Below are 57,671 nucleotides of genomic sequence, written 5' to 3'. Positions count from 1 at the left end.
TCGGGGTGGCTGCCCTCGGCGGTCACGGCCCCGTCGTCGAGGACCACCACGACGTCGGTCCCCGCGAGCAGGGCCGGGCTGGTGGTGACGAGGATCGTGGTCCTGCCCCGGCGCAGGTCCCGCAGCCGGGCGGCGATCCTGGCCTCGGTGACCGTGTCGACGGCGGTGGTCGGGTCGTGGACGACCAGGACCGGCGGGTCGGCGGCGAGGGCGCGGGCGAGCGCCACCCGCTGACGCTGGCCGCCGGAGAGCGAACGGCCCCGTTCGGTGAGGACGGTGTCCACGCCCTGGGGCAGGGCCTGGGCGACGTCGTCCGCCGTGGCGGCGGCGAGCGCCGGGCCGACGTCCGCGGTGCCCGTGCCCGTTCCGGCCCGTACGTTGGCGAGGAGGCTCTCCTCGAAGAGGTCGGCGTCGTGGTGCGCGACCAGGATCGCGCGGCGGAGGTCGCCGGGGTCGAGGTCGGTCAGCGGGACGCCGTCGAGCTCGACGGTCCCTTCGGCGGGGTCGAGTTCCCGGCCGAGGCAGAGGAGCAGGTCGTTCGCGGTGGCCGGGTCCTTGGTGACCACGCCGACGACGCTGCCGGCGGCGATGTCGAGGTCGACGCCGCGCAGGGCGCCGTGGGTGACGCCCCGCAGCCGCAGCCGTCCGGCGATCCGCTCGGGCAGCGGGGTCGCGCCGGCCGTGACGGCGGGGGGCGAGGCGAGGACCTCGGCGATCCGGTCGGCGGACGCCCGGGCCTGGGCGACCTCTCCGTTGACGTAGGTGAGGAGCTGGAAGGGGCCGAGGAGGTACTGGGCGAGGCCGACCGCGGCGACCAGCTCGCCGACGCTGATCGTGCCGCGCATCGCGAGATGGGCGCCGAAGAGTCCGATGACCGCGATGAAGACGCCCGTCAGGGCGAGGATCGCGCCGTCGTGCCAGGCCCGGCTGTTGGCGGCCCGCAGGGCGGCCGCCAGGGAGCCGCGGCTCGTCTCCCGGTAGCGCGCGACCGCCGCCGGCTCGGCGCCGATGCCCTTCAGGACGCGCAGTCCTGCGACCAGGTCGGCGGCGACGCCGGAGGCGTGGGCGGCGTGCTCCTGCTCGGCCTCGCTGCGCCGCTCCAGCGGGCGGCTGATGAGGTGGCCGATCCACAGCAGGGGCGGGACGCCGAGGAGGACGAGCAGGCCGAGCGGCACGGAGATGCGCAGGAGCGCCACCGCGCTGATGGCGAGTCCGGTCAGCGCGGAGAGGGCGTACGGCAGCGCGGAGGCGACCGAGCCGACCCGGCGGGCGTCGCCGGTCGCGACGGCGGTCAGCGCGCCGGTCAGCCGGCCGGTGTCGGCGCCGCCCCGCGGGTCGAGCACCCGGGCGGCGAGATCCTGCCGGATCCGGTGGGCGGCGCTCTCTCCGGCGCCCTCGGTGAGCCGCGCGGAGATGCGGTAGCACGTCGAGAGGACGAGGAAGAGGACGGCGAGCACCAGCAGCCAGCGCAGCAGCGCTCCCGAGGACCCGGTCGCGACCGCCTCGTCGATGACCAGGCCGATGACGACGGGGACGAGTGCCTCGCACGCCTGGTGCGCCATGGCGAGGAACGATGCCCCGCCGACCCGGCGACGTTGGTCACCGAGGGCTCTGCGGAGGACGTGGCCTCCCGTTGGTCCTCCAGCGGGCATGCGGATCCTCCACGAGACGGGGGGTGGTTAGGTAAGGCTACCTTAAATATGGTCGCTGCTAAGACGTCCTGCGGGGCCCCTGGGAGAGGAGGGGTGTACGTGTCCCCTCGTCGGACGGGGGCCGCGTTGACCCGCCACGACTGTACGGTTAGGCTCACCTAAGTTCCAGTGTCCTTTGCGTCAAGTCGCCGAGCGGCAGTTCCAGTTTGACGCCTCGCGTACGTGGGGTGCGCCAACCACCGCCAGGGGAGTGGTCGTTGTCCGTCGAAACTCAGGCGGCGTCCGGGAGCAGGACCGGTGGTCCCCCCGACCCCGTCGCGCCCGCGGTCCGTCCGGCCACCACGGCCCTGCGCGGCATCGGGCTCCTCGTCACGCTCGGCGCGCTGGTCGTCGTCGCCCTGGTCAGCGTCTGGGTCGGCACCCGGGGCATCCCCTTCGCCTCCACCTGGGACCTGTTGTGGAACCCTGACGAGTCCGAGGCCTCCGTCATCGTCCACGAGTACCGCATCCCCCGCACCCTCCTCGGCCTCCTCGTCGGCATCGCCCTCGGCCTCGCCGGCGCGCTGATGCAGGCACTGACCCGCAACCCGCTCGCCGACCCCGGCCTCCTCGGGGTGAACCTGGGCGCCTCGGCGGGCGTCGTCGTGGCCATAGCCTTCGTGGGCGTCGCCTCGCCCCTCGGCTACGTCTGGTTCGCCCTCGCCGGGGCGGCCATCGCCTCGGTCGGCGTCTACCTCCTCGGCTCCTCTGGGCGGAAACTGGCCACCCCCGACCGGCTCGTCGTCGCCGGCGCGGCGGTCACCGCCGTCCTGTACGCCTTCAACTGGGGCGTGCTGATCTTCGACCCGGAGGCGTTCGACCAGTTCCGTTTCTGGACGGTGGGATCGCTCGCGGGCCGGTACTACGACATCGTCCTCCTGATCCTGCCCTTCGTCGTCGTCGGAGTGGTCCTCGCGCTCCTCCTGGCCCCCTCCCTCAACGCCCTCGCCATGGGCGAACAGGTAGGGCGGGCCCTCGGCGTGAACATCGGCCGCACCCGCGTGCTGGCAGCCCTGGCCGTGATGCTCCTGTGCGGGGCCGCCACCGCCGCGGTCGGCCCGATCAGCTTCGTCGGCCTCGCCGTACCGCACATCGCCCGGTTCGTCGTCGGACCCGACCAGCGCTGGGTGTTCGCGTACTCGATGCTCCTCGCGCCCGTCCTGCTCATCGGGTCGGACGTCGTCGGCCGGGTGCTCGGCGCCCCCGGCGAGGTGCAGGTCGGCATCGTCACCGCGTTCATCGGGGCGCCCCTCTTCATCGCGCTGTGCCGCCGTCGAAAGCTGGTCATGCTGTGAGCGTCGTACGGGAGGCGAAGACCTCCGACCCCTCCGGACCCGGCTCCCCGCACCCACCCACGCCCGGGCCCGGCGCCGCGGACGCCCCCGACCGCCGGGTCATCAGCGGCCGGGTCATCCGTACCGCGGGCGTCTCCCTGCGCGTCCAGAGCCGTACCCTCGCCGTCACCACGCTGCTGCTCGCCGCCCTGGTCCTCGTCGTGGGTATCACCCTGACCACCGGCGACTTCCCGCTCACCGTCCCCGAGGTGTTCCAGGCCCTCACCGGCCAGGGGTCGGGGGCCGCCGACTTCGTCGTCAACACGCTGCGGATGCCCCGCATCCTGACCGCGGTGTTCGTCGGCGCGGCCCTCGCCGTGAGCGGGGCGATCCTGCAGAGCCTGACCCGCAACTCCCTCGGCAGCCCCGACATCATCGGCTTCACCAACGGCTCCGCCGTGGGCGCGCTCGTCGTCATCATCCTGCTCCACGGCAGCATGACCCAGATCGCGTTCGGCGCGCTGGTCGGCGGACTCGCCACCGCCCTCGCCGTCCACCTCCTGATGATCGGCCGCGGACTGCAGGGCTTCCGGCTGGTCGTCATCGGCGTCGGCGTCAGCGCCCTCCTGCTCGCCGTCAACTCCTACCTGATCACCCGGGCCAGCTTCCAGGAGGCGCTGGAAGCCCAGGCCTGGCTGATCGGCAGCCTCGGCAACCGGCTGTGGGTGCACGCCAACGCCATCGGCATCGCCCTCGCCGTCCTGCTGCCCCCCGCCCTGTTCCTCTCCCGGCGCCTCGCCATGGTGGAGATGGGCGACAACACCGCCATGGGGCTCGGCGTCAACGTCGGCCGTACGCGCACCGCCCTGTTGGTCATCAGCGTCTCCCTGGCCGCCTTCGCCACCGCGGTGACCGGCCCCATCTGGTTCATCGCCCTCGCGGCGCCCCAGGTGGTGCGCCGCCTCACCCGTTCCTCCGCCCCGGCCCTCCTGCCGTCCGCCCTGATGGGCGCCGTCCTGCTCGTCGTCAGCGACCTCGTCGTCCAGCGGGCCTTCGCGCCCGCGCTCCTCCCGGTGGGCACGGCGACGGGCGCCGTCGGCGGTCTCTACCTCATCTGGCTGCTGATCTCCGAGTCGCGAAAGAGCCGCGCATGACCGCAACGAACCCTCCGCAGCCCCGGCTGCGCGCCGAGGACCTCACGCTCTCCTACGACCAGCGGACGGTCGCCGCGTCCCTCAGCGTCGACATCCCCGACCACTCCTTCACGGTGATCATCGGGCCCAACGCCTGTGGCAAGTCGACGCTGCTCACGGCGCTCGCCCGGATGCTCAAGCCCAAGGCCGGCCAGGTCTACCTCGACGGCGCCGCCATCGCCTCGTACCGCTCGCGCGAGGTCGCCCGCCGCCTCGGCCTGCTCCCGCAGTCCTCCAGCGCGCCCGGCGGCATCACCGTCGGCGACCTCGTGGCCCGCGGCCGCTACCCCCACCAGCGGCTGCTCAAGCAGTGGTCCGCCGAGGACGAGACGGCCGTCGTCGAGGCGATGCGCCAGACCGACGTGCTCGACCTCGCCGACCGGCCGGTGGACGACCTCAGCGGCGGCCAGCGCCAGCGCGTCTGGCTCTCCATGGTCCTCGCCCAGCAGACCTCCATCCTGCTGCTCGACGAGCCCACCACCTTCCTGGACATCGCCCACCAGGTCGAGGTGCTCGACCTCTGCGCCGAACTGCACGCCCGCAAGGGGCACACGGTCGTGGCGGTCCTGCACGACCTCAACCAGGCCTGCCGCTACGCCACCCACCTCATCGTGATGCGGCCCGGCGGCGTCATCGCCGCCCAGGGCGACCCCGCGACGGTCATGACCGCCGAACTCGTCGAGGACGTCTTCGGACTGCCGTGCCGGATCATCGACGACCCCGAGACCGGCACACCCCTGATGGTGCCCGCCGCGCCCCGCCGGTACGAGACGGACGGCGGGCCGCAAGGCGCCCGGACCGCCGACGCCGTGTTCGCCGAGACACCGTAGGGCGTACGCCGTCGCGCCCGGCCGCGCATCCCCGCCCCTCCGGGGCGGGCGCCGACACCTTCCGCACACTCCCCAGGGACGGACTGCCCATGATGCTGTGCACGAGGATCACCAACGCGCGCATCCTCACCATGGATCCCGACCACCCGGTCGCCCACGACCTGGGCATCTGGCACGGTCGGATCGTCGGCCTCGACGAGGCCGTGACGGCGCTGCCCGCCCGCGAGGTCATCGACCTCCAGGGCGCCACCGTGCTGCCCGGTTTCATCGACAGCCATGTGCACCTGGCGTGGACGGGGTTGAAGGCGGCCTCGCCCACCCTCGCCGGCTGTGAGCGGATCGAGGACGCGCTCGCCGTCGTCGCGGACGCCGTCTCCCGCGCGAGCGCCCCCGGCGCGTGGGTGCACGTCGGAGGCTACGACCAGCGCGCCCTCGGCCGGCACCTGACGGCCGCGGAACTGGACCGGGTCGCCCCCGGCCACAAGGTGTTCCTCATGCACACCTCCGGCCACGCCTGCGTCGTCAACTCCGCCGTCCTCCGGCTGCTCCCGGCCGACGTGCCCCACGAGAACGGCCTCCTCGTCGAGAGCGCCATGGGCGCCGTACGGCGGCTGCGCCTGCCCTACGCGCAGGAGGAGCTGGCCGACGCCATCGAGTACGCCGGCCGCGTCTGTCTCTCCGAGGGGATCACGGCGGCCGCCGAGGCCGGCATCGGCGGCGGGCTCCTCGGCCACAGCCCCGTCGAACTGGGCGCCTACCAACTGCTGCGGGACCAGGGCCGGCTGCCCCTGCGCGTGCAGCTCATGCCCGGCGCCGACACCCTGCACCCGGTCGGCGCGCACGAGGGGGACGGAATACCCCGGGGCCTCGACCTCGGCCTGCGGACCGGCTTCGGGGACGACTGGCTCTCCGTCGGCGCGCTCAAGATCTACACCGACGGCGGGATGATGGCGCGTACGGCCGCCCTCACCGCACCGTACGAGGGGACCGACGGCACCGGCCAGCTGCAGGCCGACCCCGAGCACCTCGCCTCCCTCATCGTCGACGGTCACCTCGCCGGCTGGCAGCTCGCCGTCCACGCCATCGGCGACCGGGCAGCCGACCTCGCGCTCGACGCCCTGGAGCGGGCCCAGGCCCTGCGGCCCCGGCCCGACGCCCGCCACCGGATCGAGCACGCCGGACTCATCCGGCCCGACCAGCTCCCGCGCTTCGCCCGGCTCGGCCTCAGCGCCGTCGTCCAGCCCAACTTCCTGCGCTACTTCGGCGACGACTACTCCACGATCATGGGCCCGGAGCGCGCCCCCTGGATGTACCGGGGCCGCGGCTTCCTCGACCACGGCGTCACGCTCGTCGGCAGCTCGGACCGTCCCGTCACCGACGGATCGCCGCTGCGGGCCGTGCAGTTCATGGTCGAACGCGCCTCCCTCTCGGGCCGGCCGGTCGGTCCCGACGAGGCCGTCACCGTCGACGAGGCGCTGCGCTCCTACACGGTCGCCGGCGCCTACGCCTGCCGGTGGGACGACACCGCGGGCAGCCTCAGCCCGGGCAAGCGCGCCGACCTCGTCGTCCTCGGCGACGACCCGCGGCGCGTCGACCCCTCCCACATCGGCGACATCGAGATCGTGGCGACGTTCGTGGACGGACGCGAGGCCACGGAAGGACGGAAACTGTGAGTAACTCGCTGCACCGGCTCTCCCCGCTCTGGCAGACCCCCGTCGCCCCGCCGCGCTGGGTGATCTGGCACGCGGGCCAGGGCGACGTCATGGTCTTCGACCGGGAGGACAACATCCCGCACGACGTGGACGACGCGGACCTGGCGGAGGTGCTGCGCCGGATGCGCGGCGCCGGGGTGCCGGAGTTCGACGACTACCCGGGCCGACGGTGCGCGTAGCGGCGGCCCCGGCGCGCTGGGGCGTCGACCCCCTGCCCCCGGCGTGGCGGGGCGGGCAGGGCCCCCGGCTGTGGACCGCGCCCGTGGGCGCGTTCGCGGCCCGCGCCCACGCCCTGTCCGCGCTGCTCGACGACGGCGAGCGGGCCAGATGCGGGGCCCTGCGCCGGGCCGCCGACCGGGACCGTTACCGCGTCGCCCACGTGGCGCTCCGGCAACTCCTCGGCGCCTACCTGGGCCGCGACCCGGCCCAGGTGCGGTTCGCGCCCGAGGCGTGCCCCGGCTGCGGCGGTCCGCACGGCCGCCCCGCCGTGGCCGGCCCCCCGCCCGTCCCGCTGCACTTCTCCCTCTCGCACGCCGGCGACGCCGTCCTGATCGCGTTCGCCGACACCCCCGTGGGCGTCGACGTCGAGGAACGGCCGACACCCGAGGCGGCCGGGGAGGTCGGCGGGCTGCTGCACCGGAGCGAGCGCGCCGAGCTGGCGGCCCTGCCGCCGTCGGAGCTGCCCGCCGCCGTCGGGCGCTGCTGGGCACGGAAGGAGGCCTATCTCAAGGGCGTCGGCATCGGGCTTGGCGAGGACCCGTCCGTCACGTACGTGGGTACGGGGGCGGAGCCGGCGGACGTGCCCGGCTGGTCGGTGACGGACGTGCCGACGTTTCCCGGGTACGCGGCGGCCTGCGCGGTCCGCCGGTGACTCGCCGAAATCCGCTCGGCACACGCCGACTTGGTCATTTAATTAGGTGAGGCTAACCTGACTCCTGAGTGTTTCACCGGGGTTGCGCGGCGAACCGACCCTCCCCCCTTTCGCGCGCGGTGGAACCGAGGAAGGAAAGCCTTGATCACGGTCATGCCGCGCCCCGCCACGCTGCCCCGCGTCGCGCACTCGCCCGGCCCCGCCCCGTTCTCCGTCCGGCCCGCGAGGCCCTCCGACGCCGCCGCGCTCGCCGCCCTGTCCGGGCCGTTCGCCCGCTCCGGCGCGCTGCGCGAGCGCTCCAGGGCCCAGTACGCCTCCCAGTCCGGCGACTTCCTCGTCGCCGAGGCCCTCGACGGGTCCCTCGACGGCTGCCTCGGACTGAGCCTGCACCCCGGGGACCCGGTCACCGGCCGCGGCGCCGCCGGGGTCCTCTACAACTTCTGCGTCGCCGGACACCGGCAGGGCGGCGGCATGGGCGCCAGACTCCTGCACGCCGCGGTCGCGCGAGCGCGGAGCCACTCCCTGCGCACCCTCTTCACGGCGACGACGGGCAGCGGCCGCCTCTTCCTGCGCCACGGCTTCGCCCCCGCCTGCCCGAACCTGGCACCGCCCGCCTGGGCCCAATCCCTGGACCCGCGCCGCAACGCCCGCGTCCTGGCCCGCGCGCTGTGACCCGCTGAACCCCCGCTGCGCCCCGACCGTTCTCGCGCGCCGCGCCGGGCAGCCCCCGAACCCGTGGCCGGTGCCCGGCGCCGGGGAGGGGACACCCGGTCCGCGGTACGAAAGGGCGGGCCCGGGAGCCGTGTGGCTCCCGGGCCCGCCCCTTTCGTACGGTCCGTTGCTCTCCCGGCCCCGCCGTTTTCGCGCGGCCGCCCGCCTCAGGCGGCGAGGATCTTCGGCAGTGCCTCGACCAGTTCGTCGATCTCGCGGTCCGTCACGATCAGCGGGGGAGCCAGCCGTACGACGGCCGGGCCTGCGGCGTTGACGAGGAAACCGGCGTCCTGGGCCGCCTGTTGGACCTGGGCGGCGGTCGGGGAGGTGAGGACGACGCCGAGGAGGAGGCCGGTGCCGCGGACTTCGGCGATCCGGGGGTGCCCCAGAGCCTCGATGCCCCGGCGCAGGCGGTCGCCCGCCCGGGTGACCCGGGCGAGGAGCCCCTCGGTCTCGATGGTGTCCAGCACGGCGAGGCCGGCCGCGCAGGCGACCGGATTGCCGCCGAAGGTGGAGCCGTGCTGGCCGGGGCCGAGCAGGTCGGCGGCCGCGCCGAAGGCGACCAGGGCGCCGATCGGCAGGCCGCCGCCCAGGCCCTTGGCGAGCGTGAGGGCGTCGGGGTCCACGCCGTCGACGGCCTGGTGCGCGAACCAGTGGCCGGTCCGGCCGATGCCCGTCTGGACCTCGTCCAGGACGAGCAGGGTGCCGGTCGCCCGGGTGATCTCCCGGGCGGCGCGCAGATACCCGGCGGGCGCCGGGACGACGCCGGCCTCGCCCTGCACCGGTTCGAGGACCACCGCCGCGGTCTCCTCCGTGACCGCCGCGCGTAGCGCCGCCACGTCGCCGAACGGCACGTGCGTGACCTCTCCCGGCAGCGGCAGGAAGGGATCCTGTTTGGCCGGCTGACCGGTGAGGGCCAGCGCTCCCATGGTCCGCCCGTGGAACCCGCCCGCCGCGGCGACCAGACGTGGCCGCCCGGTGCGCCGGGCGAGCTTGAAGGCCGCCTCGACCGCCTCCGTACCGGAGTTCGCGAAGAAGACCCGGCCCGGCCGGTCCAGCAGGCCCAGCAGCCGCTCCGCCAGCGCGACCGGCGGTTCGGCGACGAAGAGGTTGGAGACATGGCCCAGGCGGGCGATCTGGGTCCGCACGGCGGAGACGACGGCCGGGTGGGCGTGGCCCAGGGTGTTGACCGCGATCCCGCCGGTGAAGTCGGTGTACGCGCGCCCCGCCTCGTCCCGGACCGTGCTGCCCTCGCCCCGGACCAGGGCGAGCGGGGGAGTGCCGTACGTGTCCATCATGACCGCGCGCCAGCGGTCGGTGAGCGTGCGGGCGCCGTCGTCGTCGGTCACGCAACGACCTCCTCGGTCGCGGGCCGGGGGCCCGCCTCGTGATTTGTCGTCGTCGCGTCGTGCGGCCCGTCGTCCGGCACGCGGTGCGAGACCGGGGCGGGGTCCGGTACCACGGTCGTGCCCGGGCCGTGCTCGGCGAAGACGCCGCGCAGCAGCGCGTGCGGCACCCGGCCGTCGACGACCTGGGCCCGGCGGACGCCCGCCCGGACCGCCCGCAGGCAGCCCTCCATCTTCGGCAGCATGCCGCTGGCGAGCGCCGGGAGCAGCGCGTCCAGCTGCCCCGCCGTCAGACGCTCGATCACCTCGGTGCTGCGCGGCCAGTCGGCGTACAGCCCCTCGACGTCGGTCAGGACCACCAGCCGCTCCGCTTCGAGGGCCACGGCCAGCGCGGAGGCGGCGAGGTCGGCGTTGACGTTGTACACCTCCCCGTCCGTCCCGCGCGCGACGGGCGAGACCACGGGGATCCGGCCCTCGTCGAGCAGGGTGCGCACGGTACGCGGGTCGACGTCCACGACCTCGCCGACGAGGCCGATGTCCACGGGCCGGCCGTCCACCCACGCGGGCCGCCGTACGGCCGTCATGGTGTGCGCGTCCTCGCCCGACAGGCCCACGGCGAAGGGGCCGTGGGCGTTGAGGGCGCCGACGAGCTCGCGCTGGACCGATCCGGTCAGCACCATCCGGACCACGTCCATGGTCTCCGGCGTGGTCACCCGCAGCCCCGCCTCGAAGCGGACCTCCAGGTCGAGGCGGGCGAGCATGGAGCTGATCTGCGGCCCGCCGCCGTGCACGACGACCGGCCGCAGGCCCGCGTGCCACAGCTCCACGACGTCCTGCGCGAAGGTCCGGTGCAGCGCCGGGTCGACCATGGCGTTGCCGCCGAACTTGATGACGACCGTCCGGCCCTGGAGCTCCTCGAGCCACGGCAGGTCGGCGGCGGTCAGCCCGGCGGCGCCGGCGTCGGTGATGTCGAGCCGCACCATCGGCCGTGCCGCCGACGGCGCCGGGCGCGCGTCCCCGCCGGGCAGGTGTCCGGTGCGTGTCGTCCCCGGCCCGCTCATGAGCTGTACGCGCTGTTCTCGTGGACGTACTCGGCGGTGAGGTCGTTGGTCCAGATCACCGCCGAGGAGTCGCCGGAGCAGAGGTCCACCGTGATCGTGACCGAGCGCCCGGACAGGTCGACCTTGTCCCGCGACTCGCCGGCGGCGCCGTTGCGGCACACCCAGACGTCGTTGATCGCCACGTCCAGCCGGTCGGGGTCGAAGACGGCCGAGGTCGTGCCGATCGCGGACAGCACCCGGCCCCAGTTCGGGTCCTCCCCGTGCAGGGCGCACTTGAGGAGGTTGTTGCGGGCCACGGACCGGCCGACCTCCACGGCGTCCTCCTCGGTGGCCGCGCCGACGACGGTCACCTCGATCTCCTTGGAGGCGCCCTCGGCGTCCGCGATCAGCTGCCGTGCCAGGTCCAGGCAGACCGCGTGCACGGCCTCGGCGAACTCCTCCGCGTCGGGCACGGTCCCGGAGGCCCCCGACGCGAGCAGCAGGACGGTGTCGTTGGTGGACATGCAGCCGTCCGAGTCCACCCGGTCGAAGGTGGTGCGCACCGCCTTCCGGAGCGCCGGGTCGAGCGCGTCCGCGCTCACGTCGGCGTCGGTGGTGAGGACGACCAGCATGGTGGCGAGGCCGGGGGCGAGCATGCCCGCGCCCTTCGCCATCCCGCCCACGGTCCAGCCGGCCCGGGTGACGACGGCGGTCTTGTGCACCGAGTCGGTCGTCTTGATCGCGACGGCGGCGTCCTCGCCGCCCTCCGGGGACAGCGCGCCACCGCAGGCGGTGATGCCCGCCATGACGCGGTCCATGGGCAGCCGTACGCCGATGAGCCCGGTGGAGCACACCGCGACCTCGTGCGGGACCGTGTCGACGACCCGGGCGGTGTGCTCGGCCATCAGCAGCGCGTCGACGGCGCCGGCCTGCCCCGTACAGGCGTTGGCGCCGCCGGAGTTGAGGACGACGGCCGTGATCCGGCCGTCGGACAGGACGCGCCGGGACCAGCGGACGGGCGCGGCCTGCACACGGTTGGAGGTGAAGACCCCGGCTGCGGCGCGGGACGGCCCGTGGTTCACCACCAGGGCCAGGTCGCGGTCGCCGGACTCCTTGATGCCGGCGGCCACTCCGCCGGCGAGGAATCCACGGGCTGCGGTCACACTCACTGTGCTTCTCCGTTCTCCGCCGGGGCCGACGCCCGGGCGGTTCCCGCGACGGTGCCCGCACGGCGCGGTGGTGCGGGCTTCGTCGTCGACTTCGGACCGGCGGTCGTGCGCACGTCGCTCACGGAGCCACTCCGTTGTGCGGCAGGCCCAGCTCTTCGGGTAGGCCCAGGGCGACGTTCATGCTCTGCACCGCGCCACCCGCGGTGCCCTTCGTCAGGTTGTCGATGGCGCTCACGCAGATCAGCCGGCCGGCGTCGGGGTCCACGGCGATCTGCACCTGCGCGGTGTTGGAACCGAGGACGGCGGCGGTCGAGGGCCACTGCCCCTCCGGCAGCAGGCGGACGAACGGCTCGTCGGCGTAGGCGGCTTCGTACGCCGCGCGGACCCGCTCCCCGCCGGCCGCGGCGGCCTCGGGACGCAGGGCGGCGGAGCAGGTGGCGAGGATGCCCCGGGGCATCGGGGCCAGGGTCGGGGTGAAGGAGACCGTGACGCGCTCGCCCGCCACCGCGGAGAGGTTCTGCGTCAGCTCCGGGGTGTGGCGGTGGCCGCCGCCGACGCCGTACGGGCTCATGGAGCCCATCACCTCGGCGCCCAGCAGGTGCTGCTTCAGGGTCCGTCCGGCGCCGGACGTGCCGCTGGCCGCCACGATCACGGCCTCCGGCCGGACGAGGCGGTCGGCGTAGGCGGGGAACAGTGCGAGCGTCACCGCCGTGGGGTAGCACCCCGGTACGGCGATCCGCCGCGAGCCCTTCAACGCGTGACGGGCGCCGGGGAGTTCCGGCAGCCCGTACGGCCAGGTGCCGGCGTGGGCGGAGCCGTAGAACCGTTCCCAGGCGGCCGGGTCGCGCAGCCGGAAGTCCGCGCCGCAGTCCACGACGAGGGTGTCCGGGTCCAGCTCGGCGGCGAGCGCGGCCGACTGCCCGTGCGGCAGGGCGAGGAAGACGACGTCGTGACCGCGCAGGGTCTGCGCCGTGGTCGCCGTCAGCACACGGTCCGCGAGGGCGGCCAGATGCGGTTGGACGGAACCGAGCGGCCGGCCCGCGTTGCCGTGCGCGGTCAGCGCGCCGATCTCCACGCCGGGATGCGTCAGCAGCAGGCGGAGGATCTCCCCGCCGGCGTAGCCGCTGGCACCGGCCACCGCGACCCTCAAGGTCATCTCGATCCGTCTCTCTCGGTACGTGTGGGGGCTGCTGTCACAGGGGGCGCTGTCACGCGTCCCTGCGCGCCTCGTGCGGCGACCGCCTGTTGAGCAGGAGGTCGCGCAGCAAGGACTCGGTCGTGCACACCACCCCGCTGCGGGCCGCCCACCGCAGGGCCATTGCGTGCTCCTCCGGGGAGAAGTCCGCGACGGCGTCGGCGACGACGAAGGGCTGGATGTCGTTCATGAAGGCGTCCGCCGCGGTCAGCAGGACGCCGAGGTGGGCGTACACACCGCAGAGGATCAGCTGGTCGCGGCCCTCCTCGCGGAGGAGCCGGCCGAGGTGGCTGCGGAGGAAGGCGTTGTGGCGCACGTTGGCGAGCAGGTGCTCGCCGGGGCGGGGCGTGAGCGGCTCGACGATGGCGGCGGCGTCCGGTTCCCCTATGCCGGGGCCCCAGACGTCCGCGACGAGGCCGCGCTGGCCGGGGCGTTGGGCGGCGGGCTCGGCGCTGAAGACGACGGGCATGCCGAGCGCTCCGGCGAGTTCGCGCAGGGCGCCGATGTTGGCGACCAGCTGCACCACCGGAGCGTGGCCGGTGGGGAACGGTCCGACGAAGTGGTTCTGCATGTCGAGGACCAGGAGCGCGGCGCGGCCGGGATCGATGGACCAGGAGGCGCAGGAGCGGGGGAGCGCGCCGGGGGACGGCATGGGGTAGGTCTCGATGGCCGGCAGACCCATGGGTGCTTCCTCCCCGAACAAGGGGGCGAATCTCGCGCCCCCACGATCACTGCTTAGCTGAGCCTAACCTAAGTTTCACTGGGCGGTGGCTTCCTCCTGCCCGGCTCGTCACGCCCATCCGCTCTCAACCGCGCCGTCTTCACGCCGAGTTGGCGGTGAACGGCGGCGGCGGGCGGTCGAATGCCCGCCCGGACGCCCGCCCGGGCGCGGTGTCAGGGGCGCGGGGAGGGGTGCCGGTGGTGCGCGCAGCGGGGCGTCGTGAGGAGCTGCCGGACCTGCTCGCCGGCCTCGGCCGCGTCCCGGGCCGTGACGGGGAACAGCAGGCGCAGGTCGCAGTGGCCCTCGCGGTACTCGCAGCGCAGGGTGATGCCGTGCCGGTCCACGGCCAGCGGCATGACCCGGACGACGCCGTGCGGCAGCCGGGCCCCGGCCAGGACGACGAGGTCGGCCACCATGTCGTCGTGGGCGTCGGCGAGGTGCGTCAGCATCGCGGCCTCCTCCACGGCGAGCGGGTCGGGCGCGGCGAGGGCGAACGCGTCGAGGCCGACCTCGGTGGTCCGCGCCGAGGTCTTCAGGGTCACCCGGGCCAGGTCGAGGCGGAGCGTCTCGCCGCCCGGCCCGTCGGCCGGGGCGAGCCATCCGGAGACGGTCACCCGGGCCCGTACGCGGTCGCGCAGCGCCGTCGGCGCGATGTCGGTGAACTCCAGGAGGGCGGCGAGGCTGCCACGCGGCGCGGAGGCGATCTGGGCGGCCAGCGGGCTGTCCGGCTGGGGGCGGAGGGTGATCCGCCCCTTCCTGTCCACCGCGTGCAGACCGATCAGGTCGTACTCCTGCCCCTCCGTGGTGAGCGACAGGGAGACGGCCCGGGCGAGCACGGAGCGGACGAGCTCCGGCGCGGTCTGCTCGGGCAGGACGGTGTCGGTGGCGGCGCTCACGGTGAACTCCTCGCGGGGCGGGTCCGGATGAAGGCTCGGGCCGGAACGGCACGCCGCTCCGACTGAGGTAAGGCTAACCTAACTACACCTGAGCCCGTACGTCCATATCGCGAGCACCCGTGTCGCCCCGGCCGGCCGCCCGCGGGGTGGCCGAATAAACGTGGCCGAATGGCGTCTTGTGCGCGACCCGGGGGCCGTCTTTCCGAGGCCGATTAGGTTAGGCTAACCTTCGGGTCGTGCAAGCTGGTGAAGAGGGAACCGCGGCCCGACCCCGCGGCCATGAACTGTCGGCCACGGACGTCACCGTGGCGTACGACGGCGTCGACGTCGTCCACGACGCCGCGTTGACGCTGCGACCCGGCGAAGTGACCGTCCTGGTCGGCCCGAACGGCAGCGGCAAGTCGACGCTCCTGCGCACCCTCGCGCGCCTGCAGCGGCCCCGTACCGCCACGCTCGTCATCGACGCCGACACCGACGGCCTCGCCCTGTCACCCCGTGAGTTCTCGCGCCGGGTCGCCCTGCTGACGCAGGGCCGGCCCACCCCCGGCGGACTGACCGTCCGGGACGTCGTCGAATTCGGCCGCTACCCCTACCGCGGCCGCTGGGGCAAGGCGGACCCCGACGGCCGGGCCGCCGTCGATCGCGCGCTCGCCCTCACCGGCGTCGCCGAGTTCGCCGACCGGGGCGCCGAACACCTGTCCGGCGGCCAGCTCCAGCGCGTCTGGCTGGCCGGCTGCCTCGCCCAGGAGACCGGCGTCCTCCTCCTCGACGAACCCACGACCTACCTCGACCTCCGCTACCAGGTCGAACTCCTCGACCTCGTACGGGACCTGGCGGACGACCACGGCATCGCCGTCGGCGCCGTCCTGCACGACCTCGACCAGGCCGCGGCCGTCGCCGACCGGATCGTCCTCCTCAGCTCGGGCCGCGTCGTCGCCGACGGCCTCCCGGACGACGTCCTCACCGCACAGCGGCTGACCGACACCTACGGCATCCGCATCGAAGTCGACACCGACACCCTCACCGGGCGGCTGCGCACCCGCGCCATCGGCCGCCACCACACGCGAAGCGAAAGGCTCGGCACCTCCTCATGAGACGCCTCCTCCTCACCGCGGCCGCCACCGCCGCGGCCCTCACCATGACCGCCTGCGGGACGACCGAGCCCGCCGCCGACAACGACACCAAGAAGCCCGCCGAGCGCATCACGCTCACCGACGACTCCGGCACCAAGGTCGAGCTCGACGGCCCCGCCAAGAAGGTCGTCGCCACCGAGTGGAACGTCGTCGAGAGCCTCGTCTCCCTCGGCGTCGCCCCCGTCGGCGTCTCCGACGTCAAGGGCTACAAGATGTGGGACTCCGCCGTCCCGCTGAAGAACGAGCCCAAGGACATCGGCACCCGCGGCGAGCCGAGCATGGACACCATCGCCGGCCTCGCCCCCGACCTCATCGTCGCCACCGACCTCCCGGCGGCCGCCGTCAAGCAGCTCCGCAAGGTCGCCCCCGTCCTGGAGCTCCGCGCCGCCGACGCCGCCGACCCGATCGGGCGGATGACGAAGAACCTCGACCTCATCGCCAAGGCCACCGGCACCACCGAGCAGTCCGCCACGCTCAAGAAGCAGTTCGAGGCGAAGATCGCGGAGGGCAGGAAGGCCCTCGCCGGCGCCGGCCTCGGCGGCGCGCGCTACGCCTTCGCCGACGGCTACATCGTCTCCAACCAGGTCTCGATCCGGCCCTTCACCAGCGGCTCCCTCATCGGCGCCGTCAACGAGAAGCTCGGCCTGAAGAACGCCTGGACCGTCAAGGGCGACGCGGCCTACGGCCTCGGCACCACCGACGTCGAGGGCCTCACCAAGCTCGGCGACGTGCAGTTCGCCTACATCGGCAACGCCGGCGACGCGTCCAGCACCCCCTTCGCCGGCGCCCTCGCCAAGGACAAGGTCTGGACCTCCCTGCCGTTCGTCAAGAAGGGCGACGTCCACCGCCTGCCCGACGGCATCTGGATGTTCGGCGGACCCGGGTCCATGAACGCGTACATCGACGCGGTCGTCACCGCGCTGACGAAGTAGGACCATGGCCGTCACCTCGACCACCACCGCCACCCGTCCCGCGGCGGCCGCGTCCCGTACGGGCGCGGTCGCGGTGACGGCCGGCCTCGTCCTCCTCGTCGCCGTCCTCGCGACCGTCGACATCACCCAGGGCACCGCCGCCGTCGGCGCGCCGGAGGTCTGGAAGGCCCTCACCGGCCGAGCCGACCCCTCCGACGCCTCCGTCGTCATCGCCTCCCGGCTGCCCCGCGCGGCCGCCGGCATCCTCGTCGGCGTCGTCCTCGGCATGGCGGGCGCAGCCCTGCAGGCCGTGAGCCGCAACGTCATCGCCTCACCCGACACCCTCGCCGTCAACGCCGGCTCCTACCTCGCCCTCGGTGCCGCCTCCGTCACCGGCCTCACCCTCCCGCTGGTCGCCGGCGCCGGCGTCGCCTTCGCCGGCGGCCTCGCCGCGGCCGCCGTCGTCCTCGGCCTGTCCGGACTCGGAGCGGGCACCGTACGGCTCGTCCTCGCCGGCAGCGCTCTCACCCTCGGCCTCACCGCCGCCACCGAGGGACTCCTCCTGCTCTTCCCCCGGCAGACCGACGGCCTCTACCAGTGGAACCAGGGCAGCATCTCCCAGAGCGGATTCGACGGCGTCCTGCAACTGGCGCCCGTCTGCGTCCTCGCCCTTCTCGGACTCCTCCTCGTCGCCCGACGGGTCGACGCCCTGGCACTCGGCGACGACGCGGCCCGCGGCCTCGGCGTCCCGGTCCGCACCACCCGCGTCACCGCGGTCGTGCTCGCCGCCATGCTCTCCGCGGCGGCCGTCACCCTCGCCGGGCCGATCGGCTTCGTCGGCCTCTGCGCCCCCGCGCTGGTCCGCCCGCTCGCCCGCCGCTTCCGGGGCTTCGCCAAGTCGCGCGCCGGCCTGCCGCTCACCGGCCTCGCCGGCGCCGCGCTCGTCCTCGGCTCCGACGTCCTCCTGCGCTCCGTCGTCCCCGCGGACCTCGCCGTCGCCGTACCGACCGGCGTCGTCACCAGCCTGGTCGGCGCCTGCTTCCTCATCGTCCTGGCCACCCGGGTCCGCGACACCGCGGGAACCACGGCGACCGAACGGCTGCGCCTGCGCAGCCGGACCGTCTTCCTCGCCACCACCGCCGTCCTGGCGGCCGCCCTCGTCGGCGTCACCATCGGCGCCGTCCTGCTGGGCGACACCGCGCTGCTGCTCGGCGACGTCGTGAACTGGGCGCAGGGCAGGGCCGGGCGGGCCGTCTCGTTCGTCCTCGACACCCGGCTGCCCCGCGTCTTCGCCGCGCTCCTCGCGGGCGCGGCCCTCGCCCTGGCCGGCACCCTCGTCCAGGCCGTCACCCGCAACCCGCTCGCGGAGCCCGGCATCCTCGGCGTCACCGGCGGCGCGGCCCTCGGCGCCGTCCTGCTGGTGACCACCGTTCCCCTCGCCGCGTCGTGGAGCGTGGCGGGCGCCGCGTTCGCGGGCGCCGCGATCAGCGCCACGGTCGTCTTCGGGCTCGCCGCGAAGGGCGGGTTCCAGCAGAACCGGCTCGTCCTCGTCGGCTTCGGCGTCGCCACCGCCACCTCCGCCCTGGTCAGCCTGCTGATCATCCTCACCGACCCGTTCAACGCCATCAAGGCGCTGACCTGGCTCTCCGGCTCCACCTACGGCCGGACCTTCCCCGATCTGCTGCCCCTCGCCGCGGTCCTGGTCGTGGGCGTGTTCGTCGCCGTCACCCAGCGCACCGAACTCGACCTGATCTCCCTCGACGAGGACACGCCCCGGCTCCTCGGCCTCGACGTCGGCAAGGGGCGCCTCGGCTTCCTCGTCCTCAGCGTCCTGCTCAGCGCCACCGCCGTGTCGGCCGCCGGCACGATCGGCTTCGTCGGCCTCGTCGCCCCGCACGCCGCCCGCGCCCTCGTCGGCCGCCGCCACACCCGGGTCGTCCCCGTCGCCCTGCTCCTCGGCGCGCTCCTCGTCTCCGTCGCGGACCTGGTCGGCCGCACGGTGATCGCCCCGGCCCAACTCGGCGCGGGCCACATGACGGCGGTGATCGGCACGCCGTACTTCCTGTACCTGCTGGTACGCAGCCGCCGCTGACGCCCGTCCCGACCGACGCACGGGGCCGTTCCCTTCCGAAGGGAACGGCCCCTCGTCGCGTCACCGCCACCCGCCCCCTCGGCATCCGCCGAACGGACCGCGCTGTGCCGCCGGTTGCGGGCGGCGTCCCTCGGGGTCACGGCCGACTGGCTCGAATGGCTTCTCTTCTCCCTGAACGGGCGCGTGGACGAACGGGCCTGACGCCCCGCAAGCACGCCTCCCCGGCTCGGTCGCACCGCTCACGGACCCGGTTCGAGCCCCCAGGCGGCCGCGCGGGCGGCGGCCGCCGCCCGGTTGGGGAGGTCGAGCTTGGCCAGGATGTGCTCGACGTGCGTGGCCACCGTGCGCGGGGCGATGTGCAGCCGCCCCGCGATCTCCCGGTTGGTCCGCCCGCCGGTCAGCCCGCCCAGCACCTCCAGTTCGCGCGGGGACAGCCCGCCCGGCGCGGCGGCGGAGCCGTACGCCCTCCTCCCGTACCCACCGGTCGCGGACTCCCGCGGTACGGGGCCGGCGAACGAGGCCGTGAGCAGGGCCAGGGACTCGGTGAGCAGCGTCACCACGGCCCGTGCCGGGTCGCGCGGGCATCGGGGCCGGCGCGTGCTGACGTTGAGCATCCCGACGTACCGGCCGTCCGGCGCGAACAGGCACTGCGCGACCCCGTCCTCGATGCCCAGCGGCCGCAGCACGTCCCGGAAGCCCGGCGAGGCCGCGAGGAGCGGCGGCGGGACGTCCTGCAGCCACAGCCCGCCGCGCGCCGGGTCGCGGAGCACCGCGAAGACCGGGTCGTCGTGGAGCCGTGTCTCGATGTACGCCGTGGCGTCGTACGGATAGTCGCCCGCCAGCGTGGTGTGGTGGCGCCGCAGCGGATCCCACCGGGTCAGGGAGGCGTGGTCGTACGCCACGACCTCGGACAGCGCCGCCAGGACCGTGTCGGCTCCGGCGGCGCCTTCGGCCGCGTTCCGGGCCGTCTCGCGCACGTGGAGGGCCGCGGCCAGAACGGCCGAGGTGCTCCGTTCGGATGTCATGCCCCCAGGGTGATCATGGAATCGGGCGGGGTCAAACCGGCATGGCGTCGTGGACGACGCGGCCGTCCACGACGGTGAGGAGGACCGGCATTCGCGGGATGTCGTGCGGATTGGCGGTCAGCAGATTCCCGCCGAGCACGCAGAGGTCCGCGACCTTCCCCACCTCCAGGGAGCCTTTCCAGTCCTCGGCGAAGTCCTGCCAGGCCGCGTCGACGGTGTACGTACGGATCGCCTCCGCGAGCCCGATGCGCTGGCCGGGCCCGCTGACCCGGCCCGAGCCCTTCGACTCGCGGAGCAGCATCGTGGCGACGCCCTGCCGCCAGTCCGGGAAGGTCACGGGGGCGTCGGAGCCGCTGGCCACCCGCACCCCCGCGTCGATGGCGTCCCGGTAGGGCCAGGCGTACGCCGCCCGCTCCGGGCCCACGAACTCCTCCTCCATGTCCGCGACGGTCCACTTGATGGTGGGGTTCATGTTGACCCCGAAGCCGTGCTCGGCCAGCGCCTTCATGCTGCGCGGGCCCAGGAAGTCGCCGTGGATGACGTAGTGCCGGGCGTCGGGGCGGGGGTGCTCGGCCGTCGCGGCGGTGAAGGCGTCGACGACGGTGTCGATCGCGCGGTCGCCCGTGACGTGGACGCCGAGCTGGTATCCCGCCCGGTGCGCGTGACGCAGCATCGCCCCCATCTCGGCGACCCGCTCCGCGTCCGTACCGCCGCCGACGCAGAGGGCGCCGCAGCCCCCGCCGACGTACGACTCGTGCATCCACGCCGTCCTGTTGGGGACGATGCCGTCGGCGAAGACCTTGACGCCGAGGATCCGCAGCAGCCGCGGATCGGTGTCGGCCGGGACCTCCATCGTGTCCAGGGCGCGGGCGAACTCCTCGGCGGTGCTCGCCATGCCGGTCGGCAGCAGCAGGACGCCGACCCGTGCCGTCAGCTCCCCGTCGGCGAGCAGCCGGCGGTAGACGTCGAGGGTGACCGAGCCCATGGAACCGCGCATGATGCGGTCGCCGCCGGGGCCCAGGCCCGGCTCCGTGAAGCTGGTGATCCCGAGCCCGGCGAGCGTCTCCAGGGCCGCCCTGACCGCGGCGGTGCGCGTCTCGGGGGAGAGGGGCGGCAGCACCCGTTCGACGAAGGCCTGCGCCCCCTCCTGCAGCAGGCCGGTGGGCTCCCCGGCGCCGTCGGTGACGATGACCGAGCCGGGCGGGGCGACGGTGTCCCGGTCGACGCCGGCGAGCCGCAGGGCACGGGAGTTGACCCAGGTGGCGTGGCCGGAGAACGAGTGCAGCAGCACCGGGTGGTCCGGACTGACGGCGTCCAGGTCCTGCCGGGTCGGCAGCCGGGACGGATCGGCGACGCACTCGTCGAGAAAGCCGGGGTCCCAGCCGCACCCGACGATCCACTCGCCCGCCGGGACCCGCCCGGCCGCCTCGCGGACGGCGGCGGCCACGTCGGCCAGGGACCGTACGGCGGGATGGCCGACGTCGAGCGACAGCGGCGGCCTGGTCAGACCGAACGCGCAGCCGTGGAGATGGGAGTCGTTGATACCGGGAAGCAGCGTCGCCCCCGCGAGGCCGACGACCCGGGTGCCCGGGCCGATGAGCGGCGCGACGTCCTCCCGGCTCCCGACGGCGCTGATGACCCCGCCGGTCACGGCGAGCGCCGAGGCGACGGCGAAGTCGGGGTCGACGGTGACGACCTGTCCGTCGAGGAACACCAGATCCGCGTCCGTGGTCACTGCGGGGTCCTTTCGATAGCGCGACGGACCGCGAGGAAGGGCGGCCGGCCGGAGCCTGCCGCCTCGTGTGTGCCGGTCCGGAAGGACTATGCGCGCCCCGCCCCGCCGTCCACATCGGTCATCCGACCGAGGTCGCCGGGCAGGCACGGGGACCGGGCGCCGTGGCGCCTGTGACGTACGTCTCGACGCCGGGACCGCCCGCTCCGGAGCCCCCGTCATCTCCCGCACCGGCGATGCGGTTTGTGAGCCGCGGACCGGATTTCCTCGAACCGGCGGGCCGAATCGGCGTGAGTCACGCATACGTTCGGAACACCCGGGCACGCGAACGTCAGCCATAGACGGCGGACGGAGAAACACACCTCTCCCGGCCGATCTTCCGGGCCCTACAGGCGGGATCATGAACGCGACTGACAAAGAAGACGACAAGAAGACCGGCGAGCGCGTCGACATCGCCACGGCCATGCGCCGGGCCGCCGGTCAACTCTCCGAACTTCTCGGGTGCGCAGCGGGATCGGTCTCCTCGGTGAAAGCCACCGAGGACGGCTGGCAGGCCGATGTGGAAGTGGTCGAACTCGAAAAGGTTCCGGACACGATGAGCGTCATGGCGTCTTACCACGTCGCTCTCGATCCCGAGGGCCGGCTCGTCGGCTACGAGCGCACCAAGCGCTACGCCCGAGGCCAGATCGACCGCCGCTGACGGCGGACGGGCGCGCCGGCCGCCCCGTGTAAGGGACGCCGGCCGCCACAGGCATCACCGGAAGGAGTTTCACCGTGACACTCGTCCAGCAGAGCAACGCAACGAGCGGCGGAAGCGGCTCGGGCAATCTCTACGATGTTCTGGAACTCATTCTCGACCGAGGTCTCGTGATCGACGCGTTCGTTCGCGTCTCCCTGGTCGGAATCGAAATCCTCAAGATCGACGTCCGAGTGGTCGTCGCCAGTGTGGACACGTATCTGCGGTTCGCCGAGGCGTGCAACCGACTCGACCTGGAATCCGGCCGCAAGGCCCCCGCGCAGCTCACCGACATCGTCGGTGATGTGACCGAGAGCGGCGCCAAAGGAAAGTCGAAAGGCGCGCTGAGCGGAGCCATGGAGGCCTTCACGGATTCCCTGAAGACCAAGAACGACGAAGACGAGGAAGAGGGGCGGAAGCAGCCGGCGCGCAAGTCGACGTCGAGCCGCTCGTCCGCCCAGCGACGCGAGCGCGAGGAGTAGCAGGTGTCCACCTACGTATACGCCATCACCTCCGCCGACCACCCCCTGCGCCTGGACAACCTCCAGGGCGTCGGCGAACCCCCGTCGCCGCTGCGGGCCGTCACGGCGGACTCGGTGGCCGCGGTCGTCAGTGACGCGCCCGAGGGCCTGCGGGCCAAGCGCCGTGACGTCCTCGCCCACGAGCACGTCCTCGAAGCGCTGATGTCGGACGGAGCGACCCTGCCGATGCGGTTCGGTCTCCTCGGCCCCGACGACGCGCGGGTGGCCGAGGTACTCGGCCAGGAGGCGCCGGCCTACCGTCAGCGGCTGGCCGAACTCGACGGCCACGTCGAGTACAACCTCAAGGCCGCCCGGGACGAACAGGACCTGCTGCGCGAGATCATGGCCCACTCCGACCAGGTCCGGGAGCTCAACGAGCGCACGCGCTCGAACCCGGCCGCCCAGGAGGACCGGATCGCGCTGGGCGAACTGGTCGCCCAGGAGGTCGCCGCCCGCGGCGGCGGTCAGGCCGAGGACACCCTGGAGCGCCTCGCCCCGGCCGCGGCCCGCGTCTCCCGCGCCGAGCCGGGGGCGAGCCACTTCCTCAACGTCTCCTTCCTCGTTCCGGCCGCGTCGTCGGACGCCTTCGTCCGGGCCGTCAGCCAGGAGGCCGAACGGCGGGGCACCGCCTACACCTTCACGCTGACCGGTCCGCTCCCGCCGTACAGCTTCGTGTGAGCGTTCCGGAAGGGAGGCACCCACCATGGGGCTCATCACCGGTGTACTGACCTTCCCGATGGCCCCCCTGCGCGGTACGGCCTGGGTGCTCGACCAGGTGGTGCTCGCCGCCGAGCGGGAGTACTACGACCCCGAGCCCGTGCGCAGGCAGCTCGCCGCACTCGCGGACGAGCTGACCGAAGGCCGCATCGACGCGGAGGAGTTCGACCGGCGGGAGGACGAACTGCTGGACCACCTCGAGGCGATCGAGGAGTACCGGCAGCGCCGGGGGAGCGGCTCATGACCCCTGAGGGCCATGTGACCGCGGCTCCGGCGAGCGGGTCCCGGCGGGGCCGAGCGGAGACGGGCGCGCCCACGAGCGGCGCGCCCGGCTCGGCCCCGCCCCCTCCCGAAGGGCCTCGGGGGTGCGGACCGGCGCGGTGGGTGTGACGTACGACGCTCGCGCGGAGGCATAGGACGCTCGTGCGGAGGTAGACGACCTCGCGAAGGAAGACCACCCCGACGAGAAGCCACCGCGACGACAAGCCACCACGACGACGAGCCCGTCCGCCGTTCCCACGCGCCGGGCGCCCGTCCGCAGCCGACCGAGAGCCCGAGCACCGAACGACAGGGGCGACACCGTGTCCGAATCATTCGCAGGCCGTCTGCCGGCCCCACCGCGCACCTCACCGGTCCACGGTTCGCAGGGCTCGTCCGCGAACCTCGCGGACATCCTGGAGCGGGTGCTCGACAAGGGCATCGTCATCGCGGGCGACATCAAGATCAACCTCCTCGACATCGAGCTCCTGACGATCAAGCTCCGTCTGCTCGTCGCCTCGGTCGACAAGGCGAAGGAGATGGGCATCGACTGGTGGGAGCACGACCCCTCCCTCTCCTCCCGGGCCCGCCCGGCGCAGCCGATCGAGAGCCCTCAGGGGGCGGCCGGGCAGCGGGATCCGCTGGCCGAGGAGAACGAGCGCCTCCGCGCGGAACTGGCCCGGCTGCGGGCGACGGCGATCGCACCGGCCCCGGACGCGGACGCGCCGGAGACGGCCCCCGCCGGCGGCGCGGTCCGGAACGAGGAGAACGAACGGTGAGCACCCGAGAGCAGACCCGGGAGCAGACCGGGGAGACGGCGGAACGCCCCCTCGCCGGCCCCACGGCCCCCGCCCCCGGCCATGACACCGCCACCGCCACCGCCACCGCCACCGGTCTGGGCATCGGCATCGCGCCGGAGGACCGGACCGGGCTCGCGCCGACCGCCTCCGCAGGCCCCGCGACCGGCGTCACCGCCCGCGCCGAGGCCGGTGCGGAGCTGACGTACGTCTACGCCGTCGGCCGCGACGACGGGGGACTGCGCCGTACCGCCGCCGGGATGACCGGCGTCGACGGACACGCCCTCCGGCTGACCGGCGTCGACGGGCTCGTCGCCCTCGTGTCGACCGTGCCCGCCGACGTCTTCGGCGAACAGGCGCTCCGCGCCCAACTGGAGGACCTGGCGAGGCTGGAGGCGATCGCCCGCGCGCACCACGCCGTGGTCGTCGCCGCGTTCGCCGAGACCGTCGTCCTGCCCCTGCGCCTCGCGACGGTCTACCGCGACGAAAGCCGCGTGGTCGCCATGCTCACCGAGGAGCGGCACCGGTTCACGGACCTCCTCGCCGGCCTCGACGGGCACGTCGAGCTGGGTGTGAAGATCTACGCGGACCCCGACGCGGTACCGGCCCCCGCCGAGCCCCCCGCGCCCGAGGCCGCCGCCGGCTCCGCGAGCCCGGGACGCGCGTACCTGGCCCAGCGCCGGGCGCGGCGGCGCACCACCCAGGACCTGTACCGCGCCGCCGGCGACGTCGCGGCGGAAGCGGCGCACCTGGCCGAAGGGCTGGCCCGCGCCAGGGCCGTCCACCGCCCCCAGCAGGGGGAGTTGTCCCGGCACCGCGGCGAGAACCTCTCCAACGAGGCGTATCTGGTGCCGGTGGAGAGCGTGGACCGGTTCCGGGAGTACGTCGGCGGCCTGGACGGTCGCACTCCCGGCGTCCACGTCGAGGTGACCGGCCCCTGGGCCCCGTACTCGTTCGCGACACCGGACGGCGTCGGCGGGGACGCGTCGGACGGTGCCGGGCCGGGGGAGGACGAGGGTGCGCCGCGATGAGCACCCCGTACGCCGACGACCGGTTCCACGACCTCGGCCGGGTGCGCTCCGACGGACGCCTCCTGGACACCGAGCCCGTGGCCGGGCCGCCGGTCGCCCTCATCGACCTGCTGGACCGCCTCCTGACCGGCGGGGCGGTCCTGACCGGGGACCTCGTCCTGTCCATCGCCGACGTCGACCTGGTCCACATCAACCTTCGTGCGGTCATCCGCTCGATCACCGGTGAGGAACCGGCGCCGGAACTCTACGGAAGGGGGTCCCCGCAGTGAACGAGACGGCCCGCAGGCTGGCCACCGACCCGGACACGGTCGAACGGGACCTGATGAAACTCGTCCTGACCATCGTCGAGTTGCTGCGTCAGCTGATGGAAAGGACGGCGGTCCACCGGGTCGACCAGGGCGACCTCAGTGAGGACCAGGAAGAACGCATCGGAATGACGTTGATGATTCTTCACGAACGCATGGAAGAGCTGTGCGAGCGGTACGGCCTTTCCATGGACGATCTCAATCTGGATCTGGGCCCGTTGGGCTCACTGCTTCCCCGTGACGGGAACTGACCCGCACGGTTTCCGTCCCTACACAGACCGTTTCATACGCGGTTGAACGGCAAGGAGGAATACCATGACTGCTGAAAGCGACAACGCCAGGAATTCCAGCACCGCCCAGGCCAAGAAGACTGCGGCCAAGCGGACCGAGACGAAGGCCTCCGGCGCGGCCGCCAAGGCCGGTTCGGCGGCACGGGACGCCGAGAAGTCCACGACGACGAGCGTGCGGTCGGCGGGAGACGCCACCAAGCGTGTCGGCCGTGCCGCGGCGAGCGGCCTCCAGAGCGGCCAGCAGGCCGTGACCGCCAACGCCGCCAAGGCGGCCACCGTGGCCACGACGGCCTGGACGGTCGTCAAGCAGCGCAAGGCCATCGCGGCCGGCGCGGCGGCGGGAGTCGCCGGTGTGGCCGGCGCCGCCTTCGCGATAGGCCGCTCCACGGCCAAGCCGGCGGTCGGCCCGCTGACGCGGCTCGCCCGCGGCCGCATCTGACGCCCCGGCCCGGACCCGGACCCCCGGCCCGGACACCGGCGCCCACGCCCCGCCCCCTCCCCCGGGGGCGGGGCGTCCGGCGTGTGTCAGATGACGCAATATGCCGCTTGGGATGACATAGGGGACCTGTTGTCGGGTAGCGGGGGACTCATGGACACCACACCACTGCGCGCCGTCGCCCTCGTCTGCAGCCTCTCGCCGTCGCCCGCCCCCTCCAGCTCCCAGCTGCTGGCCGAGCAGACCATGGCGGCCCTCGCCGACCACGGCGTCACGGGCAAGACGATCCGCATCGCCGACCGCAACGTCCTTCCCGGCATCGGGACCGACATGGGGCAGGGAGACGACTGGCCCGAGATCCGGGACACCATTCTCGGAGCGGACATCCTGATCCTGTCCACCCCGATCTGGCTCGGACACCCCTCCAGCATCGCCCAGCGGGTACTGGAGCGCCTGAACGCGGAGATCTCGGAGACGGACGACGAGGGCCGCATGCTGACGTACGGCAAGGTCGCCGGCGTCTGCGTGGTCGGCAACGAGGACGGCGCGCACAAGGTCAGCGCCGACCTCTTCCAGGGCCTCAACGACGTCGGCTTCACCCTCGCCCCCAACGCGGTGACGTACTGGGTGGGCGAGGCGATGCAGGGCACCGACTTCCAGGACCTCGACGAGACCCCCAAGGCCACCGCCGCGACGACCGCCACCCTCGCCGCCAACACGGCCCACCTGGCCCGGCGCCTGAAGACGTCCCCGTACCCGCCGTCCTGAGCCCCACCTCGTCCGACCCGCCACGACCACGACCACGACCACGACCGAAGGAGTACGACCATGACCGAGGAGAAGCGCGGAGAGCAGCGCTCCGACACCACCCCGTCGGAAGCCGTGGGGGAGAGCGGCGACGAGGAGTCGCGCCGCGAGGCCGAGGACGCCGTCGTCGACGGCGGAGCCGCCCAGGGCACCCGGAAGGGCTCGCGTAAGGACGACGACCCGTCGCCGGAGAGCGACCAGGGCTGACGGGTCGAAGATCGGTGCGGCGGCCGCGGGCAGGCGCCCGAGCCACCCCACGTCAAATTCTCGCGCCGACCATGAATGAAATGCCCCCGACAGTGGTACTCGCACAGTGCCTTTTCACTCCGTTCTTCTCGGCGGAGTCATCCATGGAGGTGCTGGGAGGTCGTCGTGATTGTCCTCGGAGTGATCCTGCTGATCATCGGATTCGTCACCGGAATTTCGATTCTGTGGACGATAGGCCTGATCCTCGCCGTGATCGGTCTCGTCCTCTGGATAGCGGGCGCGGCCGGGCACGCGGTCGGAGGCCGGTCGCATTACTGGTGAGGCCGGTCGCCTCTCCGATGAGGAATGAGACCCGGTCATCCCGGAGCGCCGTACGAGCCGGAGGAATCCCGCCCGTGCGGCGTTCCGGGCGTTCGGGGGCGGGTAGGCGCGGGAGAGGAGGACCGATCCTGTGACACATGCCGAATGGCTTCTCGTACCCGGCGAGCGCGGCAACACCGCGAGCCGCCTCGACCGGCGCCACCCCGACGGCGCGACCTGGTCGGAAGGAAACGACGCGCGGCCCGTGGTCCACGGCGCCGCCTACTTCGCGGAACTTCTCACCGCGATTCGCGCCATGCGCGAGGGCGACCTGCTGATGTTCACCGACTGGCGCGGCGACCCCGACGAGCGGCTCGACGGCCCCGGCAGCGAGATCGGTGCGGTCCTGAGGGACGCCGCCCGCCGGGGCGTGATCGTCAAGGGGCTCCTCTGGCGCTCCCACCTGGACAATTTCCGCTTCAGCGAGGAGGAGAACCGCCACCTCGGCGAGGAGATCGAAGAGGGCGGCGGCGAGTGCCTCCTCGACATGCGGGTCCGCCCCGGCGGCTCCCACCACCAGAAGATGGTGGTGCTGCGCCACCCCGGCCGCCCCGAACGGGATGTCGCCTACATCGGCGGCATCGACCTCTGCCACAGCCGCAACGACGACGCCACCCACGAGGGCGACCCCCAGGCGCTGCCCCTCGCCGCCGCCTACGGCCCCCGCCCGCCCTGGCACGACGTCCAGCTCGCCCTGCGCGGACCGGCCGTCGGCGACATCGAGACCGTCTTCCGCGAGCGGTGGGAGGACCCGTCCCCGCTCAGCCGCAGCCCCCTCACCCGTCTGCGGGAGCTGTTGCACCGCGAGGACACCAGCGCGGACCGGCTCCCCGAGCAGACCCCCGACCCCGAGCCCCGGGGCGGACAGAGCGTCCAGGTGCTGCGGACCTACCCCAACCGCCTGCTGCGCGGCTACCCCTTCGCTCCCGACGGCGAGCGCAGCATCGCCCGCGCCTACCTCAAGGCGCTGCGCCGGGCCAGGTCGCTGATCTACCTGGAGGACCAGTACCTCTGGTCGCCCCGGGTGGTGGCCAGCTTCGCCCGCGCCCTGCGCACGAACCCGGAGCTGCGCCTCATCGGCGTCATCCCCTCGCTGCCCGACCAGGACGGCCGGATCTCCCTCCCGATGAACCTGATCGGGCGGATCACGGCCCTCGCCGAGCTGCGCCGCGCCGGAGGCGACCGCGTCGCGGTGTACGGCCTGGAGAACCACGCCGGCACCCCCGTCTACGTCCACGCCAAGGTGTGCGTGATCGACGACGTATGGGCCTCCATCGGCTCCGACAACATCAACCTCCGGTCGTGGACCCACGACTCCGAACTCAGCTGCGCCGTCGTCGACCGCACCAAGGACCCGCGCGAACCGACCGATCCGGGCGGACTCGGCGACGGCGCCCGCACGTTCGCCCGCGAACTGCGCCTGGAGCTGATGCGCGAGCACCTGGACGCCGAGCCCGCCGCCCCGGGGGAGCCGGACGAGCTGTGCGACCCCACGGCCGCCTTCCACGCCTTCGAGAAGACCGCCGCGGCGCTGGACGCCTGGCACGAGAGCGGCCGCCAGGGCCCCCGGCCGGCGGGCCGCCTGCGCCGCTACGCCCCGCCGGAGCTGCCCGCGGTACGCAAGGCCCTCACGACCCCCCTGCACCACGCCCTGGTGGACCCGGACGGACGCCCCATGCGCCTGCGGCGCCGTAACGCGTTCTGAACGGGCGCGGGTAGGACAGGCCGACCGCACGCGCCCCACAGGCCGGGAGCCCCGGACGCCGTCGAGGCGTCCGGGGCTCCCGGAATTCATGGCAGAGGGGACGGTGCGTCAGCCGAAGGCCTTCACTCCGGCCCAGTTGGCGGAGAGGACGACCTTGACGGCCCCGTTGGTGTTGGTGGTGGACGGGTAGTAGATGCGCATCTGGCCGTCGTCCTTGAAGCGGACCCACATGTCGGGGATCCGGTCTCCGTTCACGTCCGGGATGCCGACGATCGCCGAGATGTGCGCCTCGGTCCAGTTCGAGCCGTACGAGGTGTCGACGCCGCCGCGGGAGTTGGCCGCGACCATCAGCGAGTTGATGTCGACGCTGCCCGCCACGGGGCCGGGCTTGCCGTGACGGATGTAGATGGTGCCGGAGTCGAGACTGCGCCACAGCAGGTCGGGCGTGTTGTCGAGGTCGATGTCCGCGACGTTGACGATCTCGCGGCGGGCCCAGACGTCGGCGTTCATCAGGGTCGCGGTCTGGAACGTGGCGCCGGTGTAGCCGGACAGGGTCCAGAACGCCGTGCCGGCGCGCACGACCACGTCGGGGAGCTTGTCACCGGTGATGTCGCCGACTGCCTTGAACTGGATCCAGGTGGAGGGAGCGGGCGCGTTCGACGGCAGCTTGATCTCGAGGCGGTCGTCGACGTTGAACGTGCCGTAGCCGTCACCGGGGTAGAGCCAGAACCGGCCGTCCGGGGTGCGCGCGAAGAGGTCGGTCGTCCCGTCTCCGGGGTAGACGTCGTTGAACTTGCTGATCATCGCCGCCTGGCCCGTGCCGGCGTCGTACCAATGGCCCGTCGGGTGCAGCTTGTCGTCCGACGTGTACGAGCCGGCCAGGCCGGCGTACAGCTCGCCGCCCGGGCTGCCCGGGTAGGAGAAGAGGTTGCCGTTGGCGTCGATGAGCATCAGGTCCGCGATGCCGTCACCACCGACATCGCCGGGGCCGTCGGCCGTGTCACGCGGCGGGACGTAGAAGTTGTAGTCGGTGCGGGCGCTGACGTTGCCGTTCGCGTCCAGGGCGAAGACGTGCAGCCAGTTCGGGCCGGCGTGCGGCGGCTTGAGGTCGCTCTTGGTGAACGAGCCGTTGGTGGCGTTCACGTCCGTGTACGCCACGCCCTCGAAGCCGTAGCGGAACTTCGCGGCCCCGGGAGACGTGAACGTGATGTCACCGGTCTCCCCGAACTTCACCTTCGCCCAGGTCGCACCGTCGGACGTGGCCTTGGTGAACAGGTTGCTCGTGACGACGGGCTGCGGCGGGGCCGAGCCGTCGATCGTGAGGCGGCACGGCTCGGCGGTGTTCGGCGGGAAGAAGGAGGAGACCGCGCCCGCCGAGTCCTCGGCCCGCACGTCCCACGAGTACATGGTCTTGTCGTCCAGCGGGAACGTGACGGGGATCGTCACCGTCGCCGTACCACTGGAGTTCGGGGTGACCGGGTACTCGGTCGGGGTGCCGCCGGTCTTGAGGAAGCGGAAGCGCAGCTTCGACAGGTTGCCGTCGCCGTCCTTGGCGTTGGCCGACAGGGTGATGTTGGTCTTGCCGACCGTCACGCCTCCACCCGGGCCCGGCACACAGGCGCCGCCGGGCGCGGTGGTGCCGGCGGTGGGCTCGCTCGGGGGACGGTTGTAGTCGACCTCGAGGGTGGCGGAGGTGGCGCGGAACTTGCGCCAGGTCTGGGTGTCGCCCTCGCTGGTGGCGCGCATGCCCAGGGTGATGTTCGACCAGCCGTTGTTCGCCGCCGTCTGTGCGGCCGCCTTCACGTTGGCGTTGTCGAACGCCTCGTACGCGTCCGCGCAGGAGGTGGACCAGCCGTGAGCGAAGGACTTCGACTGCAGGTGGGTGGACCAGGAAGGCTGCGCGTTCCAGGTCGTACCGGTGGAGATGCCACCGGTCAGGTAGAACTGGAACTCACGGGTGGTGCAGGACCAGGAGTGGTTGTTCAGCACCTTGTAGGAGGCCCGGGTGACCGTGGCGCCCTTCATGCCGGGGTCGAAGCCCATGCGCCAGAACGAACGGCCGAGACCGCCGGTGTCGCTCTCGTAGCCCACGCGGGCGTCGGAGGTGCCGGAGGAGAAGTTCGTACCGTTCCAGAAGCTGCTGTTGGGGTACTTCTTGTAGGCGGTGGTCCACGCCTGCCAGGCGGAGTTCATCGTCGGGTCGACGAACAGCGGGAACTTCACGCCCGGCTTGGTGAACAGGCCGGTGGCGGCGACGTTCAGCGACAGACGGGCGGTGCTCGTCTTGTCCCCGTCGAGCGAGACCGGGAGCTGGGCGGAGTGGGCGCCGGGCTCGATACCGGTCAGACCGGACAGCTTGAGCACGTCGGCCGGCGTACCGGTGGCGGTGCGCGGGGCGCTCTCGGGCGCTTCCGGATCCTGGCCGCTGGAGTCCCACGCGAAGGGAGTGGGAATCGAGGCGACTTCCTTGCCGGCCTTGTCCAGGACGAGGACGCGGCCCTTGGGGGCGTCCAGCTGGAAGGTGGCCGTCTTGGACTGGAGTCCGTACGCGACCGACTTCAGCGCCTCCTGCTTGGCCGCTTCCGGAGTCTTCACGATGAGGAGCTGGGCGACACCGCCCTCCTCACGCGCGACCAGGAGCAGGTCGACGCCGGGCAGGACCTCGGAGTAGAGGGCGCGGGGGCCGTCGAGGACCGGCTCGGGCAGCGTGCCCGGCCAGGTGTAGGCGACGGTGTGGCCGGCGACGTCCATCTCGGCGAGGACGGTCTGACCGGGCTGCGGGGCGCGGGCGAAGGAACGGTCCGCACGCGACGCGTCCTTGCTGCCGCTGGAGAACCGCACGGGCACGGCGGCGTTGACCGGCGTGATGCCGAGGCCACGCGGTGCCTTCGCCGAGCGGACCAGCTTGTTGTCGATCGGGGCCCACTCGCCGTCGGCGTTCTTCGCGCGCTGCGGCGAGGCGTGCATCCGGGAGCGCATCTGCCCGTTGGGGAGCGCCCACGTCTGCTGCGTGGCGGTGGTCGCCGTGTCGACGAGCACCTGCTTCCGCGTGCGCTTGGCCTCGGCGACGGCAGCGGACTCGTCACGGGGGCCGGTCGACGCGGGCTTCGCCTCGGTGGCCTTGGTGTTGCCCTGGGCGACAGGCGGGGTCTGGGGCTGCCACCAGGGGATGAGGGCAGCGGTGAGGGCGGCCAGAACGAGGCCGAGGGTCAGGGACAGCCTGGTGCGCGTGCGCACGAAGGGGCTGAGAAATCTGGGTGGCGGCGCGGACACGCGGTCTACTCCCGTAGGTACCAGGCGGAATGGGACAGCACAGACAGCCCCGACGGCGAACCGCCGGGGCAGAAGGGCGCGCACACGATCACATGTCTGAGCAGGGGCGTCCAGACATGAGAGTTTTATTAATTCGTGACCGAGGGAGAGGTGTCGACCTCTGTGACGACCGACATCTCCACTCTTGGGGCTTTCCGCCCCAGGAAAAGGCAGGGATGGCCCTTATTACCGGATCTTTCTGAAAGATCGTAAGGTGATGTGCTCTGGTCAATTATGACCGGTGAGCCATCTCACTTCCCCCGTGACCTTGTCACCTTGTGTGATCTTGAGTTCTCCCAGGTCATGACGGACAGTGCCGACGCGCGCGTCTTGACGGACGCGCGTTCTTCGGTGTTTCCGCACCTTCTTCGTTGTCTGTTTTTTCCTGGGTGGGAGTCGACGCAATGCGTTCTTCAGGTCCACCGTCATGGCTGGGGCGGGGACGCCTAGCCGTGACGGAGTCACAAAGACGGCGCCGGCGGTTGAGCCGCACGGCGACCGTCCTTTTGTTGTCCTCGATGCTGACGGTGACGAGCCTCAGCTCGCAGGCGTTGGCGATCCCCGGCGACGGCATGAGCCGGGAAGAGCAGACGGCGCAGGTGGACCTGCCGGATCTGCCGAAGAGCACCGAGCTCGAAGGCGATGTGACGGCCGAAAAGGCGCTGACGACTTCGCCTGAGGTGCCGGTCACGCCGTATGTGCCGAAGAACGTCACCCCGTGGGTGGCCGATCTCGGCACGGCGACGCTGACGGCGACGAGCGAGCCGGGCACCACTGTCCCGGTCACCAAGAACCTGCCCGTCGCCATCGGTGTCCCCGAGGGCGGCAATGCGGCGGATCTGGCCGGTCAGTGGAGCGTCGACCTGAAGCCGGTCGAGGCGTCCCAGGACGCCGGCGTGCCCGGCATGATCATGAAGGTCACGCCTCCGGCCGGGGTCGACCCGGCCGCGCAGGTCGCGCTGAGCGTCGACACCACCGGGTTCGCCGACCTCTATGGCCCGCAGGCTGCCGAGCGTTTCGGTCTGACGCTGCTGCCGGAGTGCGTGTACTCGGATCCGACCGCGGGTGAGTGTGCCGACGACGGCACCACGACCATGGCGGGCGGCAAGGACGAGTCGACCGGTTTCGAGCGGCTGCAGTCCTCGGTGGAGGAGGTGGCGGCCAAGGACGCCCCCACCAAGACCACCGCGGCGAAGGACGCCAAGACCCGCAAGGTCCTGACCGGCACGATCCCGGTCGCGAAGCTGCTGGAAGAGGGAAGCACCGGCGCTTCGGCGCGCAAGGCGTCCTTCTCTTCGGCGGAGACGACGACCGGCGGCAACGCGGTCGGCATGATGGACACCGGTTCCTCGGTGTCCGGTGACTTCACGGCCTCGCCGCTGCTGTCGTCGGGTGCGTGGTCGGCGGGATCCTCGTCGGGTGCGTTCACGTACAACTACCAGGTGCAGGTGCCGGAGACGGCCGGCGGTCTGATGCCGAAGATCGGTCTGGGCTATTCGTCCCAGTCGGTCGACGGCCGTACGTCGGCGACGAACAACCAGGCTTCCTGGATCGGTGACGGTTGGGACTACAACGCGGGTTCCATCACCCGTACGTACGCCAACTGCCGCGAGGACTCGAAGCGTGCGGGGTCGAACAACGCGACCCACAAGACGGCGGACCAGTGCTACGGCTCGGAGAACGCCACCCTGTCGCTGGGTGGCATGACGACCGAGCTGGTGTGGGACGCCGGCAAGGGCACGTGGTTCACCGCGAATGGTGACGGTTCGAAGATCGAGCGGCTCAAGGACACGTCCAAGGACCCGCGCTCGGGGATGAAGGACGCGGACGGCGAGTACTGGGTCGTCACGACCAAGGACGGGACGAAGTACCACTTCGGTCTGAACAAGCTGCCGGGCTGGTCGGACAATGGCACCGCCGCCGACGACCCGTACACGGACTCCGTCCTCGCGGTGCCGGTGTACGGCAACCACGCGGGCGAGCCCTGCTACAAGGCCGGCGACTGGAAGAACTCCTTCTGTAACCAGGCTTGGCGCTGGAACCTCGACTACGTCGAGGACATCCACGGCAACGCCATGTCGCTGTGGTGGAAGCGCGATGTCAACTACTACGCGCGGAACTTCAACTTCAAGGCCCCGGTCGAGTACCACCGCGACGGCTACCTGACGCGGATCGACTACGGCCAGCGCAAGGACTCGATCTTCTCGGCGCCCGCGCCCGCTCGTGTGAACTTCTCCGTCGAGGAGCGCTGCTTCACCGAGGGCACGCTGACCTGTGTCGAGGAGAACTTCGCCTCGAAGGACATGGGCAAGTACCGCATCTGGTACGACACCCCGGCCGACCTCCGCTGCGCGGCGGTCACCTCGACGTACAAGCAGAAGTGCTGGAACGCCGGTCCGACGTTCTGGACGCGCAAGCGCCTGGACAAGATCACCACCTCGGCCCAGCGCCGCACGGACACCACCGCGCGTCAGGTCGTGGACGAGTACAAGCTCGACCAGAGCTTCGCCTCGCTGAAGACCGGCCCGAACACGGCCCTGTGGCTGGAGTCGGTCACCCGCACCGGCTACGCCCGCAACGGCTCCACCGACGCGAGCGTCACGTTGAACTCGGTGCGTTTCGAGTCCAACGCCGAGGACATGCCCAACCGGGTCAAGGCGTTCAACCCCAGCCGCCCCGGTTTCTCCCGCCTGCGCATCGCCCGTGTGATCAACGAGTACGGCGGCGAGACCTTCGTCACCTACAAGCCGATCGAGGGCCAGTGCGCCACCGGCTCCGGCCTGCCGACGAAGGCGGACACGACCGGTCTGAAGGCGAACAACCGCCTCTGCTACCCGTCGTACTGGAGCCCGGACCCGGAGAAGGAGGAGATCGACTGGTTCCACAAGTACGTGGTCGAGTCGATCGAAGAGCTCCCGAACGTGTCCGGCTCGTACGGCACGAAAACGTTCTATGAGTACAAGAACGCCGGCTGGAAGCTCGCCGAGCAGGAGTTCAGCAAGAAGTCCACGCGCACGTACTCCCAGTTCGCGGGCTTCGAGCAGACCGCTGTCCTGACCGGTCCGAAGCCGTCGGACGCGGACAGCGGCGAAGGCTCCACGGGCGAGAACACCCCCGGCGTCGACGCACCTCAGACGAAGGCGGTCACCCGCTACTACCGCGGCATGGGCGACACCGTCCCGGTCAAGGACGTCCACGGCGTCGAGATCGCCAAGGACAAGGAGCCGTTCGCCGGCCGGATAGCCGAAGAGCTTTCCTACACGAGCGCGGACAAGGCCGACACCGACTGGCTGACCCGCAGTTCTACCAAGCTCGAGGCCACACTGCTCGGCACCCGCGACCGCGAGGACGGCCTGACCGACCTCAAGGCCTGGCGCGTCACCGAGCCGGAAGAGATCGCGTACACGAAGTCATCCGGTACGAACGCCGACGACCCGCGTACGCAGCGCACGGTCCGGACGCTGACGACCTACGAGCCGACCTACGGTCTGCCCACGCAGGTCGAGTCCTTCGGTGACACGGGCAAGACCGGCGACGAGTCCTGCACCAGGATGGAGTACTTGCACCAGACCGACAGGAACATCATCGGTCTGTCCAAGCAGGTTCTGAACTCGCCGACGAACTGTGCAGCAGCCAACTTCGCGGACGTGTCGACGCTCAGCGGCGCCACTCGTATCGCCTACGACGGCACGGCCTACGGTACGACTCTCGCGGCATCGTCCCGAGGCTTGGCGACCGAAACCTGGTCACTGAAGGGGGACGGTTCCGGCTTCCAGACCACCGGTACCAAGGGCTTCGACGCCATCGGCCGGGTGATCAGGCAGACCGATCCGGACGGCAAGTCGTCGACCATCGCCTTTGACCCACCCACAGGTCAGGTCTTCAAGGTCACCCAGACCAACCCGCTGGGCCACACCCAGGTGCAGGAGCTGGAGCCGGGCCGCGCGACAACGCTGAAGACGATCGACCTCAACGGTCATGTGAGCGAGGCGAAGTACGATCCGCTGGGCCGCCTGGCCCAAGCATGGGCTCCAGGCCGTGCCACCACTACGGTGCCGGACTTCCGTGCCGAGTACACGATTCCGAAGCCGGTGGTGGACCCGGAGGACGCCGAGCGCGAGATCCGCAAGCCTCCCTACGTGACCACGTACGCCCGTGGGCACGAGGACCGGATCGAGACTTCGGTCACCCTCTACGACGGCCTCGGCCGTGAGCGGCAGACGCAGGAGGAGGCCACCGGCGGCCAGGGCCACCTGATCACCGACACCCTCTATAACAGTGCGGGCGAGGTCTTCCAGACAAACAACGCCTACCTCACCCAAGAAGCTAAGCCCGGCGAGCTCTTCACCCCGCTCGCCGACACTGCCATCCCCAACATCACCCGCTATACCTACGACGGCCTCGGCCGTGTGGTGACCGAGACCCCGTATATGAAGTGGGTCGACCCGAACACCACCGAGACCATCTCCAAGGCCTACCCGGAACGGGCCACCAAGTACGAGTACGGCCAGGACTGGTCCAAGGTCGTCAACCCGCAGGGTGCCTCGTCCTACCGCGTCTACACAGATGCGCTTGGACGTACGGTGCGCACGGACACTTTCAACCCGGCGGCGCCCGGCGGCTTCACCTCGACGAGCTACCAGTACGACACGCGCGGCCAGATGGTGAAGGCGACCAACTCCGCCGACCCGACTCACCCGTGGTCGTGGACGTATGACCACCGTGGCCGGATGGAGACCGCCACCGACCCCGATTCGGGGACCACGCGGACTTCCTACGATCATCGCGACCGCGTCCTGACGGTCGCCACTGCCCGCGGCGTCATCTGGAACAGCTACGACGAGTTGTCCAGGCCCAAGCAGCAGCGTGCGAACGACGCCGCCGGCACTCTGCTGGCCGACTACACCTATGACACCGCGAACGGTGGCAAGGGACAGCCCGCCACCGCCACCCGATACACCGACGGCCTGGCCTACACCCAGAAGGTCAACGGCTACACCAAGGACTACGACCCGACGTCCACGACCCTGAGCCTGCCGCAGTCGCTTGCCGACACCTGGGGCCTGGCCAAGGACTACACCTACGGATACTCCTACACGGACACGGGCCTCCTGGAGGAGGCCGCTCTGCCAGCGGTCGGCAAGCTTGAGGCCGAGAAGATGGTCGTCCGCCACGACAAGGATGGCCTTCCGCTTTCGGTTTCCGGTAAAGACTGGTACGGCGCTGAGACCGTCTACTCCCCCTATGGACAGGTGGTGCGTTCCACGCTGGGCTCGCAGCCCTACCGCGTGTGGACGCAGAATCTGTTCGACGAAGGCAGTGGCGAGCTCAAGGAGCAGACGGCCTATCGGGAACACAATCCCGGTGGCGCCGCTGGTGGCAACCTGGCCTCCAACCGCGCGTACACCTACGACCCGGCCGGAAACGTCACCTCGATCCACGAGAAGTCGACTCCGGTAGCGGAGCGTCAGTGCTTCGTATACGACCCGCTGGGTCAGCTGAAGTCGGCCTGGACCTCCAAGGACGAGACCGCCTGCAGCTCGCCGAAGAACACCGACGGCACGCTCAACGTGTCGGCAGGTGATGACGGTTCCGGCTACTGGCAGGAGTACGAGTACGACCTCCTCGGAAACCGCACCAAGCTGACCGAGAAGGACCTGACCGGTGCCACCGCCAAGGATGCGGTCACTGACTACACCTACGGCAAGGGTGCAACCAAGGAACAGCCGCACACGCTGACCAAGGTGTCGAAGAAGTACACGACCCCCGCCGGCGCGGCGGTGAAGGCCGAAGCAGCACGCCTGTACGAGCTCACCGGGGAGACCAAGTCGGTCACCTCGCTCGAGAACGGTGACAAGCAGGAGCTGACCTGGACCATCGACGGCAAGGTCGACCGGATCACCGGTCAGGGCAACGGGGGCAAGACTCCGTACGTGGGTCTCGGCCAGAAGTGCGTCGACCTCAAGTCCGGTCTCGCTGCGGCAGGCCAGCCGATTCAGCTCTATCAGTGCAACGGCACCGTGGCGCAGAACTTCAAGTTCACGCCCAAACCGGGTAGTGACAGTGCGCCGCAGACGGACCCGAACCTGGGCACCTTGTCGGTTTACGACACGTGGTGTCTGCAGCCCGCAGCGAACACCGCAGGTTCAGCGGTCCAGTTGCAGAAGTGCAACGGCACTGCCACGCAGGAACTCAAGCGGACGGCGGCCGGTCAGCTGAACCATGTCGCCTCCGGTCTGTGCCTTGCGGTCAAGGACGGCGCCAATGTCAACGCCACCGCGATCGTCCTGGCCACTTGCAACGGCACTTCGACGGCGCAGCTGTGGTCGCCGCAGAATGACACCCGTCATATCTATGGCCCGGACGGTTCACGCCTGCTGACCATCCAGGGCAAGCAGGCCACGCTCCACTTGGGCGAGGCCGAAGTGACCGTGCAGCAGGGCGGCGTCCTGATCCGCACCGAGCGCACCTACACCACCCCCGGTGGCGCGGTCATGCGCTACGCGAGTGGTACGGGCGGTGAAACACTTGTCGCCCTGGCGATGGATCACCAGGGCAGCGTCTATGTTGAGGTCGCTCTCTACAGCGGCCAGCCGGTCCGGGTCAGGAAGCAGGACCCCTTCGGCAACCAGCGTGCCGCCGACACCGTCGGCTCCAACATCCAGACCCACAAGGGTTTCCTGGGCCAGACCAGAGACGATGCCTCCGGCTACCAGCCGCTGGGCGCTCGCCTCTACGACCCGGTGGTCGGACGGTTCCTGTCCGCCGACCCCATGCTCGACCCGAACGACCCGCTGCAGTCCAACGGGTACGCCTACGCTCACAACAACCCGGTGACACATGCCGACCCGACCGGTCTGGCGATCAGCCTGACCGCGTCGGAGAAGGCAGCGGCGCTCGCCGGCGCGGGTCTGTCCGCGGCGCAGGTCGCGCAGGCGCAGTCCACCATGGGCAAGTCCCTGACCTCGGTGATTCTCGCCGTGGCCTGGGAGACGCTGAAGGACTTCATCGGCATCAACGACGCCATGGCCTGCTTCGGCGGTGACATGTGGTCGTGCGGCAGCTTGATCATCGGCGCCATCCCGTGGACCAAGCTCGGCAAGATCCCGTCCGTCCTCAAGGCCGTCAACCGCACTATCGACGCCATCCAGGCGTTCAAGGCGGCGAAGAAGGCCGCCGAAGCTGTCCTCAAGGCCGCCAAGGCGGCCGAAGAGGCAGCACTCGCGGCCAAGAAGGCGGCGATCGAGAAGGCCAAGAAGGAGGCCGCTCAGAAGGCGAAGAAGAAGGCAGCCGAAGAGGCAAAGAGAATCGCCGACCGAGCGTTGGCCCAGAAGAAGAAGACGGGCAACCCGGTCCAGAAGCGGGTTCAGGCCAAAGCGGCGCCGAAGGCCTCTTCCTCAGCTGGTAAGAGTGGCGGCAAGGGTTCCGGAGGCGGCGGCAAGACAAGCCTCAGCAAGCCTGGCGGATCTTCCGGTGGCTCCTCTCGTAACAAGGGTGGATCCAGCGGCAGCGGCGGCTCCGGAAAGGCCGAGGAAGGCGGCACCTGCAACAGCTTCGTGCCCGGCACGAAGGTGCTGATGGCCGACGGCTCGGGCAAGCCGATCGAGCAAGTGAAGACCGGCGACAAGGTCGTCTCGACGGACCCGGAGACGGGCGAGACACGTTCCGAGACGGTTACCGCTGAGATCAAGGGCGAAGGCCTCAAGCGCCTGGTCAGGGTGACGATCGACACGGACGGTGCGGCCGGCGCGAAGACGGCGCAGGTCACCGCGACCGACGGTCACCCCTTCTGGGTCCCCGAGCTGGGCAAGTGGATCACTGCCACGGACCTCGCGTCGGGCCAGTGGTTGCAGACCAGTGCCGGCACCTACGTGCAGATCACCGCGATTCAGCGGTGGACTGCACAGAAGGCAGCCGTCCACAACCTGACGGTCTCCGACCTCCACACGTACTACGTGTTGGCTGCGGCGGCCTCGGTTCTCGTCCACAACTGCAATGAGCCGCAAGCGGCGAGAGCGTCTCAGATCAACAACGCAGAGCCGAGTCAGGCGAACTTCGACATCCACACCGTCGCCGTTCTGGATGTAGAGATCCCTGGAGCGGGCGTCAGGAGACTTGTGGCCGGAAACGGCGAAGAGGGGTTGACCCCGGCGCAGATCACGGCGCTCAACGACGACGAGTTCCACATCGGTCCTGATCTTGTTCCGGGAAGCCTGCACGCCGAACAGCGCGTCATACTCGGAGCTATGGCACTGGGGGCGACTCCCGTCCAAGGCGGGGCGTCTCGCAACATCTGTCGTGCAGTGTGCGGAGTGTTGATCTTCGCGAGCGGCGGAGCACCCTTCGGCGAGGTTCGGCCGGGCAACGGCCAGACCACGCATCGCGTCCGAAGCTTCCGCTTCTTCAGTTAACGCCTCGTCTGTGATAGAGGTGACGGCCCGCCAGCTGGTCTGGCGGGCCGTTTCCATTTATTCGCAAAGACGCGGCGCAATTCTTGCCGAGTTGAAGTGTCGGGCCTGTACGCGGAGGTTTGTATCGCGGAGCGATGATCTGCCCTCTCGCGACAAGGCATAGGATAGTCCTCCGGACCGTGAAGGGACTGACACAATGGGTAACGCTGTTGATCGCGGGCGTGCTGGGGTGCTTGCAAGCGTCCGTGCCGGGGACGTCGTCGTGATGGAGTGTCCGGCGCAGACGGTCGAGGTAACCGGCCTGTCGGCGGAGTACGTTTCCGTTCGATGGCCCTGGAATCGAATCGACCCCGAGTCGCAGATGCAGTGGAACGGATCGCGAGCGATCCCGCGAAACGTCGGAGATGAAGGCTGGGACGAGGAGCCGTTCCAGATCGTTTCGTCCGATTCTTCCCTCGAAGTGGGGGGGTATTGTGAACTCGGAATGCCGGCCACTGTCGCGTATGTGGTACATGTGGAGAGATTTTCTGATCCCTTGGATGTCGGCTGGTTGCCTCGTCCGCACGCATACGTGTCCCTGGTCTCTCATGGGGTTTCCTTTCCGCCCCACGCAGAGGAGATCGGCTTCACCGTGGACCCGAATGGCGAGGAGCCAATCGAGTCGGCATTGGTCTTCAGGCCATATGCGTTCTTGGAGTCCGGTGACGAGGTGGCCGACAGCGAGGGCCGCTTGTGGACGTACTCCGCGCCATGGAACTGGGTACCGTTTGACGGCAGGCCTGGCGACTACCCTGCGTGGCCGTTGCAGTTGATCTGTCGCGATGGTGGGCAGGTTCCGCACGCAGCTCAAAGCATCGCGCGCGCCACGAGTGTGGGCGTCCACGACGATGAGATGGCTCGGTGGCTGCGGGCGGCCGGTCTGGCAGAGGTTCCACAGCTCCCACCGCGCGCCTTCATCGGAGACCTGCCGCACTGAGGTCGCTGCACGACTTCACCGGCCAGGGGCTCGACGTCCGGGCGGCGCACCGGGCCCTTCCCGGGTGGGCCGGCCCGGCGTCCGCCCACTGGTCAGCAACCCGGCTCCCCGTCCGATTCGGGCGGAGATACCCTTCGAGGTGATCCTCAACGGAGTCAGGGATGGAGCAGCACATGGAGAGCCTCAGCCGTACCGCGCTGGTCGAGGGACTGATGGGCCGCTTTCCGCACGTGCCGCGGGAAGCCGTGATCAAGGAGGACCTGCTGCGGGGCGGCATGGCCTTCGACGAGTCCGCGCTCAGTGGGACGGCCGACGGGGGATCCGGGGACGTCAAGCCGAAGTCGTACTTCATCTTCTCTTTCGACCACCGCACCCTCCCCGAGCTCGGGGCCGCCGCGCTCAACCGGCCGCCCGAGGAGATCGTGCTCACCGGCGGGCCCTACGACCTGCGGCGGACCGTCGTGTCCGTGCGGGTCAATCCCGACTCGCCGTACGTCGTTCGCGCCGGGGAGGACGGGGCGCTCGGGCTGTACCTCGACGGGACGCGGATCGCCGACGTCGGGCTGCCTCCGATGCCGGAGTACTACCGGCACACCCTGTCGAACGGCAAGTCCGTCATGGAGGTCGCCCCGACCATCCAGTGGGGCTACCTCGTCTATCTCACCGTCTTCCGGGTGTGCCAGTACTTCGGCGCCAAGGAGGAGTGCCAGTTCTGCGACATCAACCACAACTGGCGCCAGCACAAGGCGGCCGGCCGCCCCTACACCGGGGTCAAGCCGGTCGAGGAGGTGCTGGAGGCGCTGGAGATCATCGACCGGTACGACACCGCCGGGACCTCCCGTGCCTACACGCTCACCGGCGGATCGATCACCTCGCAGGTCGGCGGCCGGGACGAGGCCGACTTCTACGGCCACTACGCCAAGGCCATCGAGGAGCGCTTCCCCGGGCGCTGGATCGGCAAGGTCGTCGCCCAGGCGCTGCCCCGCGACGCCGTCCAGCGGTTCCACGACTACGGCATCCGGATCTACCACCCCAACTTCGAGGTGTGGGACCGCCGGCTGTTCCAGCTGCACTGCCCCGGCAAGGAGCGCTACGTCGGCCGCGACGAGTGGCACCGCCGGATCCTGGACTCCACCGAGATCTTCGGGCCGCGCAACGTGATCCCCAACTTCGTCGCCGGCATCGAGATGGCCGAGCCGTTCGGGTTCACCAAGGTCAGCGAGGCGATCGATTCCACCGCCGAGGGGCTGCGGTTCTTCATGTCCAACGGGGTCGTGCCGCGCTTCACCACCTGGTGCCCCGAGCCCACCACGCCCCTGGGCAAGGCGAACCCGCTCGGCGCGCCGCTGGAGTACCACATCCGTCTCCTGGAGACCTACCGCGCGACGCTCGAGGAGTTCGGCCTCAGCTCGCCGCCCGGATACGGCCCCGCCGGTCCCGGCCGCGCGGTGTTCTCCGTCAGTTCGTTCATGGACAGCCTGGAGGGGCTGGAAGCGCCCGCCGAGTGACGTTCTCGGGGCCGGTGGATGCCGACGGCGAGGAGGCCGCCCGCGCGCAGCCCCGGCCGTCGGCACCTCGCAGCGCTCGCGCGCAGCCCCGGCCGGTCCCGGCCGTCGGCACCTCGCAGCGCCCGCCCGCCGTCACCGTCGCGGACGGCGGTCCAGGCACCAGTCCACGAACCGGCCGACGCTCGCGTGCACCCGCCCCTCCTCGACCGTCACCGCCGCCGTGAAGAAATACCGCACCTCCGCGAACTCCAGCTCCATCGCCTGCACCAGGTTCCGCAGGCCGAGCCGGCCGGCCAGCCACTCGCGCGCGGCGGCGCTGTCGTCGAGGCGGTCGGGGAGCAGGCCGTGCTCCGCCAGCAGGTCCGTCTTGCTGATCGCGACCGCCAGCCGGGGGAGCCGCCCCTGTCTGCCGAGGCGGGCCGCCGTCTGGGAGGAGTTCCCGAAGATCACGTCCGGCGGGTCGGTGGAGGCCAGGGTCCGGTCCGGTGCGGGCGCGGGCGACTCCTCCAGGAGCTGCCAGGTGGCCTCCACCGCCAGCGGGTCCAGGACGAAGACGAAGGTGCGGGCGGCCCGGACGTACCGCAGCGCGTCGGCGTCCTCTCCCGACATGAACTGCTCGCCCGCCGTGTCGAAGACATGCACCAGCTGCTCGGCGCGCCCCTTCCCCAGCACCACCGAATGCGCCCGCAACAGCGTCCTCTGCGTGGCACGCGTATGGCCCTTCATCTCCAGGACCTCACGCAGCACCTGGTAGTTGGCCGTCGTCTCGTCGTCCGCGAGCCGCAGCGCCGGGCCCCCCGCCCCCGCCGCGTCCTCGAGCGACATCAGCATGGCGGCCATCAGCTGCGTCTTCCCCGCCGCCCGGCCGCCGACCATCGGCAGCACGATCTCCCGCGCGTGCCCGGCGTCCTGGTTCAGCGGCTTGCCGCAGCGCGCGTGGGTGCAGAAGGCGGGCAGCCGGCTCCGCCGGCGCATCAGCATCACCAGCGTCGGCATCCGCTCACCGCACTCGCAGCGCCTGCGGAACAGCCCGTACCGCCCGGGACGGATGTCGCTGTGCCGCCGCCGGCAGGACTCGCGCGGGCAGGCGTACGAGGGGTAGGGCACGCGGTCGTAGCAGTGCGGGCAGAGCACGCCCCGGCGCAGCCCCCGCACCGTCAGCACCCCCCGGTCGACCGCCCGCAGGCCGCCCGCGGTGGCGCGGGCCGCGCCGTTGAGGAGCAGGACGGCGAGCGCGTGCACGAGCAGCGCGAGGACGATCAGCGGTACGGCGAGCGCGGCTCCGGCCGCCAGTCCCACGCAGAGCGCCAGGGCGTGCGCCGTCTTCAGGGCGCCCGGCTCCCGGGCCTGGGTGAACCGTTCCTGGGCGAGGGTACGGAAACGGTCGCCCACCGCCCTGCCGTAGACGCGCGGCCCGAGCGTGAGCAACTGGCGCAGGTCCCGCGCGGCCGGGCCGAAGAAGTAGTTGCGGTAGGCCGGCACCGGCTCGTCCTGTGGCCGGTGGGGCGGGATGGTCTCGAATTCCGGGGTCCGCCGCCGCGTCACCCCGACCACCAGCCGGGCGTACCGCCACAGCAGCTCGCCGACGAGACCGAGGGCGCGGACGACCGCCGTGCACGCGCCCAGCAGCAGCGCCGCGCCGAGCAGCACGGCGAGGAGAGTCGACAGTGCCGACATCCCGAGGTCACCGATTCCCATCAGAATCCTCCGATCCGGTCCGGGGGCCGGTCCGAGGGCTACGACCAGGGTCGGCACCGGGCCGCGTATCAGGGCGGGTACCGGAGTCGGCACCGGGCCGCGCACGACGGTCCGCCCCAGGTTCCGCCCCCGGCCCCGGCCCCGTACGCCGCTCCGGGCCCCCGCCCCCCTCCCGCCCCCTCCGCGGTTCCGTACCGGACCCCTCGCCCGGACGGTCCGTCGGTCCCTGCCGTCCCCGGCCGAGCGGCAGCCACCGCACGCCCTTCCTGCGCTCCGTCGTCCGCTGCTCCGTGATCCCGTCCGCGAGCGAGGGAAGGATCGGGCGTACGGTCGCGGCGAGCCGCTCCACGTCCTCGGCCGGCCAGTGCCGCACGGCGTGCGCGAAGACATCGGCGACCAGCTGACGGTGCTGGTGGGGCAGCCGGTCCAGGAGTGCCGTGTCCTGGTACGCCAGGGCCAGCCCGGCCACGTGGCCGAGCAGGACCCTGTCCACCGCGCGGCGGCCCGAAGGCCGGGCGCCGTGCCGGGGGGCGGCCGTCGTCGCGTCCAGGACGGCCCGCAGATAGCGGTCGGCGAGGGAGAAGCCGAACCCGCCCACCATCCTCGGCACCCGCCGCGGGTCGGCCGGGGCCCGGGTCAGCGCGTCCACGAGCCGCAGGTCCCGCAGGGTCCTGATCGGCGCCGGGAGCGAGGCCGTGGGGCCCGCGAAGGCGTCCGCGAGCCGGCCTGCGTCGTCCGCTTCGCGCAGCAGCCGGGCCAGGGCGAGGGCCTGCTCCACGGTCTCCCGGGTGTCCGGGGTCAGCCAGGGCCGCCACTCGGGGGCGGCGAGGACGGCGCACAGCTCCAGGAAGTCGGCCAGCCGGGCCTCGTCGACGACCTCCCGCAGCACCGTCCGCTCGAACCACGCGCCGAGGACGGCCTGGGCGTCCGCCCTGCCGCCGCCGGGCAGCCGGCGCGCGATCTCGATCGCCTCGCGGTGTGTCCAGGGCGGCTGCCGCCACAGGCCGCGCAGCAGCGCCGGGTCCGGGACGTCCTGGCCGCGCAGGGCGAGGATCCGGAACATCACCTCCACGCCGCGCCCGGGTTCGCGCTCGGCGCGCGCCAGCCAGTGGTGCTCCTGGAGGACCGGCCGCCCCTCGAGGTCCCGGGCGTCGAGCAGGTCGGCCGGGAACTGGGAGAAGAGCTGGTGATGGCCCTCGCGCCCGGCCACGAGCGCGTCGAGGGCGGCGACCAGCGCACCCCTGAACACCCCGGACGTCCGCAGCAGCCTCCGGACCTCGCCCCGCAGCGCCGGGTCCGGCGAGCGCCCGGTCGCCGACTCCAGGAGCACCCGGGCCAGCTCGCCGCAGGTCTCCCGGAGCACGTCGCCGGGCAGGTCGAGCCCGGCCCCGTACGCCCACAGCAGGTGCCGCACCCGCTGCCGTACACCCCCCGCCTCGGGGAGCAGCGACCGCCACAGCCGTACGGCACGCTCGCGCTCCTCCGTCCCCGCCAGGGGTACGGGCGCCACGACGTCGTCGGCACCGGCGAGGTAGGCGCGCATCCGGGACTCCTGGAGCGCGCCTTCGAGTTCGCGGTGCAGCGCCGTGTCCCCGCCCGCCCGCGCGGCGGCCGACAGGATCCGCAACTGCGCCTGGGAGAGGTCGGGTCGGGAGCGGCGGATGTCCCGGGCCACCACGGCGCGGCGCGCTCCGAGGTGGTCGGCCGTCGGCAGCCAGTCGAGGACGGCCGCGACGTCCTCCGGCGCGAGCGGGATGCCTCCGCCGGCCGCGGCCGCCGCCACGGGCGGATGCCAGTCCCCGGGGTGCCGCTCACCGCCGTGGGTGTACTCCGCCGCCCAGGACCAGACCGACCGGATCGACGCGAGCCCGATCCGGGTCAGCAGCCGCACCAGGTGGTGGACCGGGACCCCGTCGGGGAAGCGGCCCGCGGCGAAGTCGAAGAGCGTGTAGGCGTCCTGGTCGTCCGGACCGATCTCCGGCTTCGCCTCGGGCACGCAGCCGATGAGGTGCAGCCGCCCGCGCGTCGGCCGGAAGAGATAGGTGGAGAAGGAGAGTCGGCGGGCGAGCGGGGGCGGCAGGAGATAGCTGACGGCGGCGAACCAGTGCGCGATCCGGTCCGTCGTCCGGTCGACCACGACCACCGAACGGTCCTCGCCGAGCGCCGTGAACACCGCCGCCAGCAGCTCCGTCAACCGGTGGGCGTCCGGCTGCGCCCGCAGGAACGCCTGGACGGTACGGGAGTTCAGGGGCCCGCGGGGCGGGGGAGCGTCGAGCGGGGGAAGCTCGGACTCCTGCGCCACCCGTGTCGTCCACACGGGCGAGTCCCACAGCTCGATCGCCAGCAGGCCGCCGCCGGCCGCGGCGAAGTCCTCGGTGTGCAGGGCGTGGGCGAAGTAGTTGCCGAACCTGCGCGCCGAATCCCGCCCGACGTACCGCACGTGCACCGCGGTCGCCCCCGCCCCGAGGGGACGCGCCGCCGCCGGCCCGCCGGCCGCCCCCGCGTCCGACGGCCCGCCCGAGGCCTCCTCCCGTACGAAGGAGAACGCGACCGGACACCGCGCGAGCTGCTCCGGGGTCTCCGACTCCACCAGCGAGCGCGGCGGATCGTAGCCGGCGAGGGCCTCCACCGCGTGCATGGTCTCGGTGGTGACCCCGGCGCTGACGGCGTTGAACTGGAAGCCGGAGAACCCGCTCAGCCCCCGCTCGCACGACGTGTAGTACAACTGCCGGAACCGCCCCCCACCGGCCCCCGACCCGGCCCCGCCGGCCCCCGGCTGCGATCCCGCCCCGTCGGCCCCCGGACTCATCCGCGCCCCGTCCTCGGCACCGAGCCGTACTCGCTCAGCAGCCAGAGCAGCGGATCCGTCACCCGGTAGGGCTGGATGCCGGTACTGGCCACCCGCGCGTCCGGCGTCGGCGTGTGGCCGAGGGCGGAGACCCCGAAGTAGCGGTACCTGCTGTACGTGTTGTCGAGGATCCGGTCGATCGGCACGCCGTCCCACTCCCGCAGGAGCTGCCGCACCTCCTCGTGCACGCTCAGGCTGTCCTCCACGTCGAACCGGCCGCCCGACGGGGGATGCGCGCGCAGCGGGCTGCCCTTCTCCAACAGGTGCCAGAAGGCGTCGAGTTTGGTGAAGACCACCGCGACCGGAGTGTCGATCTTGGCGCCCGACCTGCGCTCCCGCGACGCGAGCAGCATGTTCGTCACCCGCCCGAGGACGTTGACGGGCGCGTCGAATCCCTCGGATCCGGGCAGCGCGGTGCCGGGCAGGGCGGAGGGCCGGGCCCCCGCCATCTGGAGCGGATCGAGGAGCAGCACGATGCCGTCGGCGTTGGCGAGATAGCGGGTGTTCAGCTCCACGTTCTCGCGGGAGTTGAAGTCCTCGCCGGCCGTGTCGAAGAACGACAGCACCGTGTGCTGCGGCCGCTCGCCGAACAGCCCCTTGCGCCGCAGCCCGAACCGGAAGACCAGCGGCTCGACACGGTTGTCGTTGGCGACGGCGGTCCGCGTGCCGAGGAACATCCGCCGGCCCGTGTAGAGGTGGTCCTGGTAGTCGGAGGTGTAGCGCTGCATCGTGGCGTCGTCCGCGCCGACCAGCGCGGCCCCGAAGTCGGCGCCCACCTGGTTCATCATCTCGTGCAGCAGCACCGTCATGTACACCGTCTTGCCGGACGCCTTCGCCCCCACCAGGGCGATCATCCGGTTCTCCACCGTCCCGAACTGCGCGGGCAGCGTCGAGTGGCAGACCGGGCAGATCCGGTACGTCGTCTCGCCGTCGCAGTCGGGGCACACCGCCGTGGCGCGGCGGCCGTCCGCCGTGAACACCGGGCCGACCTCGCCGCGCTGGCCCATCCGGTCGGCGAGCACCTGGTCGCGGCGGCGCACGCACCGCTTCTGCGTACGGCTCTGCCGGCTGTTGCAGCGGAAGGCGATCTCCCGGACGGTGAACGTGTCGTAGCAGTACGGGCAGGTCACTCGTCTGGCCATTCAGGTCACTCGCAGTCGGTGGAGGGCCGTGGGGCGCACGTCGACGCCCTGGTCGGCGGCGGCGTCGGCGTCGGCCGGGAAACAGACCAGCCAGGAGGTGTCCCGCGTGGCGGGGAAGGGGAACTCGACGGCCAGCGGCTGCCGGGCGGTCAGCCGCTGCGCGGGCACCTCGTGCAGTACGGCGCCGTCGGACATGCGGGTGGGGCGGTAGCGGCCCACGCCGTGGACGATGCGCAGCGCGGGCAGCTCGCAGGCGGTCTCGGAGGTGAACGTCACCGTTGCGATCCGCCCCTTCAGCCGCCTGCGCACCGACGGTTCGTACTCCACCACCGGCGGCTCCGCGTCGATCAGCAGCGAGGACGCTCCCTCGCAGTCGACGCCCCGGTCGGCCACGAGCGCCTCCACCGTCAGGGTCACCGCCCCCCGGCCCACCGTGAGGTCCAGCCCGCCGTCGTGCTCGTACTCCCGGCGGCCGCACCGCACATCCCCCGAGAGCGGCCCGCGTGCCGAGGTCTCGCCCTCGACCCGCCAGCGGACGCGGGCGGTACGGGCGCCGGGCGGCCACGCCCACAGGACGAGGAGATGCGCGCCCCGGCGCAGTGCCTGCAGCTCCTCGACGGGGACGGCGACCAGGGCGCCCGGGGCGCCACCCGCCGTTTCCGCGGACCCCTCCGGCCCCGGCCCGGCGTCGCGCCACGGCTCGGCGGGAGGCTCGTTCCGTACGGGACCCTCGGCCCCGGCGGGCGCGGCCGCGGGCGGCGGCTCCGGTGCCGACGGGGGAGCGGGCCCGGACCCGGGTTCCGCCACCGCCTCGGACCCCGGATCGAACCCCGGCTCGGGCCCCGGCTCGCGTGGGGGGTCGGTGTCGAGGGGCGGCTCCGGTACGGGCCCGGGGACGGGTGTGCGCGCGGCTTCCGGTGCGCGTACGGGAGGGGCCGGCGGTTCCGGTGCGACGGGCGCGGCCGGGGGCTCCGGGTCCTCGTAGCGGTACGCGGCCGGCGGCTCGGGGTCCTCGACGTGGTGCCGGGGCAGCGGCTCCGGCGCGTGGAGCCGGGGGGCCCGGGAACCGTCCTGGCCGTACCGCACCCGCAGCGCCCCGAAGTCGAACAGCGCCAACAGGCCGTAAACAACCGCGAGTTCGGGTTCGTGGCAGCGCACCGGGAGTCCGAGCGCGGTCTCCAGACGGTCCGCGGTGCCGGGCGCCCCCGGCAGCTCGCCGGCCAGCAGGACGGCGTCCGGATGCCGGGGGGCGTCCGCGCAGAACCCCGTCACCGCCGCGAGCGTCCCGCCGTCCCAGTCGCCTGCGGGCACCGGGAGCCGGCGGGTGGCGGCGACGTGGACCGTGCGGTGCGGGGCGATGTCGAGGACGGTCAGATCCAGGGTGCCGGCGCCCTGGTCGCAGACGAGGACCGTGCGGTCCACGCCCTCCACGACCGCGCCGTAGTGGAGCGCGGCGGCGACCGCCTCCGGCACCACATGGGCGACTCTGAGGCCGGCCTGTTCGGCGGCCCGGCGCAGCGCCTGCTCCCGTTCGCCTGCGCCGTCCTCCGGGTCGCCGCCGTCGCCGACCGGCAGGGCCAGGGCCACCGCCGTATCCCCGGCGCCGGATTCCGTTCCCCCGGAGTCCGCACGGTCGGCGCTCTCCCGCGCGGCCGCGAGCAGCGCCGCGAGAGCGGCGGCCGGGTCGGCGGCGAGGGCCGGGTCGAGCGGCACGGTGGTGACGGTCGGGCGCCCGTCGGGCCCCCACCTTCCGATCCGCCCGTGCGGGCGGCCGATGTCGATGGCGTACACGCTCAGTACCTCCCCGCCCCGTCCGGTCCCGCCGTCGCCCCGGTGTCCGGTGCGACCAGGGGCGTCCCGTCGTCCGCGATGCCGACACGGAGCCGGTCGCCCGCCGAGGGCCGGTGCTCGATGAAGTGCCGTACGACCGCCGCCCGCAGCCGTTCCAGTTCGTTGCGGATCTGCCGTCCGCCGTACGCCTGGCGCTCCGGGTCGGCCATCCGAGCGGTGATCCACGGGTGGACGCTCGCCGTGTCGGGGACCAGCTCGACCTGGTGGCGTTCCCTCACGGACTCGGCCAGTTGGGCGAGGAGTCGGTCGGAGATCCGGACGATGTGCCGGCGGCGCAGCATGTCGAAGACGACCACGCCCGGCTTCAGCCGGCCGTAGATCTCCGGCCGCCCGATGTCCCGGAACTTCTCCTCCACCGCACGCGTGAAGTGCTGCTCCAGCAGGGCGTACGGCAGCTCGTCCCCCCGCTCGGCGAGCAGGTCCTGGACGGCGTCGGCCCCGGTGTTGGAGGTGAAGATGATCAGGCACTGGGAGAAGTACGCCGTCTGGCCGCGGCCGTCGGTCAGCCGCCCGTCCTCCAGGATCTGCAGGAACTTGTCCAGGACCTTGGGGTGCGCCTTCTCGATCTCGTCGAAGAGCAGCACGCTGAAGGGGCGCTCCTGCACCCGGCGGGTCAGCTCGCCGCCCTGCTCGTACCCCACATAGCCGGGCGGCGCGCCCGCCAGCCGTTCGGCGGCGTGCTCCTGCTGGTACTCGCTCATGTCGAACCGGGCGTACGCGCTCTGGTCGCCGAAGACCAACTCGGCCACGGCTTTGGCCAGTTCGGTCTTGCCGACGCCGGTGGGGCCGACGAAGAAGAACGCGCCGCGCGGACGGTCGGTGCCGGAGTGTCCGAAGTCGACGCCCACGAACGCCGCCTGCAGGGCCGAGGCCACGGCCTCCACCGCCGCCTGCTGTCCGACGACCCGCCCGCCGAGCACCGTGGCGGCCCGGCCGACGACCTGCCGGTCCAGCTGGGTCCAGGGATCCACGCTGACGTTGAGCCGGTGCTGCTCCATCAGCTTGTCGGGCTTCTGCACGGGGGAGTTGCGCAGCCAGGACGTCCGCGCCAGGGCGTCGATCTCCCAGCCGGCCATCCCGTCCGTCGCGCCCACCAGCGCCTCGAACTCGGCGCGGGTGGCATCGGCCGCGCCCCGGAACTCGTGGCGCAGCAGCGACAGCCAGAGCCGGCGCTCGCTCGGGTCCGGCGGTCCGACGTGCAGCGTCGCGATCCGCGGGTCCTCCAGGGGGAACCAGCCGGGCAGCCGGCCCACGTCGCCGACCGCGCACAGCACCGCGTTCCGGGCGTGCGGGGCGGGGCCGGCGCCGGGCCCGGGGCGCGGGGCGACGGCGTCCGTCATCGCGGCTCGCAGCCGCAGCCAGCCGAGGTACGACTCGGGCTGGCCGGGCGGCAGATGGTGGTCGACGTCCTGGAAGACGAACGCGGTGGCGGCGTCGGCGGAGGTGACCAGCCGGCGTACGACGGCGGTGACGTCGTCGAAGGACGCGGGCCGCCGCGCGGAGCGCGGGGCGAAGAGCCCGGCCTGTCCCCGGCGCCGCTCCTCGCCCCGCCGGGTCTCGGCGGCGGGCGGCGGCGCCGCGTCGGACGCGGACGCCCCTGCCCGGGTTCCGCTGTCCGGGGACGCGGCGGCCGGTGGCGCGTCGGCGGCCCGGGCGGTCCGGGGCAGCGCCGCCACCAGCGTGTCGAAGCGTTCGGCATGCCCGGGGATCGGGAAGGTGAGCCCGTCGACCGGGTCCCACCAGCCCACGACCTCGGCGCCACGGGCGTGGAGGACTCCGGCGATCAGCTCCCGGAACGACGCCGGACGGTCGTCGAACCACCACCGGTCCCGGATCCGGCCGTCCAGGATCACCTGCCGGCCGCGCCGCAGCTCCCAGCCGAGGGAGACCGCCCACAACGGCATCATCCCGTCGGCCGCGGCGGGCCCTTCGGACGACGTCGGACCGCCCCCTGGCCCCTCGGGCCCCGGCGCGCCCGCGAGAGGCGTCCCGCCCGCCGCCGGGACCCGGTTCGGTTCCGCCGGTTCTTCCGGGGCCCGTATCGCTTCCGTCGGCTCGGCCGGGATCCGTAGCGCTTCCGCCGGCTCGGCCGGGACCCGTGTCGCTTCCGCCGGTTCTTCCGGGATCCGTATCGCTTCCGCCGTTTCCGGCTCGACGCGTATCGTTTCCGTCGGCTCCGGCTCGACCCGTATCGCTTCCGCCGGCTCCGGCTGTTCCGGCTTTCCCCAGTCGACGCCGGTCATCGCGTCCTCCCCGTCTCGTCGCCCGGCAGCCCGCGGGCGTGGCGGCGCGGGGGCTTGCCGTCCCAGGTGAGCTCGCCGGGCACGAAACCCTCGCCGTTCATGGCCCGGTGCACCCGGTCGAGGAGCTCCTCCGGGGCGCAGACGGCACCCTCCGCAGACGGCCGCGGCGACATGTCCGCCTCGCCGTCCACGTGATAGGTGAGGACCGCCGTCCCGTCCGCGCCCGTGCCGACGGTCGCCTCGTAGACCGCGCCGCTCGGGCGTTCGAAGGAGAGGACGAGCAGCTCGCCCCGGTCCTCGCCTCCGGCGAAGTCGAGACCGGCGTCGGTCATGGCGTCCTTGAGCGCCCGTGCCAGTTCGCCGCGCCGGGCATGGGCGAGCTGCAGCTCGTCCAGACGTTCCTCCGCCGTCGGCAGGAGACGTTCGAGTCCGGCCACGGCGGCCAGGGCCGCGTCCGCGCGGCGGCCTTGGAGCGCGGTGGTGACGGCGCGGAGGGCCTGCTCCAGCTCTTCCGCCAGTTCGGGGTCGGCCAGGTCGACGGCGTCGCGTACGGCGTCCTCGGCCCCGCGCTCCACCACTTTGAACCGGTCCGCCGCCTCCGTGAGCGCCGCGAGCAGTGCCTCCGCCCGCGCCTCGGCCTCCTCGCCCCGACGGCGCTCCTCCTCGGCCGCCCGGGCCTCCGTCTCCTCGGCGCGCCGCGCGTCCTCCTCGACGCGCCGCGCCTCCTCCTCCGCACGCCGCCGGTCCCCCTCGACGCCCCGGGCCACGGCGGCCGCGTGCCGGTTCAAGGCGTGCTCCACCGTGCCGAGCAGCGCCTCGAAGCGGATGTCCTGCCCCTGGCCGGCCGCCGCACGCAGCCGTTCGAGCAGCTCGGCGCTCTCGCGGGCGCCCTCCCGGTCGTGTGCCTCCCCGTCCGCGGCGATCTCTTCCAGACGGCGCTCCAGGGCCCGCACGGTCTCCCCGCGGTCCGTCCGGTCGGCGGGGGCCACCCCGCCGTGCGGCACGAGGACGACGACCCGGCCCCGCAACTCCTCGATCTCCGCCCCGAGCGGGGCCTCGCCGCCGACGGCGCCGCGCAGCTCCACGAGCCGCCGTTCGACGGGCGCCAGTGCGGTCGCCGTCTCCGCGGAGGCGCGCAGCGGGGCGACGAGGCGCTCGATCTCGTCCAGCCGTCGCGCGTCGGCCCGCCCGCGCTCGCGCCGGGTGTCGGCCGCGTGCGCGTCCAGCCGCGCCTGCCGCCGTGCGGCCACCTCGGCCCGCCGGCGCTCCGCCTCGGCACGGGCCCGCTCCCGGCGTTGCTCCGCCTGCCGTGCCCGCTCGGCGGCGAGCGCCGCCCGCTCCTCGGCCCGCTCCCGCTCCCTGGCCCGCCGGGCCGCCGCCCGTGAGGCCCGCACGGCCAACTGCAGCGCCGCGAAGCCCGGATCCAGGGCGACGGGGCTGTACATGATGGACCCGCTCATCGCTGTCCCCTCCCAAGATGGTGTCCGGAACGTCCCGCCGGGGCCGTGGCCCTTCGGGTGGACGCCGATGCTCTCCGGGCCCGTCCGCGGTCGTGCCCGGACCCCGATTCCCGCCGGACACGCCCTCGGCCCTGTCCGGAACCTTGCCCGCCGGTCGCGGCGCCGCCCCGCGCGCCCGCCCGGCGCGCCGCCATCCGCCGTCTCAACGTGGACTCACCCCTTCCGGCCGTCGGGACGCGGCAGGAGCCCCCGCGCCATGAGCTGTTCCTCGAAGCCCTCCCGGAACCCCGGTACGGGCGGCACCCCGGCCCAGGAGAAGGAGCCGTCGGCGCCCACCGACAGTTCGACGCCCGCGGTCGTGTCGTCCTCGGCGAGGACCCGCGCGACCTCCTCGGCGTAGCGGCCGGTGAGGGCGAGCAGTCGCTGGTTGGACGAGCCGCGCCACCGCAGGGCGCCATGCCGGGCGGCGACGTACGGACCGTCCACGAGCAGGTCGAGCCGGTCCAGCAGGGCCCGCTGCCCCGGGGTGCCCCGCCGCAGCCGCTCGTGACGGAAGCCGGAGTACGCCATGGCTGTGAGCCCGGGCCGCTCCTCCCGTACGGCGTCGAGCAGTTCGGCCAGCGCCTCCGCTTGGGCGAAGGGCTCGCCGCCGGAGAGCGTGACGCCCTCGACGTCCGTCAACGCCCCCAGGTGCCGGGCGAGTTCGCGTACGGGGACGGTGGTGCCGCCCTCGAACGGCAGGGTCTCCGCCGCGACGCACCCCGCGCAGCGCAACGGGCACCCCTGCACCCACACGACGGCGCGCGGACCCGGCCCGAGGACCGTGCAGCGGTCCAGCGTCCGGGCCACGGAGAGGAGCGTGCCGGGCGCCGTCATGACCGGTCCGTCCCGTCGCCGTGGGGCGACGGACCGGGGTAGCTCTCCGCTCCGCGCACGGCCTGGTCGCACCAGGGACACCACGGTCGCTCGACGGTGTGGACGTGCGTGGGGCGGCTGGCGCAGACGGTGAGCCGCCCCTTCGCGCGGGCGGCCGCCAGCTCCCGCGCCCACACGGCCGCGGGCGGCCGGCGACCGCCGAACGCCGCGCGGAACAGCTCCGTGAGGCGGCGCGGCAGCAGGTCGGCCGGCGGCGCCGAACGGGGGAGGACCACCGACGTGCGGTCGAGGAGACGGCACCGGCCCCGCAGGAGGTTGTCGTCGAGGGAGAGATAGTCCGAGCCGTCCGCCGGATGCCCGGCGAAGGGGTGCAGCCCGGCCATGAGGAGCTGGTGGGCGAGGACGGCGAGGGCGAAGTCGTCGGTGGAGGCGTCCGGCAGTGCCGCGGCGGCGGCCGCGTCCGCGCCGATCCGCTCCGGCGCGGTGTAGCCCGGCGTCCGCATGCGTCCGGCGAAGAGCTCACGGCCGTCGGTGAACTGCCACGAGTCCACGTCCGCCATCCCGACCGTGCCGCCCCGCTCGTCGACCCACAGGTTGTCGGGGTTGAGGTCCCCCACGACGTAGCCCTCGGCATGGACTTCGGCGAGCAGCCGGGCCAGCGCCTCGGCCGCGGCGAGCGCGGTCGCCCAGGTGGCGTCCGGCATCGACGCCCGCCGTCCGGCGGGGGAGAGCAGCCGGGCGAAGGGCCGGAAGTCGCGCCGCATGTCCGGCATCACATAGCCGTCGACGTCGTCGCGCACGGTCCGCACCGGAACCATCGGCCAGGCGAGCCGGACGGGGGCGCCCGCGAGCAGCCGTACGGTACGGGGTTCGCGCCGCTGCCGTACGAGCCGTTCGACGCGCCGCCGGTACGCCGCCCGGTCCGCCGGGTCGGGGACGAGCTTCGCCACCAGGGCGCGGTCGTCGCCGACGGCGTACACCAGGCCCTCCGAGCCGCCGCCGATCCGTTCCGTCAGGAGCCACTCGCGGCCGCCGCGCGACACCACCTTCACCACCACGGACCGTCCCCTTCCGCCGCCGTCAGCGCGCACAGCACGGTGAGGTCGTCGCCGGTACGGGCCGCGGCGGGCCCGGAGAGCAGCGCGCGCAGCGCGGCCGCGTCGCCGTCGCCGCGCCGCAGCGTCTCGGCGAGGGGCGGGAAGAAGGACGCCGAGGGCAGCGGGCCGACCTCGTCCGGCAGTCCGCGCGAGGAGGGGTGGTCGAGGGCGGCGGGCGCACAGCCGTCGGTGGCCAGGACCACGCCCGCCAGCTCCGTCTCCCACACGGCGAAGGTCCGCAGCCGCAACCGCGCGCCGGGGGAGGTGAGGAACGCAGGCGGCGGGCCGTCGGGGCGGGGCGGTGGCAGGACGAGATGACACCGCTCGGCCGCGCCCGCCTCACGGGTGAGGACGGCGCCGAAGCAGTCGCCCGCCGACAGGAACGCCACCCAGGGCGGCCGGACGACGGCGACGGCCAGCGCGGCGGCCCACTGCTCGACCCCCGCCGGTCCCGTGCTCCCCGCGGGCGCTCCGCCTCCCGCCGGTCCCGTGCTCCCCGCGGGCGCTCCGCCTCCCGCCGGTCCCGTGCTCCCCGCG

Annotated in this window: 45 protein-coding genes (1 of these 45 cut by a window edge); 26 read left to right on the top strand and 19 right to left on the bottom strand. The window is 72.5% G+C overall.

From position 1 onward, the window contains the following. On the bottom strand, window positions 1-1,652 hold the 5' portion of the coding sequence (locus tag ACZ6RC_RS12065) for an ABC transporter ATP-binding protein (RefSeq protein WP_469581496.1). It extends 46 nt beyond the left edge of the window; 1,652 of the gene's 1,698 nt are visible here — the first part of the coding sequence; it begins with the start codon at window positions 1,650-1,652; the stop codon falls past the left edge of the window. A 257-nt stretch (window positions 1,653-1,909) separates the two neighbouring features. Between ACZ6RC_RS12065 and ACZ6RC_RS12060 the strand changes: the two genes are divergently transcribed. From ACZ6RC_RS12060 to ACZ6RC_RS12030, 7 genes are all read left to right on the top strand, one after another. Beyond that, window positions 1,910-2,986 (top strand): FecCD family ABC transporter permease, encoded by a 1,077-nt coding sequence (locus ACZ6RC_RS12060; protein ID WP_469581492.1) that lies wholly within the window; start codon window positions 1,910-1,912, stop codon window positions 2,984-2,986. Beyond that, window positions 2,983-4,119 carry a FecCD family ABC transporter permease gene (locus ACZ6RC_RS12055; protein ID WP_469581489.1) on the top strand — a complete coding sequence of 379 codons (1,137 nt, stop codon included), beginning with the start codon at window positions 2,983-2,985 and terminating at the stop codon, window positions 4,117-4,119. The genes ACZ6RC_RS12060 and ACZ6RC_RS12055 overlap by 4 nt, the downstream gene beginning before the upstream one ends. Next, entirely contained in the window at window positions 4,116-4,988 is an 873-nt protein-coding gene (locus tag ACZ6RC_RS12050; protein ID WP_469581485.1) for an ABC transporter ATP-binding protein, read from the top strand. Before ACZ6RC_RS12055 ends, ACZ6RC_RS12050 begins: the two co-directional genes overlap by 4 nt. A 92-nt stretch (window positions 4,989-5,080) precedes the next feature. Continuing rightward, the gene (locus tag ACZ6RC_RS12045) at window positions 5,081-6,661 is read left to right on the top strand and encodes an amidohydrolase (protein WP_391135935.1); all 1,581 of its coding nucleotides are present in this window, start codon (window positions 5,081-5,083) and stop codon (window positions 6,659-6,661) included. Beyond that, a complete protein-coding gene (locus tag ACZ6RC_RS12040) occupies window positions 6,658-6,879 on the top strand; it encodes a hypothetical protein (RefSeq protein ID WP_391134900.1) in 222 nt (73 codons plus the stop codon). The genes ACZ6RC_RS12045 and ACZ6RC_RS12040 overlap by 4 nt, the downstream gene beginning before the upstream one ends. Then, window positions 6,870-7,571, top strand: coding sequence for a 4'-phosphopantetheinyl transferase family protein (locus tag ACZ6RC_RS12035; protein WP_469581481.1), 702 nt, complete (start codon window positions 6,870-6,872; stop codon window positions 7,569-7,571). The genes ACZ6RC_RS12040 and ACZ6RC_RS12035 overlap by 10 nt, the downstream gene beginning before the upstream one ends. Before the next feature lie 141 nt (window positions 7,572-7,712). Continuing rightward, window positions 7,713-8,243: a GNAT family N-acetyltransferase gene (locus ACZ6RC_RS12030; protein WP_469581478.1), complete on the top strand. Its 531-nt coding sequence runs from the start codon at window positions 7,713-7,715 to the stop codon at window positions 8,241-8,243. Between the two features lie 206 nt (window positions 8,244-8,449). On the opposite strand, the gene ACZ6RC_RS12025 is transcribed toward ACZ6RC_RS12030, so the two are convergent. The 6 genes from ACZ6RC_RS12025 to ACZ6RC_RS12000 all read right to left on the bottom strand — a co-directional run bounded on the left by ACZ6RC_RS12025 (window position 8,450) and on the right by ACZ6RC_RS12000 (window position 14,649). After that, entirely contained in the window at window positions 8,450-9,631 is a 1,182-nt protein-coding gene (locus tag ACZ6RC_RS12025) for an acetylornithine transaminase (RefSeq protein ID WP_469581475.1), read from the bottom strand. Continuing rightward, complete coding sequence (gene argB, locus ACZ6RC_RS12020) at window positions 9,628-10,611, bottom strand: acetylglutamate kinase (RefSeq protein ID WP_469582810.1); 984 nt, start codon at window positions 10,609-10,611, stop codon at window positions 9,628-9,630. The genes ACZ6RC_RS12025 and argB overlap by 4 nt, the downstream gene beginning before the upstream one ends. A 74-nt stretch (window positions 10,612-10,685) precedes the next feature. Further along, window positions 10,686-11,837, bottom strand: a complete 1,152-nt coding sequence (gene argJ, locus ACZ6RC_RS12015; protein ID WP_469581472.1) for a bifunctional glutamate N-acetyltransferase/amino-acid acetyltransferase ArgJ — start codon at window positions 11,835-11,837, stop codon at window positions 10,686-10,688. Window positions 11,838-11,955: 118 nt separating this feature from the next. Next, window positions 11,956-12,993, bottom strand: a complete 1,038-nt coding sequence (argC, locus tag ACZ6RC_RS12010) for an N-acetyl-gamma-glutamyl-phosphate reductase (RefSeq protein WP_469581469.1) — start codon at window positions 12,991-12,993, stop codon at window positions 11,956-11,958. 52 nt (window positions 12,994-13,045) lie between these two features. Further along, the gene (locus ACZ6RC_RS12005) at window positions 13,046-13,714 is read right to left on the bottom strand and encodes an isochorismatase family protein (RefSeq protein ID WP_469581466.1); all 669 of its coding nucleotides are present in this window, start codon (window positions 13,712-13,714) and stop codon (window positions 13,046-13,048) included. A gap of 212 nt (window positions 13,715-13,926) precedes the next feature. Further along, the gene (locus tag ACZ6RC_RS12000; protein ID WP_469581463.1) at window positions 13,927-14,649 is read right to left on the bottom strand and encodes a DUF2470 domain-containing protein; all 723 of its coding nucleotides are present in this window, start codon (window positions 14,647-14,649) and stop codon (window positions 13,927-13,929) included. A gap of 236 nt (window positions 14,650-14,885) precedes the next feature. On the opposite strand from ACZ6RC_RS12000, the gene ACZ6RC_RS11995 reads away from it, so the two are divergent. Genes ACZ6RC_RS11995 through ACZ6RC_RS11985 form a run of 3 tightly spaced genes read left to right on the top strand, consistent with a single transcriptional unit; the run spans window position 14,886 to window position 18,785 of the window. Continuing rightward, the gene (locus tag ACZ6RC_RS11995; RefSeq protein ID WP_391134876.1) at window positions 14,886-15,743 is read left to right on the top strand and encodes an ABC transporter ATP-binding protein; all 858 of its coding nucleotides are present in this window, start codon (window positions 14,886-14,888) and stop codon (window positions 15,741-15,743) included. After that, window positions 15,740-16,714 carry an iron-siderophore ABC transporter substrate-binding protein gene (locus tag ACZ6RC_RS11990; protein ID WP_391134873.1) on the top strand — a complete coding sequence of 325 codons (975 nt, stop codon included), beginning with the start codon at window positions 15,740-15,742 and terminating at the stop codon, window positions 16,712-16,714. The genes ACZ6RC_RS11995 and ACZ6RC_RS11990 overlap by 4 nt, the downstream gene beginning before the upstream one ends. Window positions 16,715-16,718: 4 nt before the next feature. Next, window positions 16,719-18,785 carry an iron ABC transporter permease gene (locus tag ACZ6RC_RS11985; RefSeq protein WP_469581459.1) on the top strand — a complete coding sequence of 689 codons (2,067 nt, stop codon included), beginning with the start codon at window positions 16,719-16,721 and terminating at the stop codon, window positions 18,783-18,785. A 239-nt stretch (window positions 18,786-19,024) separates the two neighbouring features. Here ACZ6RC_RS11985 and ACZ6RC_RS11980 read toward each other — a convergent pair whose 3' ends face one another. Further along, complete coding sequence (locus ACZ6RC_RS11980) at window positions 19,025-19,810, bottom strand: helix-turn-helix transcriptional regulator (protein ID WP_469581456.1); 786 nt, start codon at window positions 19,808-19,810, stop codon at window positions 19,025-19,027. A 31-nt stretch (window positions 19,811-19,841) separates the two neighbouring features. After that, entirely contained in the window at window positions 19,842-21,545 is a 1,704-nt protein-coding gene (locus tag ACZ6RC_RS11975; protein ID WP_469581453.1) for an amidohydrolase, read from the bottom strand. Window positions 21,546-21,942: 397 nt separating this feature from the next. On the opposite strand from ACZ6RC_RS11975, the gene ACZ6RC_RS11970 reads away from it, so the two are divergent. The 13 genes from ACZ6RC_RS11970 to ACZ6RC_RS11910 all read left to right on the top strand — a co-directional run bounded on the left by ACZ6RC_RS11970 (window position 21,943) and on the right by ACZ6RC_RS11910 (window position 29,712). Next, window positions 21,943-22,242 carry a gas vesicle protein GvpO gene (locus ACZ6RC_RS11970; RefSeq protein ID WP_391134861.1) on the top strand — a complete coding sequence of 100 codons (300 nt, stop codon included), beginning with the start codon at window positions 21,943-21,945 and terminating at the stop codon, window positions 22,240-22,242. A gap of 74 nt (window positions 22,243-22,316) precedes the next feature. Beyond that, window positions 22,317-22,760 (top strand): gas vesicle structural protein GvpA, encoded by a 444-nt coding sequence (locus ACZ6RC_RS11965; protein WP_391134858.1) that lies wholly within the window; start codon window positions 22,317-22,319, stop codon window positions 22,758-22,760. A 3-nt stretch (window positions 22,761-22,763) separates the two neighbouring features. After that, window positions 22,764-23,477 carry a GvpL/GvpF family gas vesicle protein gene (locus tag ACZ6RC_RS11960; protein WP_391134855.1) on the top strand — a complete coding sequence of 238 codons (714 nt, stop codon included), beginning with the start codon at window positions 22,764-22,766 and terminating at the stop codon, window positions 23,475-23,477. A gap of 25 nt (window positions 23,478-23,502) precedes the next feature. Then, a complete protein-coding gene (locus ACZ6RC_RS11955) occupies window positions 23,503-23,760 on the top strand; it encodes a gas vesicle protein GvpG (protein ID WP_391134852.1) in 258 nt (85 codons plus the stop codon). Window positions 23,761-24,097: 337 nt separating this feature from the next. Further along, on the top strand, window positions 24,098-24,553 hold the full coding sequence (locus tag ACZ6RC_RS11950; RefSeq protein WP_469581447.1) for a gas vesicle protein: 456 nt from the start codon (window positions 24,098-24,100) through the stop codon (window positions 24,551-24,553). Beyond that, a complete protein-coding gene (locus ACZ6RC_RS11945; protein ID WP_469581444.1) occupies window positions 24,550-25,602 on the top strand; it encodes a GvpL/GvpF family gas vesicle protein in 1,053 nt (350 codons plus the stop codon). Before ACZ6RC_RS11950 ends, ACZ6RC_RS11945 begins: the two co-directional genes overlap by 4 nt. Beyond that, complete coding sequence (locus tag ACZ6RC_RS11940; protein ID WP_391134842.1) at window positions 25,599-25,871, top strand: gas vesicle protein; 273 nt, start codon at window positions 25,599-25,601, stop codon at window positions 25,869-25,871. The genes ACZ6RC_RS11945 and ACZ6RC_RS11940 overlap by 4 nt, the downstream gene beginning before the upstream one ends. After that, a complete protein-coding gene (locus ACZ6RC_RS11935) occupies window positions 25,868-26,158 on the top strand; it encodes a gas vesicle protein K (RefSeq protein WP_391134839.1) in 291 nt (96 codons plus the stop codon). The genes ACZ6RC_RS11940 and ACZ6RC_RS11935 overlap by 4 nt, the downstream gene beginning before the upstream one ends. Before the next feature lie 64 nt (window positions 26,159-26,222). Next, window positions 26,223-26,636, top strand: coding sequence for a hypothetical protein (locus ACZ6RC_RS11930; RefSeq protein WP_453611206.1), 414 nt, complete (start codon window positions 26,223-26,225; stop codon window positions 26,634-26,636). Between the two features lie 150 nt (window positions 26,637-26,786). Next, window positions 26,787-27,401, top strand: a complete 615-nt coding sequence (locus tag ACZ6RC_RS11925) for a flavodoxin family protein (RefSeq protein ID WP_391134833.1) — start codon at window positions 26,787-26,789, stop codon at window positions 27,399-27,401. A 60-nt stretch (window positions 27,402-27,461) separates the two neighbouring features. Next, complete coding sequence (locus tag ACZ6RC_RS11920) at window positions 27,462-27,647, top strand: hypothetical protein (RefSeq protein ID WP_391134829.1); 186 nt, start codon at window positions 27,462-27,464, stop codon at window positions 27,645-27,647. 165 nt (window positions 27,648-27,812) lie between these two features. Further along, entirely contained in the window at window positions 27,813-27,968 is a 156-nt protein-coding gene (locus ACZ6RC_RS11915) for a DUF6131 family protein (RefSeq protein ID WP_391134826.1), read from the top strand. A gap of 130 nt (window positions 27,969-28,098) precedes the next feature. Continuing rightward, complete coding sequence (locus tag ACZ6RC_RS11910; protein WP_469581437.1) at window positions 28,099-29,712, top strand: phospholipase D family protein; 1,614 nt, start codon at window positions 28,099-28,101, stop codon at window positions 29,710-29,712. Window positions 29,713-29,820: 108 nt separating this feature from the next. Here the strand turns inward: ACZ6RC_RS11910 and ACZ6RC_RS11905 are convergent, their stop codons facing one another. Continuing rightward, window positions 29,821-32,949: a hypothetical protein gene (locus ACZ6RC_RS11905; protein WP_469581434.1), complete on the bottom strand. Its 3,129-nt coding sequence runs from the start codon at window positions 32,947-32,949 to the stop codon at window positions 29,821-29,823. Between the two features lie 593 nt (window positions 32,950-33,542). Between ACZ6RC_RS11905 and ACZ6RC_RS11900 the strand changes: the two genes are divergently transcribed. The 3 genes from ACZ6RC_RS11900 (at window position 33,543) to ACZ6RC_RS11890 (ending at window position 43,919) form a co-directional block, all read left to right on the top strand. Then, window positions 33,543-41,435, top strand: coding sequence for a polymorphic toxin-type HINT domain-containing protein (locus ACZ6RC_RS11900; protein WP_469581431.1), 7,893 nt, complete (start codon window positions 33,543-33,545; stop codon window positions 41,433-41,435). Between the two features lie 196 nt (window positions 41,436-41,631). Beyond that, a complete protein-coding gene (locus ACZ6RC_RS11895; RefSeq protein WP_469581428.1) occupies window positions 41,632-42,411 on the top strand; it encodes a hypothetical protein in 780 nt (259 codons plus the stop codon). Between the two features lie 173 nt (window positions 42,412-42,584). Beyond that, window positions 42,585-43,919, top strand: coding sequence for a radical SAM protein (locus ACZ6RC_RS11890; protein WP_453612283.1), 1,335 nt, complete (start codon window positions 42,585-42,587; stop codon window positions 43,917-43,919). A gap of 132 nt (window positions 43,920-44,051) precedes the next feature. Here ACZ6RC_RS11890 and ACZ6RC_RS11885 read toward each other — a convergent pair whose 3' ends face one another. The 9 genes from ACZ6RC_RS11885 to ACZ6RC_RS11845 form a co-directional block, all read right to left on the bottom strand. Next, window positions 44,052-45,617, bottom strand: coding sequence for a TRAFAC clade GTPase domain-containing protein (locus ACZ6RC_RS11885; RefSeq protein WP_469581425.1), 1,566 nt, complete (start codon window positions 45,615-45,617; stop codon window positions 44,052-44,054). Further along, entirely contained in the window at window positions 45,604-48,342 is a 2,739-nt protein-coding gene (locus ACZ6RC_RS11880) for a GTPase-associated protein 1-related protein (protein WP_469581422.1), read from the bottom strand. The genes ACZ6RC_RS11885 and ACZ6RC_RS11880 overlap by 14 nt, the downstream gene beginning before the upstream one ends. 80 nt (window positions 48,343-48,422) lie before the next feature. Continuing rightward, a complete protein-coding gene (locus ACZ6RC_RS11875; protein ID WP_391134807.1) occupies window positions 48,423-49,607 on the bottom strand; it encodes a TRAFAC clade GTPase domain-containing protein in 1,185 nt (394 codons plus the stop codon). Further along, window positions 49,608-51,398 carry an Hsp70 family protein gene (locus ACZ6RC_RS11870; RefSeq protein ID WP_469581419.1) on the bottom strand — a complete coding sequence of 597 codons (1,791 nt, stop codon included), beginning with the start codon at window positions 51,396-51,398 and terminating at the stop codon, window positions 49,608-49,610. 2 nt (window positions 51,399-51,400) lie between these two features. Beyond that, window positions 51,401-53,500, bottom strand: a complete 2,100-nt coding sequence (locus ACZ6RC_RS11865) for an AAA family ATPase (protein ID WP_469582807.1) — start codon at window positions 53,498-53,500, stop codon at window positions 51,401-51,403. Window positions 53,501-53,697: 197 nt separating this feature from the next. Then, window positions 53,698-55,161 (bottom strand): hypothetical protein, encoded by a 1,464-nt coding sequence (locus ACZ6RC_RS11860; RefSeq protein ID WP_469581416.1) that lies wholly within the window; start codon window positions 55,159-55,161, stop codon window positions 53,698-53,700. Between the two features lie 213 nt (window positions 55,162-55,374). After that, the gene (locus ACZ6RC_RS11855) at window positions 55,375-56,037 is read right to left on the bottom strand and encodes a 4Fe-4S single cluster domain-containing protein (RefSeq protein WP_469581413.1); all 663 of its coding nucleotides are present in this window, start codon (window positions 56,035-56,037) and stop codon (window positions 55,375-55,377) included. After that, window positions 56,034-57,095, bottom strand: a complete 1,062-nt coding sequence (locus tag ACZ6RC_RS11850; protein WP_469581410.1) for a hypothetical protein — start codon at window positions 57,093-57,095, stop codon at window positions 56,034-56,036. The genes ACZ6RC_RS11855 and ACZ6RC_RS11850 overlap by 4 nt, the downstream gene beginning before the upstream one ends. Next, window positions 57,086-57,671, bottom strand: a 586-nt coding sequence (locus ACZ6RC_RS11845; protein ID WP_469581407.1) for a protein phosphatase 2C domain-containing protein, incomplete at its 5' end; no start/stop codon positions are given. The genes ACZ6RC_RS11845 and ACZ6RC_RS11850, both read right to left, overlap by 10 nt.

This window comes from Streptomyces sp. NPDC048353 (genome assembly GCF_055587165.1).
The sequence above is the reverse complement of the archived record's forward strand: the minus strand, read 5'-3'. Positions and strand labels throughout refer to the sequence as shown.

Coding starts and splice junctions, on each gene's coding strand:
- ACZ6RC_RS12050 (WP_469581485.1), top strand. CDS start 4,116: ATGACCGCAACGAACCCTCCGCAGCCCCGGCTGCGCGCCGAGGACCTC.
- ACZ6RC_RS12045 (WP_391135935.1), top strand. CDS start 5,081: ATGCTGTGCACGAGGATCACCAACGCGCGCATCCTCACCATGGATCCC.
- argB (WP_469582810.1), bottom strand. CDS start 10,611: ATGGTGCGGCTCGACATCACCGACGCCGGCGCCGCCGGGCTGACCGCC.
- argC (WP_469581469.1), bottom strand. CDS start 12,993: ATGACCTTGAGGGTCGCGGTGGCCGGTGCCAGCGGCTACGCCGGCGGG.
- ACZ6RC_RS12005 (WP_469581466.1), bottom strand. CDS start 13,714: ATGGGTCTGCCGGCCATCGAGACCTACCCCATGCCGTCCCCCGGCGCG.
- ACZ6RC_RS11990 (WP_391134873.1), top strand. CDS start 15,740: ATGAGACGCCTCCTCCTCACCGCGGCCGCCACCGCCGCGGCCCTCACC.
- ACZ6RC_RS11985 (WP_469581459.1), top strand. CDS start 16,719: ATGGCCGTCACCTCGACCACCACCGCCACCCGTCCCGCGGCGGCCGCG.
- ACZ6RC_RS11980 (WP_469581456.1), bottom strand. CDS start 19,810: ATGACATCCGAACGGAGCACCTCGGCCGTTCTGGCCGCGGCCCTCCAC.
- ACZ6RC_RS11970 (WP_391134861.1), top strand. CDS start 21,943: ATGAACGCGACTGACAAAGAAGACGACAAGAAGACCGGCGAGCGCGTC.
- ACZ6RC_RS11955 (WP_391134852.1), top strand. CDS start 23,503: ATGGGGCTCATCACCGGTGTACTGACCTTCCCGATGGCCCCCCTGCGC.
- ACZ6RC_RS11940 (WP_391134842.1), top strand. CDS start 25,599: ATGAGCACCCCGTACGCCGACGACCGGTTCCACGACCTCGGCCGGGTG.
- ACZ6RC_RS11930 (WP_453611206.1), top strand. CDS start 26,223: ATGACTGCTGAAAGCGACAACGCCAGGAATTCCAGCACCGCCCAGGCC.
- ACZ6RC_RS11925 (WP_391134833.1), top strand. CDS start 26,787: ATGGACACCACACCACTGCGCGCCGTCGCCCTCGTCTGCAGCCTCTCG.
- ACZ6RC_RS11920 (WP_391134829.1), top strand. CDS start 27,462: ATGACCGAGGAGAAGCGCGGAGAGCAGCGCTCCGACACCACCCCGTCG.
- ACZ6RC_RS11900 (WP_469581431.1), top strand. CDS start 33,543: ATGCTGACGGTGACGAGCCTCAGCTCGCAGGCGTTGGCGATCCCCGGC.
- ACZ6RC_RS11895 (WP_469581428.1), top strand. CDS start 41,632: ATGGGTAACGCTGTTGATCGCGGGCGTGCTGGGGTGCTTGCAAGCGTC.
- ACZ6RC_RS11890 (WP_453612283.1), top strand. CDS start 42,585: ATGGAGAGCCTCAGCCGTACCGCGCTGGTCGAGGGACTGATGGGCCGC.
- ACZ6RC_RS11885 (WP_469581425.1), bottom strand. CDS start 45,617: ATGGGAATCGGTGACCTCGGGATGTCGGCACTGTCGACTCTCCTCGCC.
- ACZ6RC_RS11875 (WP_391134807.1), bottom strand. CDS start 49,607: ATGGCCAGACGAGTGACCTGCCCGTACTGCTACGACACGTTCACCGTC.
- ACZ6RC_RS11860 (WP_469581416.1), bottom strand. CDS start 55,161: ATGAGCGGGTCCATCATGTACAGCCCCGTCGCCCTGGATCCGGGCTTC.
- ACZ6RC_RS11855 (WP_469581413.1), bottom strand. CDS start 56,037: ATGACGGCGCCCGGCACGCTCCTCTCCGTGGCCCGGACGCTGGACCGC.